We start from the raw sequence: 50710 nt of genomic DNA, 5'->3' as shown, positions 1-50710 counted from the left end.
TGTTACTCACCCGTTCGCCACTAATCCCCTCCCGAAGGAGGTTCATCGTTCGACTTGCATGTGTTAAGCACGCCGCCAGCGTTCGTCCTGAGCCAGGATCAAACTCTCCGTGAATGCTTTTCCGGGTCTTCCCGGAGGACACATCCGCGGGAGCGGAACGGTCGGGCGGAATGGGCCCGGCCGTTCACAGCGTCCTCGCTGTGTTGTGTTTCAAAGGAACCTCGCCCCTCGGCCGTCTACCGGCCGCGGGAACGGGGTATCAACATATCTGGCGTTGACTTTTGGCACGCTGTTGAGTTCTCAAGGAACGGACGCTTCCTTCGGCACCCCTATCCGGGGCCCCTCCGGGCGCTTCCCTTCGGTGTTTCCGACTCTATCAGATCCCTTTTCGGTATCCGATCCCCGGCCGGCGGGGTCCTGCCCTTTTCCTCCGCGCCGTTTCCGGCGCTTCCACCACCGTAGCGGATTTCCCTCCCGGCTCCTAATCGAGCCACCCGGATCGGAATTACGGCGCGCCGGAATTCATCCCCGGAAGGGATTCACACTGAGTGAGTGGTCGTCGCCGGAGGCGACAGAAGGGCTGTCAGAAGAACCGTTCCGGCCCGCTGACAACTCGAAGAACCTTACGGATCGGTCCGTCGGCTGTCAAGTCGCTCCCGGAACCCTCTTCAGTCCAGGTCGCTGAGGCGACCGTCGGCGTCCGGCTGGGTGTCCTCCACCCGGCGCAGCAGGCGCGTCAGCAACTCTCCCAGAGTGCCACGCTCCTCGCCCGACAGGTCCTGGAGCAGGTCCTCCTCGAAGACCGAGGCCAGCCGCATCACCTGGAGCCACTTCTCGCGGCCCTCGTCGGTCAGCTCGACGATCACCCGGACCCGGTTGCTCTCGTCCCGTTCCCGGGTGACCAGGCCGGCGGTGGCCATGCGGTCGATGCGGTGGGTCATGGCGGCGGGGGTGAGGCCCAGCCGCTTGGCGAGGGCTCCGGGGCCCAGCCGGTAGGGCCGGCCCGCCATCACCAGCTCCTTCAGCACCTCCCACTCGGCGTGGTTGAGGCCGAGGGCGGCGAGCTGGCGTCCGTACGCGACGCTCATCCGCCGGTCGAGGCGGCTGAGCGCGTTGACGATCTTCTCCACCTGCGGGTCCAGGTCGCCGTACTCACGCTGGTAGATGGCGATCTGCTCGTCGAGCGTGGGGTCGCGGTCCGGGCCTGGGGAGGGCTGGTCGGGCATGGGACCGGAGTATGGCATGAACTCGTTCGCGTCAAAGTCTTTCGCTATGTACTCTTTAGCCTCGAACTTTAGCTTCGAAGTCTCACTTCGGGCTCCTCCTTCCATCCCTTGCGTGCACCGGCACCAGACACAGAGGCAGGTGAGTGTGACCACCGCGATGGGCGCAGCGCTGCGCCGGATCCAGATGGGGAACGCGCTGAGCGCGTTCGGCAACGGCTTCACCGTCCCGTTCCTGTTCATCTACGTGGCACAGGTGCGGGGCCTGGGAGCCGGCACCGCGGGGACGGTGCTCGCGCTCTTCGCCGTGGCCGCGCTGGTGGTGCTGCCCTTCACCGGGCGGACGATCGACCGGCGCGGTCCGCTGCCCGTCGCCCTCGCGGGAACGGTCCTGGCCGCCGTCGGTTCGCTCGGACTCGCCCTGTCGGAGGGCGTCACGGCGATGTTCGTGTCCGCCGCCGTCTTCGGCGCGGGCATCTCCGTGATCCAGCCCGCGCTCGCCACGATGATCGTGTGGTCCTCCACCACGGCGACCCGGTCCCGCGCCTTCGCCACGCAGTTCTTCCTCAGCAACCTCGGGCTCGGCGTCGGCGGGCTGCTGGGCGGACTGGTCGTGGACACCGACCGGCCGTCGTCGTTCCTGCTGCTGTTCGGGATCGAGTCGGCGATGTACGTCGTCCTGGGCGTGACCGTGGCGGCCGTACGGCTGCCGGACGGGCCGCGCCTCGAGCACCTCTCCCGAGCCGGTGAGGACGGTTGCGCGGGGCCGGGCGGCTGGCGGGCCCTGCTGTCCGACCGGGCGATGGTGACGCTGTCCGCGCTCGGCTTCGTGATGTTCTTCGCCTGCTACGGGCAGTTCGAGGCCGGGTTGTCGGCGTACGCGGTCGAGGCCTCGCGGATCTCCCCGGCGACGCTGGGGATCGCGCTCGCCGCGAACACCGCCGTGATCGTGCTGGCGCAGTTCGTCGTGCTGAGGCTCGTGGAGCGGCGGCGGCGCAGCCGGGTGATCGCGCTGGTCGGGCTGGTCTGGACGGTGGCGTGGCTGGTGGCCGGGGTGTCGGGCCTGGTGGCCGACCGGCACGCACTGGCCGTCGCGGCGATCATCTCGACGTACGCGCTGTTCGGGCTGGGCGAGGCGATGCTGTCGCCGACCGTGGCGCCGCTGGTGGCGGACCTGGCGCCGGCCCGGATGGTCGGGCAGTACAACTCCGCCTTCGCCCTGGTGAAGCAGCTGGCCCTGGCGATCGGTCCGGCGGTCGGCGGGCCGATGGGAGCCACGCTGCACGGGCCGTACATCGTGATGCTGGTGCTGTGCTCGCTCGGCGTCACCGCACTGGCGCTGCTGCTGGGCCGCCGGCTGACCGCCGCGCAGGACGACCCGCTGCGGACGTCCCTGGTGGTCGCCGCCTCGAAGCCGGCCGGCCCGACCGGACCGACCGGACCGACCGGACCGGTCGAGTCGGCCGACCGGGCCGGGTCCGACGGGCAGGCCCGTACGGCCCGGGTCTCCTAGCGCGAGGCGGCCTCCGGGAGGGCGAACTCGCACCACACCGCCTTGCCGCCGTCCGGTGTGCGGCGCGAGCCCCAGGCGGAGGCGATGGTGGCGACGATGGAGATGCCCCGGCCGCTCTCGTCCCCCGGCTCCGCGCGGCGGCGGCGCGGGAGGTGGCCGTCGCCGTCGGTCACCTCGACGATCAGGCGGCGGTCGGTGCGGCGCAGGCGCAGGCACATCGGCGGGGTGCCGTGCTGGAGGGAGTTGGCGACCAGTTCGCTGGCGGCCAGTACGCCGAGGTCGTGGAGGTCCTTCGGGAAGCGCCAGCTCACCAGGACGCCGGAGGCGAAGGCGCGGGCGCGCGGGGCGGCCTCGACCCCTCCCAGGAGGTCGAGCGCGGCGTTGTGGAAGAGCTCCGCGTCGTGGCCGGTGCGGGCCGGGTGCTGGAGGACGAGGAGCGCGACGTCGTCGTCGTGCTCGGCGGTGATGCCCAGGGCCCGCTGGAGCCGGTCGCAGACGACCTGCGGGCCGCCGGTGGCCCCGGCGAACGCCTCCTCCAGCACCTCGATGCCCTGGTCGATGTCGGCGTCGCGCCGCTCGACCAGGCCGTCGGTGTAGAGCACGGCGGCCGAGCCCTCGCCGAAGGGGACCGAGGCGGAGGTGTGCAGCCAGCCGCCGGTGCCCAGCGGCGGACCGGTGGACCCGTCGGCGCGGTGGACCGTGCCGTCCGGGTCCCGGACGAGGATCGGCAGATGGCCGGCGGAGGCGTACACCAGGCGGCCCTCGTTGGGGTCGTGGACGGCGTAGACGCAGGTGGCGATCTGGTTCGGGTCGATCTCGGCGGCGAGACCGTCGAGGAGCTGGAGCACCTCGTGGGGCGGCAGGTCCAGGCGGGCGTACGCGCGGACCGCCGTGCGGAGCTGCCCCATGACGGCGGCCGCCCGCACGCCGCGCCCCATCACGTCGCCGATCACCAGGGCGGTGCGGCCCGCGCCCAGGGTGATGACGTCGTACCAGTCGCCGCCGACCGCCGCGTCCGTGCCGCCGGGGCGGTACGTGGCGGCCACCCGCAGGTCGTCGGGCTGCTCGAGCTGCTGCGGCAGCAGGCTGCGCTGGAGGGTGACGGCGGCCTCGCGCTGCCGGCGCTCGCTGGCCCGCAGCCGTTCGGCGGCCTCGACCTGGTCGGTCACCTCGGCGGCGAAGACGAGGACGCCGCGCCGCGCGTCGGGGCCCTTCAGCTCGACGGGGGTGCAGGTGAAGGTGTAGTAGCCCGGGCGCGTACGGCCGCCGGGGGATCCGGGGCCGCCCTCCACGCGGCGGGCCACCCGGCGGGACTTGACCGTGCGGGGCCTGCCGCTGCGCAGGACCTGGTCCATCAGCGGGAGCAGGCCCAGCTCGGCCAGCTCGGGCAGGGCCTCGCGGGCGGGTGCGCCGGGGGTGCGGGGGCCGAAGGCGGCGGCGTAGGCGTCGTTGACGAACGCGATGCGGTGGTCGGGGCCGTGGACGAGCGCGACCAGGGCGGGGACCTGCCCGAGCAGGTCGTGCGCGGAGAGGGCGTCGAGGCCGCGTCTCACCCCCTCGGCGTCCGGAGCGGACGGCTCGCCGTGCTCGTCCCGGGCGGCCGGGACGGTCCCGGAGGGGGCGGCCGGTGCCTCGGGCGGACGCCGTACGGCCCTGGTGGCGGCGAGGCGTCGCTGCCGCTGCGTGCCGGGCAGCCGGGCGCTCCAGCGCGTGAAGTTCACTGCGTGCGGTCCGATCCGATTCCGATGTTCTCGTGTGTTCTCGTGTGTTCTCGACTGTCCGGTGTGCGTGCGTGCCCGCGCGTGCGTGTCCGTACGGGTGCCCGCCGCGCCGCGCCCGCCGGTGACTCTTCGCTGACGCGGGCCCACCCATGGTCACACGACAGTGTGACCGACGGCACCGACAGGCGTCAGGGACCCTCGGGGTGGCGGCCGGTGCCCGCGGCGAGTTCGAACTCGGCGCGCGGGTGCTCCAGCGAGCCGAGCGAGACGATCTCACGTTTGAACAGCCCGGCGAGCGTCCACTCCGCGAGGATGCGCGCCTTGCGGTTGACGGTCGGCACCCGGCTCAGGTGGTACACGCGGTGCAGGAGCCAGGCGGGGTAGCCCTTGAGCCTGCGGCCGTACACGTGGGCGACGCCCTTGTGCAGGCCGAGCGAGGCGACGGAGCCGGCGTAGGCGTGCTCGTACGCCGTCAGCTCCCGGCCGCGCAGCGAGGCCACCAGGTTGTCGGCCAGGAGGCGGGCCTGGCGTACGGCGTGCTGGGCGTTGGGCGCGCACTCCCGGTCCGGTTCTCCCCCGGAGCCCCCGCTCCGGGAGGCACGCGCTGCCGCCAGGTCCGGGACGGCGGCGGCGTCGCCGGCGGACCAGACGTGCTCGGCGCCCTCGACGCGCAGGGTGGCGGCGCAGCGCAGCCGGCCGCGCCCGTCGCGGGGGAGGTCGGTCTTCTCCAGGACGGGGTGGGGTTTGACGCCCGCGGTCCACACGAGGGTGCGGCAGGGGTGGCGGGAGCCGTCGCTGAGGTGGGCGACGCGGTTCTCGCAGGAGTCGAGGCGGGTCTCCAGCCGTACGTCGATGTTGCGGCCGCGCAGTTCGCGCACGGCGTAGCGGCCCATCGCCTCGCCGACCTCCGGGAGGATGCGGTCGGTCGCCTCGACGAGGATCCACTTCATGTCCCGGGGGCGGATGTTGTGGTAGTAGCGGCAGGCGTAGCGGGCCATGTCCTCCAGTTCGGCGAGGGCCTCGACGCCCGCGTAGCCGCCGCCGACGAAGACGAAGGTGAGGGCGGCGTCGCGGACGGCGGGATCGCGGGTGGAGGAGGCGATGTCGAGCTGTTCGAGGACGTGGTTGCGCAGGCCGATGGCCTCCTCGACGGTCTTGAAGCCGATGCCGTGGTCGGCGAGGCCGGGGACCGGGAGGGCGCGGGAGACCGAGCCGGGGGCGAGGACGAGTTCGTCGTAGGGCACCTCGATGGGGCCGCTGCCGGCGTGCTCGGTGGCGAGGGTCTCGACGGTGGCGGTGCGCCGGGCGTGGTCGATGGACCGCGCCTCGCCGATCACGATCCTGCAGTGGGGCAGCACGCGGCGCAGGGGGACGACGACGTGGCGGGGGGAGATGGAGCCGGCGGCGGCCTCGGGCAGGAAGGGCTGGTACGTCATGTACGGCTCGGGGCTGAGCACGACGACCTGTACGCCCCCGTCCCCGCCGCCCTCCCGCGCGCGTCTCAGTTCATGCTTCAGGCGCCGCTGGAGGCGCAGGGCGGTGTACATGCCGACGTAGCCGCCGCCGACCACGAGAATGCGCGCGGGTTCCTTCGTCACCCGTCCATGACGCACCCGAGGACGGACGTTTGTCCACAGGTCCCGGGAATCGTATGACCGGCGGAGGGTTCGGGTCCGGGCCCTGAGGGTTCCCTGTGGGCGGGGGAAAGACGCAGGTCGGCGGGCGTACTCGACACGTTTCGGAGGGCGTGGGGGAGAGGGGAGGAAGACGTACTCCGATCGGGGGGCGGAGGTGGCGGAACATCCCCCTTCTCTCGTGACCGGGGCTCAACTATGTTCGTAGGGCGCCGGGGCGGAGTCATGACCGTGCTCCGGCGGCTGGGTGGGGAGCCTCCGGGGGGAGGCTGCCATTAACCGGGGGAATACAACATGCATATTCAGGGCATTCAGGGCTCTCGCTGGTCTACCGCCGCCGTCGCCGACTCCTCGGCGGGCGGTGGGATGAGCGGGGTCGGCGGAGACGGCAGGACCGCGCACGCGGTCGGCGGCGGAAGCGCTGGCGGAGGCAGGCGTACGACTCCGCTGCGGGTCGACGCCCAGCGCAATCTGGAGCACGTGCTGCGCGCCGCCCGCGAGGTCTTCGGCGAGCTGGGCTACGGCGCTCCGATGGAGGACGTCGCGCGGCGGGCGCGCGTCGGTGTGGGCACGGTCTACCGGCGCTTTCCCAGCAAGGACGTGCTGGTCCGGCGGATAGCGCAGGAGGAGACGGCGCGGCTGACCGAGCAGGCGCGGACGGCGCTGGGGCAGGAGGAGGAGCCGTGGTCGGCGCTCTCCCGGTTCCTGCGCACGTCGGTGGCCTCGGGCGCCGGGCGTCTGCTGCCGCCCCGCATACTGCGGGTCGGCTCGTTCGCCGACGAATCGGCCGGGGCGTCCGGCACGGCCGGCGCAACCGGGGACGCCGGCTCCGGCGCCGGACGGGAAGGGGCGCGTGCGCCGCTGGGCGGCGGGCACGGGCAGCCGGGGCTGCGGCTGGTGGAGGACGTGTCCGGCCAGGACGCCGGGCCCGGGCCGGACGTGTCCGGCCGAGGCCGGGAGGGCGACGAGGACGACGCGGGCGCCGGCGAACTGCTCGATGTGGTGGGCCGGTTGGTGGAGCGGGCGCAGGCGGCCGGTGAGCTGCGGTCCGATGTGACGGTAGCGGACGTCCTGCTGGTGATAGCCACGGCGGCGCCCTCCCTGCCGAACGCGGCCCAGCAGGCGGCGGCCTCGACACGACTGCTCGACATCCTGCTGGAAGGGCTCAGGCCGCGGCACGCCAGGCCCGCGGAGGTGTGAGGTCCCCGGCCGCGGCCCGGCGGCCGGGGCTCGGGCGCGGTGTTCTCGGTCGACTTTCGGTCAACTTCGCACCGTTGGCGTCCGCCCCTTTACCTCGTATGAGCGCTCTGTGCGTACCGCTTTGCGGTTTCCCGCCCCGAATGGGTGATTGAGGCGCACGGCCGGGAACGCGCGGCCCTCGCTGTGACACGCTTTGCCGGTGTTCGGTGGCGACTGTGTGTACGGGGGTGCTCGCTTTGGGTGTTGACGAGCGGGAGGAGCTGCGCGGCTCGCGGAACGCGGACGGGGCCGGCGGGCCGCAGGGCGCGGGGATCGGCACCGGGCAGGGCGCGCAGGCGGGGCAGGCGGGGCCGGTGCCGCCGCGGCACCTGGAGGACGTACCGCCGCCGAGCGACACGGAGTTGGTGTCGCGGATGCGCGGTGGGGACACCAGGGCGTACGAGGAGCTGTACCGGCGGCACGCCGAGGCCGTGCGCCGCTATGCGCTCCGCTGCTGCCGGGACGCCGCGACCGCGAACGAGCTGACGGACGAGGTCTTCGCGCGGACGCTGCTCGCCGTGCGCGGCGGCGCCGGGCCGGATACGGCCGTGCGCACCCGCCTGCTGACGACGGTCCGGGCGGTGGCGGCGGCCTGGACCGGGACGAACGGTTGGGAGCTGCTGAGCGAGGACTTCGCGGTGTTCGCGGTGGCGGCCGAGTCGCCGGGCAGCGGCGACGCCTTCGAGTCGGAGGCGAACGTACGGGCGATGTGGAGGGCCGAGCGGTCCACGGCGGTGCGCGCCTTCCGCAGTCTGCCCGAGCGGTGGCAGGTGGTGCTGTGGCACACCGTGGTGGAGGAGGAGTCGCCGCGGGAGGTCGCACCGCTGCTCGGTCTGGCGGCGGACGCGGCGGCGGTGCTGGCACAGCGGGCGAAGGAGGGGTTGCAGCAGTCCTATCTGACGGCGCACGCCGCCAGGTCGAGGGCGGCGGGCGGCGACTGCGCGCGCCATGTCGACCGGCTGGGGACGTATGCGCGCGGGGGCCTGCGCATGCGGGCCGGCCGGGGGCTGCACCGGCATCTGGAGCGGTGCGCCGACTGCCGGTCGGCGGCGCTGGGCGCCAGGGACGTCTGCGAGAGGTTGCGCGTCCTGCTGCCGATCGCGGTCGTGGGGTGGGGCGCGGCGCTGTACTCCCCGCACCCGGCGGCGGATTCGGCGGACGCGTACACGATGGCGGACGCCTACTCGGTGGAGGACGCGTACACGATGGGCGTGTACGCGGCGGAGGGAGGTGCGTCGGGACCGGAGTCGTACGCGGCGGGGGGCCGCCGCTCCAGGTGGACGTACCCGGCGTATCCGGCGTACCCGGTGGAGGCGGCCGGGGCGGCGGGCACGACCGCCGTGGCCGGAGGAGCGGACGGTGCGGCCGGAGGAGCGGACGGTGCGGCCGGCAGCGGTGCCACGGCGTTCGACGGGCTGGGCGCGACGGCGAAGGCGGGCGTCACGGCGGGAGTGATGGCCGCGGCCGTGGCCACCGCGCTGACGCTGGCACTGGTCACCGACGGCCAGCGGCCGCGGGGCCCGTACTCGGACCCGGGAACGCAGCCGTCGGCGGCGAGCGTGCCCGGCGGGCCGGAGACGAAGACGGGTGCGGAGGCGAAGGGGTCGAGGGCGCGGACCGTGCCGCCGGAGGAGTCGGCGGGCGCGGCGGACACGGCGAGGGGGTCCGAGGGCCGGGAGCCGGCCCCGCCGTCCGGGGCTCCGTCGGGGTCCGGGCCGGCGCCGGCGTCCGGCCTCCCGCCCGTGCCGGAGTCGGCGCCGGCCCCCGGCACGGAGCACACTCCCGGGGACGGGCCGGAGCCCGGGGACGGGGACGGGCCGGGGTCCGGGGCGTCCTCGCCCGGCTCCGGGCCGGGGCCCGACCGTACGACCGACCCGACGTCCCGGCCGTCCGCGGCCACCGTCCACCGGCTCGACCGGTTGCCCCGGGGCGGCTCCGGCGGCGCGGACGGCCCCTCCGTACGCGAGGGGAGCAGCTGGCTGTGGCAGCGCTCCGGGCTGCGCGTCGGCGGCCGGGACCGGGGCTACGGTGTGACGGTGTCGGCCCGGTCCTCCGTGACGGTCGACCTGGGCGGCGACTGCGCGTCGTTCGACGCGCTCGTCGGGGTGGACGATCTGACGGCGCTGCGGGGCGCGGTCCGGTTCTCCGTCCACGCGGACGGGGTCAGGCTGTGGGAGTCGGGTGTCGTCCGCCGGGGCGAGGAGCCGGTACCGGTTCATGTGTCCCTGTCGGGGCGGAGGACGCTCCGCCTGGTGGTCGAGCCGCACAGCGCCCTGGACGCGGCGGTCGTGGCGGACTGGGTGCAGGCGCGGATCGGCTGCGGCTGACCTGTCCGACGGTGGGCGCCCGCCGGCCCGTGGCCGTCCGCCGACAGGCGCCCATCGACAGGCGGGCGCCCACGGACGGGCGCCGACGGCAGGCGACCGCCGTCGAGCAGCCGCCGACGGACGGGGCCGGCTCACAGGCTGGGGCGCTGCGGCACTCCCCCGGCCACCGCCCGCTGGCGCGGCGCGGCCGTACCCGTCCAGCAGCTCCCGCGGCGGGCCAGCAGACGGCGCAGCCAGACCTCGGTGGAGACCAGTTCCGCCAGCCCGTCCAGCGGCAGCGGTTCGCCCTCGGCCGCGGCGCGCAGCGCCTTGCGGACGACCCGGGCCTCCACCAGCCCCGCGTCGGCCAGCAGGGGCGCGTCGAAGAGGTCGATGAGGTCGCCGACACGGGACCGCAGCCCGGTCCGCGCCGCCGCCGTGTGGGTGGCGTGGGAAGGGGCGCCCCAGCCGGGCGGCAGTTCGTGGACGCCCGCCCCGGCCAGCACGGCGCGCAGCACCGACGCCCGCGCCCCCGGCTGGACGCGCAGGGCCTCGGGCAGGGCGCGGCAGGCCCGGACGACCTGGTTGTCCAGGAAGGGCGCGTGCAGCCGCTGGCTGCGGACCTCCGCGGCCTGTTCGAGTATCCGGTGGTCGGCCGCCAGCCGGGCGAGCGCGGCGCGCGCCCGGCGCTCCCCCGGACGCGTACCGGTCTCCCCCGGTACCGGGCGGAGGGCCGCCCGTTCCAGACGAATCGATACTTCGGCCAGCACCTCTCCCGTCAGCCAGCGCGCGGCCGGCCCCGGACGGCACCAGGCGAGGGCGGCCAGCGAGGCGTCGAGCACTCCGGGCGCGCCCTCGTGGACCGCGCCGCCCGCACCTCCCACGCCCCCGGCGCCGGGCGCCGCGCCCGCCCCCGGGCCGCTTCCCGCGCCCGTCCCCGCGCCCGTCCCCGCGCCGTTCCACTCGCGCAGCCGCCGAGCGGCCTCCAGCACCCCGTCCCGGTACGGCGTACGGGCCAGCCGCCGCGCCGCGCGGTAGACGGTGAGCGGGACGAGCACCGACCGTCCGGCCGCGCCCTCCGCCCTCGCCAGCGCCGTGACCGGCCGCAGCAGATGGCGGCGGCGCCGGTCGAGCAGCAGGTCCGCCAGCCGGGCCGGGTGCGCGTCGAGCACCTCGCGGGCGCCGTACCCGGTCAGGTGGTCCGCGCTGCCTCCCTCCAGGCGCCGCCGGTGCCGTTCGGCGACGACCAGCGAGGGGCCGGGCTCGTCGGTCAGCGGCCCGTCGGCGAGCGGGCCGCCGTCGGGACCGGCGTACGGCAGGGCCTCCTCGCCCGCCGCGACGACGACGTGGTGGAGCCGGGGATTCTCGGCGATGCTGCGGGCGCGTTCCAGTTCGGCCTCGCGCCCCGAAAGGGGGTCCAGCGTCAGGTCGTTGAAGGTGACGGCCAGCAGCCGCTCGCCCGCCGACGTCCCCGGGGTGCCGTACACCGTGCCCGGCACCCCGGGCAGCCCGGCGGCCAGCAGCGCGAGCGTCGCCGACGCGCTGCCGCCCGACAGGTCGGCGCCGATGCCGGGGGCCGGGCCCCTCGCCTGGCGACCCGGCCGGCCGGCCCGCCGCTGGGCCGGTCCCATGCCGGGCACCGGTCCGGGGTCGAGGCTGCCGAGGTCGGGGACGGGCGCGTGGCGCGGCGCGGCCAGCCGTACCCGTACCGCCTCCACCAGCGCGTCGCGCACTCCGGCGACCGCCGCGTCCGCGTCCACGGGGGGCGCGGCGACGACGGTGGGCACGGCGGGTTCGTAGCTGACGGTCTCGCGGCTGCGGCCGTCGCGCATGATCAGCGCGTGTCCGGGCGCTACGCGGCGCACCCCCGCGTACGGCGTGCCGTCGCCCAGGGCCTCGGGCGCGTCGGGGCAGGCGAGCAGGGCGGCGAGGTGCCCGACGTCGAGCTGCGCCTCGATCAGGTCGGCGAGCGGCAGCGCGGCGGTGGCGTAGGCGGTGCCGCCCGCCCACGGGGTGTGGAAGACGGGCCGGGCGCCGGCGAGGTCGGTGGTGATGGTGACGCGGCGGCCGACGCGTACGACGGCGGTGTAGCTGCCGGGCCAGGCGGTCAGATGGCGCAGGGCGCCGCCGCGGGCGGCGAACAGCCCGACGCGCAGCTGCTCGTCGGAGGCGCCGCAGGAGCCCAGCACCGCGAGCTTGTTGCCGCCGTCGACCTCGACGAGGCGCACCTCGTCAGGGCGCCAGTCGCCGACCGCCCACAGCGGGTCGGGGCCGTCCCACAACTGCTGCGCGCCCACCGGCTGGATGGTCTGCCCGGGTCTGGCCGCGCCGCCCGCGCCCGCGGCGTGGTCTGCGGCCCACCCCACCAACCACCGCATCGCCGCCTCCGCATGGCCCCGTAACTCGCCGCCGACCGCGGCCGACCGGTGGTGGATCACCGTCGGCGGCCGTCAACTGCCGTCGCTGCGGACCATGCTGCCACGGGATGGGCGTACGGGAGGCGCTCAGGGGCGCAGACGCGAGGAAGAGCGGCGTCGGAGGCCGACGCCGTACCGGTTGCCGAACGGCTCCGCCGCGAGCGTCGTCATTCGGCCAAATATTTGCCGTGAGATATGCCGAACGAATCATCGTCGGCAGACCGCCGGCAGTCCGGGAGGCTTCCTCACCTCCCGGACCGGACCGCCGTCCGCGGGGAATGGGACGACGGCATTCCCCCAGCCCACTGGTTCCAGCGCAGTGGGCCGACCCACGCAGCACCCATGGAAGCGCTCCCCCCCGGGGCCGCACAGAGCGCACGGACGGGCGCACCGGCACACACCCGGAGCACACGCCAGGGGGCATGCGCGGTGCGGCCCGAGGTGGTCCGGGGCGTCCCGCGCGCCGTCCGCACGTCGCCCGCCGCGCACCGCCGTGCGGACACGATTCCCGCCATCCCGCAGGACGCCCCTTAACGGTAGGGATGCGGCGAACTACGCTGGGTTGACGAGTGCCCCGTGTGTGCGGCGCGGGGCGGCCGTCGGTGTGTGTCAGGGGTGCGCGCATGTCCAGGGAGCCACGCGGGCCGAACGAGAAACTCGGTGCCGTCCTCGCCCTCGCCGGGATCAGCAACGCCGGCCTCGCCCGCCGGGTCAACGACCTGGGCGCGCAGAGAGGACTGACCCTCCGCTACGACAAGACGTCGGTCGCCCGCTGGGTCTCCAAGGGGATGGTGCCGCAGGGCGTCGCCCCCCATCTGATCGCCGCCGCCATCGGCAGCAAGCTCGGACGTCCCGTCCCGCTGCACGAGATCGGCCTGGCGGACGCCGATCCGGCGCCGGAGGTCGGCCTGGCCTTCCCCCGCGACGTCGGCGCGGCCGTGCGGTCGGCCACCGAGCTGTACCGGCTGGACCCGGCCGGGCGGCGCGGCGGCGGAGGGGGCATCTGGCAGTCGCTGGCGGGCTCGTTCTCGGTGAGCGCCTACGCCGTCCCCACCTCGCGCTGGCTGATCACGCCGGCCGACAGTTCGGTGGCGCGGGACGCGTCGGCCGCCGCCGGGGGGCGCGAGGCCGCGGCGGGGCCCGCCGCCGGCGGACGCCGACCGCCCCCGCCCGCCGCCACGTCCCTGCGCGTGGGCCACAGCGACGTGGCCAAACTGCGGGAGGCGGCGGAGGAGGCCCGGCGCTGGGACTCCAAGTACGGCGGCGGCGACTGGCGTTCGTCGATGGTCCCCGAGTGCCTGCGCGTGGACGCCACCCCGCTGCTGCTGGGCTCCTACAGCGACGAGGTCGGGCGCTCGCTGTTCGGCGCGACCGCCGAACTGACGCGCCTGGCCGGGTGGATGGCCTTCGACACCGGCCAGCAGGAGGCCGCGCAGCGCTACTACATCCAGGCGCTGCGGCTGGCCCGGGCGGCGGCGGACGTGCCGCTGGGCGGGTACGTCCTGGCCTCGATGTCGCTGCAGGCGACGTACCGGGGCTTCGCCGACGAGGGAGTGGACCTGGCGCAGGCCGCGCTGGAGCGCAACCGCGGTCTGGCCACGGCCCGCACCATGAGCTTCTTCCACCTGGTGGAGGCCCGCGCCCAGGCCAAGGCCGGCGACGCGGCGGCCTGCGGCACCGCGCTGGCGGCGGCCGAGGGCTGGCTGGAGCGCTCCCGCGACGGCGACCCGGACCCGTCCTGGCTCGACTTCCACTCCTACGACCGCCTGGCCGCCGACGCCGCCGAGTGCTACCGCGACCTGAGGGCCCCGCGCCAGGTGCGCCGCTTCACCGAGCAGGCGCTGTCGCGCCCGACGGAGGAGTTCGTGCGCTCGCACGGCCTGCGGCTGGTGGTCTCGGCGGTCGCGGAGCTGGAGTCGGGCAACCTGGACGCGGCCTGCGCGGCGGGTACGCGGGCGGTGGAGGTCGCCGGGCGGATCTCCTCGGCGCGGACGACGGAGTACGTGCGGGACCTGCTGCACCGGCTGGAGCCGTACGGCGACGAGCCGCGCGTGGCGGAACTGCGGGAGCGGGCGCGCCCGCTGCTCGCGGCTCCGGCGTGACGCGGCCCGTCCCGCCGCCGCGCCCGGGGCGCCCCGAGCCCCCGGGGCCCCCGGACGACCCGGATCGCCTGAACCACCCGGACCGCCTGAACCACCCGGACCGCCCGAACCGCCCCGCGATGGGCCGTACGGGCTGTCCTCGGGACCCGTTCACAAGTCCCGCGCGCGGCCGGAGGGTTGCCTGTCAGTGGGCCGGGCCATGATGGAGGACGTGTCCTCTGTCTCCTCGGCCGCCCCGGCTCCCTCCTCGTCCTCCGCGCGGCGCGCGGCGTACGACTGCGACGTGCTGGTGGTCGGCGGCGGGATCGTCGGTCTGTCGACGGCGTACGCGCTCACGCGCGCCCGGCCCGGTACGCGCGTGGTGGTGCTGGAGAAGGAGGCCGGTCCGGCCCGGCACCAGACCGGCCGCAACAGCGGGGTGATCCACAGCGGCGTCTACTACCGTCCGGGGTCGCTCAAGGCCCGCTTCGCGGTGCAGGGCGCGACGGAGATGGTGAAGTTCTGCGCGGAGCACGACATTCCGCACCGGGTGACGGGGAAGCTGATCGTCGCCACCGAGCGCGCGGAGCTGCCCCGGCTGCACGCGCTGGTGCAGCGCGGCCGGGAGAACGGCATCCCGGTGCGCGAGCTGGGCCCGGCCCAGATCGCCGAGTACGAGCCGCACGTGAACGGCCTGGCGGCCATCCACGTGGCCACCACCGGCGTCTGCGACTACGGCGCGGTCGCCGCCGAGCTGGCCCGCCTGGTGACGGCGGCGGGCGCCGAGGTGCGCTGCGGGGCCGAGGTCTCCGCCGTGGACCGCCGCCCGGGGACGGGCGTGGCCGTCCGTACGGCGGCGGGCGCGGTGGTGCGGGCCCGCGCCATGGTCAACTGCGCGGGGCTGCACTGCGACCGCGTGGCCCGCCTGGCCGGGGACGTGCCGCCGGTGCGGATCGTGCCGTTCCGCGGGGAGTACCACGAGCTGGCCCCGGAGCGCGGCGGGCTGGTGCGGGGCCTGGTCTACCCGGTGCCGGACCCGGCGTTCCCGTTCCTGGGCGTCCACCTCACGCGCGGCATCGACGGCTCGGTCCACATCGGCCCCAACGCCGTCCCGGCCCTGGCCCGCGAGGGCTACCGGTGGCGCACCGCCCGCGCCCGCGACCTGGCCGAGGTGCTGGGCTACCGGGGCTCCTGGCGCATCGCCCGCCGCCACTGGCGCTACGGCGCGGGCGAGCTGCGCCGCTCGCTGTCCAGGGCGGCCTTCACCGAGGCGGTGCGCCGGCTGCTGCCGGAGGTGGACGCCGGCGACCTGCGCCCGGCCCCGGCCGGGGTGCGGGCCCAGGCGGTCGGGCCGGACGGCACGCTGGTCGACGACTTCCTGATCACCGGGGCCCCGCACACCGTCCACGTCCTCAACGCCCCCTCCCCGGCGGCGACGGCCTCCCTGCCGATCGGCCGTGAGGTGGCGCGGCGGGCGCTGGCGGCGCTGGACGCCACCCGCTGAAGCCCGGCGGGCGCGGCGGGTGCCGGGCGCCCGCCGCGTCCGCCCGGCCCCGCGGGCCTCTACGGCTTCCGCGCGAGTCCGCCGTGCACGGCCGTCTCCGGGCCGGGGGTGCCCTCCGGCCGCCACCGCGAGCACGAGACGACGCCGGGCTCCAGCAGCTCCAGCCCCTCGAAGTAGCCGGCGATCTGCTCGGGGGTGCGCGGCGTGTACGGGGTGGCGGTGCCGCGGGCGTTGTGGCTCTCGATGGCCTCCACGTACGCCGGGTCGCTGGTGGAGCCGTCGTTCAGGCCGAGGAAGCTGCCCGGCGCCAGGGCGTCGGTCAGCCGCCGCACCACCGCGCGGGCCTCGTCGTAGTCGGGGACCAGGCCCAGGATGCCCATGAGCATCAGCCCGACCGGCCGCGACAGGTCCAGGGTCCGCGCGGCCTCCTCCAGGATCCTGTCGGGGTCGCGGACGTCGGCGTCGATGTAGTCGCACGCGCCCTCGGGGGAGCTGGTGAGCAGGGCGCGGGCGTGCACCAGCACCAGGGGGTCGTTGTCGACGTAGACGATCCGCGACTCGGGGGCGGTGCGCTGGGCGACCTCGTGGGTGTTGTCCCTGGTGGGCAGTCCGGTGCCGATGTCCAGGAACTGCCGGATCCCCTCCTCGCCGGCCAGGTGGCGGACCACGCGGCCGATGAAGGCGCGCGAGGTGCGGGTGATGTCGCGCATGCCGGGGAAGGCCGCCAGGACCTTCTCGGCGGCCTCCGCGTCCACCACGTAGTAGTCCTTGCCGCCCGCCAGGTAGTTCCAGATCCGGGCCGAGTGCGGTCGGGAACTGTCTATTCCGCTCCCGCCGCCCGGCCGCGCGGCGCTGTCCGCCATCTCGCTCGCCTCCTTGGTGCCGACCATGGGACGCACACGATCCCACACCCCGTCAGCCGGTGCCCTCGCCCGGGGCGGGTCCGGACGGGTCCGAACGGGGCAGGTCCGGGCGAGTCCGGGCAGGGCGGGTCCGGGTGGGGCGGGTCCGGGTGGGGACAGCCCCCGGCCGGCCCGGGGGGCGTCCGCATTCCGGAACACCGGCCTCCGCAGAAGGATCGCCGCCATGACGGAACACGACATCCGGCGCGGCGCCCGGGCCGCCTCACGTCTCCCCGGCGGGCGCACGCGGCGCGGCGCGGCGGCCCTCGCCGCCGCCCTCCTGCTCTCCCTGACGGCCGTGCCCGCGTCGGCGGCCGTATCCGCCGGGAACGCAGGGAACACCGGGGGCGCCGGGAACGCGGGAGACACTGAGGAGCACGCGCGGGGCGCCCTGCTGTCCACCACGCACCTGGCCGACAAGGCCCCCGGCCCGCTCAGGGACCTCCTGACCGCCAACGGCGTGGACGCCTCCGCCGTGCGCCACGGCATCACCGCCCACCGCATCGTCTACGCCACCGTCACCCCCGCCGGGGAGCCGACCACCGCCTCCGCGCTCCTCGTCCTGCCGGCCGGCGGCGGCGAGCGGCTGGCCACCGTCTCCGAGACGCACGGCACCACCGCCTACCGCGGCTACGCCCCCTCCACCGGCGACAACGTCTCCGTCCTGGGCGCCTTCCTCTACGCCTCCGGCGGCCGGGCCGCCGTCGCCCCGGACTACCTGGGCCTGGGCGCCGGCCCCGGCACCCACCCGTACGTGGACACCCGCTCCTCCGTCTCCGCCTCCCTGGACGCGCTGCGCGCCGCCCGCACCGCCGCGCGCGGCCAGGGCAGACGGCTGACCGGCGCGGTGTACGCCACCGGCTTCTCCCAGGGCGGGCAGGTCGCCATGGCGCTGGGCCGGGAGCTGGCGCGGGGCGCGGACCGGCGCTTCCGGCTGCGGGCGCTGGCGCCGGTGGCCGGGCCGTACGACATCGAGGGCGTGGAGTTGCCCGCGATGTTCGACGGGCGGATCGACGGCGCCTCGGCCGTCTTCTACCTCTCCTACTTCCTGGTCGCCCAGAACCGGCTCCACCCGCTCTACGGCGATCCCCGCGAGGTCTTCCGCGCGCCGTACGCCGACCGCGTCGAGGAGCTCTTCGACGGCGACCACCCCGACGAGGAGATCGCCGGGCTGCTGCCCGGCACGGTCGGGGAGCTGCTGACGGACGAGTGGCACCAGCGGCTGCGGCACCCCACCGGCACGCTCGCGGAGGTGATCCGGCTCAACGACGGCGTCTGCGCGTGGGCGCCGCGCGTACCGGTGCGGCTGCACACCTCCGGCGGCGACCGCGACGTGCCGGCCGCCAACACCGGCGGCTGCGTGCGCGACCTGGCCCGGCACGGGGCGTACGCCCGGGTGGTGCACCACGGGGACGCGGACCACTTCGGCGCGTACCAGCGGGCGATCGCCCACAACGCGCGCTGGTTCGCCCGCCTGGACTGACCGCCCGGACCGGCTGCCCGGACCGGCCGCGTACGGCCGCCGGGCGGTCCGCCCGGCGGCCGTAGACTCGTACGCACTGTGTCCGAGAAAACGCCCCGTCCCGCCGAAGCACCGATCGAAGCGCCGGAAGCGCCCGGTACGTCCGCAGCGCCCGGAACGCGCCCCGAAGCGCGTCCCGGAACGCGCGAGGCGCTCGCGCCCCCCGCGCGGAGCGTCATGTTCCCCGACGGCACCGGCCCCTCCGCCGACCCCGCCGGGGACCGCCACGAGCGCCGCATCCGCAGCTTCCAGCCCCGCCGCAGCCGCGTCACCGCCGCCCAGCGGGACGCCCTGCTGCGGCTGTGGCCGGTGTGGGGCGTGGAGATCGACGGCGACCGCCGCCTCGACCTCGAGGAGCTCTTCGACACCCTCCCGCCCGGCTCGCCCGTGGTCCTGGAGATCGGCTTCGGCATGGGCGAGGCCACCGCGCGGATGGCCGCCGCCGACCCCGGCACCGGCATCCTCGCCGCCGACGTCCACACCCCCGGCCAGGGCAACCTGCTGGCGCTGGCCGAGCGGGAGGGGCTGGCCAACGTCCGGGTCGCCAACGGCGACGCGATCATCCTGCTGCGCGAGATGCTCGCTCCCGGCAGCCTCGCCGGGATCCGCGTCTTCTTCCCGGACCCGTGGCCCAAGAAGCGCCACCACAAGCGCCGCATCATCCAACCGGAGTTCGTGGAGCTGGCCGCCTCCCGGCTGGCGCCGGGCGGGCTGCTGCACTGCGCGACCGACTGGGAGCCGTACGCCGAGCAGATGCTCCGGGTGCTGGGCGACTGTCCGGCGCTGGAGAACACGCGGCCGGACGGCGGCTTCGCGCCGCGCCCGGACTTCCGTCCCGTCACCCGTTTCGAGGGCCAGGGCCTGGAGAAGGGGCACGTCGTACGCGACCTGCTCTTCCGCCGCGTCCCCTGACCGCCTCCGGCCCGCCGGCCCCTCCCGGCTCCCGGCCCCTCCCGACTCCCGGCCGCTTTCCCGCGCTCCGCGCCGCCCCCCTAGCCAGTACGGCCCCGGTTGTGCCTAATGTCGTCGGGTGCACCAAGAGGTTTCCGCGCCACCGGCGGACGGGCGCGGCTCGCCGCGCGGCGCACCCCGGTGGCACAGCGTCCGGGCGGCGGCCGTCGCCGTCCCGCTCCTGCTGTGCGGAGCCGTGATCCTGGGGCTGGTCCACGAGCAGACCGGCTCCGACGGCTTCCTCGTCGGGCTGGGGCTGGCCGTCCTGCCGGTGCCGCCGCTGCTCGCCGCCTTCCGCTGGCTCGACCGGGCCGCGCCCGCGCCCCGGCGGAACCTGCTCTTCGCCTTCGGCTGGGGCGCCTGCGCGGCCACCCTCGTCGCCATCACCGTCAACGGGTTCGCCACCGACTGGCTCGCCTCCTCCGTCCTGCCGCGCGCCCCCGACCGGGCCGACGCGCTGGGCACCACCCTGGTCGCGCCCGTCGTGGAGGAGACGGCGAAGGCGGGCGCGGTGCTGCTGCTGTTCCTGCACCGGCCGCGGGACTTCGGCGGCGTGGTGTCCGGCGTCGTCACCGCGGGGATCACCGCGACGGGCTTCGCCTTCACCGAGAACATCCTCTACCTGGGGCGGGCCTTCGGCGAGGACCTGGCACTCGGGCACTCGGGGCTGGAGTCGACCACGCTGGGGACGTTCGTCCAGCGCGTGGTGATGGCCCCGCTCGCCCACCCGCTCTTCACGGTGCTGGTGGGGCTGGGCTTCGGCGCGGCGGCCTCCGTCTCCCCGCGCCGGCGAACCCTGCGGACCGCGCTGCCCCTGCTCGGACTCGCGGCGGCCGTCACGCTGCACGCGGTGTGGAACGGCGCGGCGACCCTGCCCAGGCCGGTCTTCCTCACGGTCTACGGCCTGTTCATGGCGCCGGTGCTGGTCGTGGTGACCGGGCTGGCCCTCTGGGCGCGCCGGCGCCTCCTGCGCACCGTACGCGCCACCCTGCCCCGGTACGCGGCGGCGGGCTGGCTCGCGCCCCCGGAGCCGTACGCGCTCGGCTGCCTGCGCGCCCGCGCCCTGGCCCGCGACCTCGCGCGCCGCCACCACGGCCGCCGGGCGGCCCGCGCGGTCGCCGAGTACCACCGCGCGGCCACCTGCCTGGCCGTGCTCCGCGCCCGCGCCGAGCACGGTGCCCCGCCCCCGGGCTTCCCCGCCCACGAGCGCGCTCTCCTCCGCACCCTCCACCGCCACCGCCCCCTGGCCTCCCCCGCCACGGCCTCCGCGGCCCTGGAGGCCCTGCCCCGGCCCTCCGGTATCTGGTGGTCGAGGGCCGGGGTCGAGCATGGTTCCCTCGTTGATCAGGAGAAGTAGCCGGGCACCTTCTCGTCCGGTGTACCAATCAGCAAGGCACGGTCCAGGAATACGTTGTTCATCTCGCAGCTCGTCTCGGGCAGCAGAATGCAGGCATGGCAGGCAGCGAGGTTGAGGCTGTTGACACCGCTGGCGTCGGATTCCATGCACAGGGGGTCCGCAGAACACCATGAGATCCGTTCGAGCGCGGACCTCAGTGAGTTCGCCAGATTTTCCGGGGCGCCCTGGGCGACGATTCCTCCGAGACTTCCCGCCGAGTCGCTGGTAGCGGTGTAGAGAAGCACACCAGTCATGTCCTCGTTGACGTACAGGCGCTCGCGGATCGCGGAGGCGGGATAACCGCAGTCCAGGCTCCACTCGTTGATCAGGGCGTGCGCCAGAGTATGGAGAAGGACAAAGCGCGAGGTCAGTGAGGACTCGACCAGAGCCGTGCGGTCCCTGACCCGCCTACGGAGATGGCGCTCGTGGTTGCGACGCAACCGCTGCGCGCGAACTTCCGGGGAGTCGGGGCCGGTGAGTGATTCCCACTTCGCCAGCCTTTCCTGGTCCAGAGTGAGGAAGACGCCCTCCCCGATGACCTCGATGGCGGGCAGCCAGTCGATGTCCTCGTCCAGCGCGAGTTTGACCGCGCGCTCCCGGTCCTCCTTGATGCGCATAAGGGGCTCGATGCGGGTGAAGCTGTGGAGCGCCCGTACCTCACGGAGTCGCTTGACCAACATGACCTGGTCGATGCCCGGTACCCTCACTCCGTCGGCGTTCTCCGGGGGGAGGCAGACGAAGTGCTGGTTCTCCGGATGTTCCGGAGTCTCCCTGCACAGCTGTCGGTACTCCTCCTGCCGAATCCTGCCCGCAGCCTCGAACTCGTTGTTCTCCTCGGGCTCTTCCTGCGGTTGCTCGCCGGCGCTCTCGAGTGTGCGTACTGCCCCGATCACTTCCTCGGCACCGTAGCGTCCCTTGTCGAGCCACCCCTCGTCGCGGGCGTACTCCTCGATTCGCTCGTCGCTCTTGTTGATCAGATGCCGCTTGTGCCTTTCCACCAACTGCATCAGCTTGCGGTGCCACGGTGGAATGGACAGTGCGGAGGCCACGCTGGGGAACCAGGCCGCGGAAGAACCACGCTGCAGCACTCGGAGAGGACTGGCACAGTTCGCCTCACGTGCACTCCTGCCGAACCAGGGGCGACCACCTCGGCAGGTGATTCCCAATGCGGCCATGGCATCCCGGCTGAAGGCGCCTTCCAGCGATCCGCTCTCACCACAGTCGCACTTGATCACAATGCCGCGCAGACTGGCCGTCCGTCCCTCGCTGTGGAGAGTCAACCGAGCCTTCGCCGGATCGCAACTGCAGCGGGCCCCGCGCTCCTCACCACGCCGGGCGTGCAGCCATCGCCAGTACGGGAACTCGTCGAGATGTCCGTGGGCACATGCGACGACGAAGCGGGACGGCACGAGGGGAGCTTCGCAGTCGCCGCACACATTGTCGTTGCGCCGACCGCCGAAGTCCCGGAAGGGCTTCAGCACACAGCACCTCGGGCAGGAATAAGTCTCGGGGAAACGACGTACCTTCACACCGTTCCCGGACGGCGCCGGAGCCGCAGGAGGCAGCCGGAAGCCGTTCACCCCGAGACGCTGTTGCAGACGTGGCTCGGACAGGACGTCGGCGTCCCGAGTACCCCAGGTATCCAGGCCGCTGACGATGTACGACTGGTCACCGATGGCGATCATCGCTCCGACACCGTATGTGGTGATCTGCTGAGCACGCCGCACCGAACCCAGCGGTGACCTGCGGACCTTCTCCTGTCGCGCTGCGGTACCGGAGGCACCGGCCGAGGATCGACGTGCCATATCAGCTCTCCAGGTAGAGGTCGGACTCGACATCGACGTCGCGGAGGCTCCACAGCGTGTCACGAGCCTCCGCGAGATCGAGATCGGAGTGGGTGCGGAGCAGCGCGGTATCGGGGTCGCGGTCCGGATTCGGGCTGTAGGTGTAGGGCGCCTCGTACAGCAACCCGTCGTTCTCCTCGGCGAGCCGGCTCCAGTGGGCGATGAACTCCCTCAGCTCCGTGTCGGTGGCGTCGGCTTCCTCCTTCTCGATCCCGCGCACCCGAGCCACCAGGTCGGTACGCAGGTTGTGCAGGTCCTGCTCGAAGGCACGCACATTGGCCGCAGCCCTGTTGGGACGGGCGGCTGGCAGGACCAGCCGAGCCAGCCCGACGAAGACCGCGTGCAGGGCCCGGTCGCGGGCGCGGGCGGAGTAAGGGGTGACGCTGGTCGACTCCACCTGCTTGTAGAGAGCCGAGTGGTACGGGACGAAGTCCTCATAATGCGACAGGTCACGGGACCGGGAGGAGTTGAACAGGGTGACCACCAGTCCGGGATGCTGCCGCCCCACACGGCTGGTGGCCTGGATGTACTCGGCCGTCGTCTGCGGCTGCCCCAGGACAACCATCAACCCCAGCCGATCGATGTCGACACCCACCGAGATCATGTTGGTGGCGAGCACGACGTCCACCGCCGCGCCGGAGTCGAGGGTGCATGCCAGTTCACTGAGGCGGTCGGGAATCTCACTGGAGGGGACACGGCTCGTCAGCTCTTTCGGAACGACTTCACGGGGCGTCCCGCTGCCGTCCCGCTGTGCATGGGTCTTCAGCCTCTCGTTGACATCGGCGTGCACCTGCAGTTCGGCCGCCGCGAGCAGACGAAGGCTGTTGAAGTAGCCGACCAGGGTCCAGTAGGCATCCCGTACCGCGTCGTCGCCCTCGATTCGGCCGGCATGGTGCAGGAGTGAGGCATAGGCTCGAATCAGCAGGGTCGCCTGGGATATGCCCGGGGCGAGCAGCCCGACATAGCGGCGCGATGCCTTGCGTTCGGCAGGGGCTTGGACCGCGAACCAGGAGTCACGGGCATCGAGACCCGCCGGCGGGAACTGCGCCACTTCCCGATCGAAAAGGGCCTTGCCCTGATCCCCCGCACGGCGGATGGTGGCCGTGGACGCGATGACTTTGGGGCGATCCGCGGCGATGTCGACCGCCGCCTCGTACAGGCCGGTGAGCGTACCGAGAGGCCCGGAGATGAGGTGCAGCTCATCCTGGACGATCAGCTCGGGCGGAGGCGTGCCGTGCGCGTCGGTGTTCCGGTTGAACAGGGCGGCCACATCGTCCCGCCACGCCACCCGCGCGAACTTGTCGACCGTGGCGATGACCAGTGTGGGGCGCACCCGGTAGAGCTCGGAGTCCACCACGTGCACCGGTAGCCCGTCACCGTAGTCGCACCCCTTGCCGGGACAGTTGATCGACATATGGTCGCGGTCCACGTCGACCGTGTAGTCCTCTGCCCGCAATGCCGTGCCGCACCAGGGGCAGTCCCGGAGCTGCACCGGGTTCTGCTCCTGCAGCGTCTCGCCCTTGCGTATCTTCCGCAGGGCGGTTCTGGCCTCCTCCAGATTGTTCGGAGTGGCCGCCCGCCCCACCCACATACCGACGGAGATCGGCTCGTATCCGAGCCGTTCGGGGTCCTCCGCGCGGACCCGGTCCATAGCGCACATCAGCCTGGCAGCACGCTCGAACTGTTGCAGGGTGAGCAGCCGGAGTGTGTAGCGCATGAAGACCGTGACACCACCGCCCGCCTTGCCGAGACGAAGCCGGCGGTGGAACACGGTGAAGGCGATCAGACCAAGGTAAGCCTCCGTCTTGCCACCACCGGTGGGGAACCACAGCAGATCCACGATGCCGCGGTCCTCGTGCTCCGGGTCGACGATGCCTTTCAGGCAGAGCAGCAGGAAGCCGATCTGGAACGGACGCCAGGTCCCCTGCGGCTGTGACTGCCCCCTACGGCCGCCTTTGATCCACAGGCTGCGGCCGAGCTGCTGCGCCATGGCCCTGTTGGCCGTCCGAAAGGCCTCCATGGCACGCTCGTCATGCTCCAGCAGTCGGATGCCGGTCATCATGCGTTTCTGGGCTGTGCGGCACAACCGCATCTGCTTGCCGGTGAGTTCGAGGTATTCGGTGCTGCCGTATGGACCGTCGCGCAACTCCTCGATCTCCGCTTCTCGCTCGCCGATCCAGCGCCCATAGGCGTCGACCAGTTCGCGGAGCCATTCCACGACCTGTTCCGGTGTCGCGTCGGCCAGCGTCTGCATGCCAAGACGGCGTACGTCGATGTTCGGGTTGGAATCAGTGAGCAGCACCTCGTATGTCGGGACGAATTCCGTCCGGACGGAGGTCACCCCGGCGGGCTCGCCCCTCCTGGGAAGCTCACCGACAGCTGGCGGTGTCCAGTCCCAGTCAGCGGCACAACCATGGCCGGTTGCGAAGGAAGGGACATGACGATAGAGAAGCCGGTTGAGCCTAATCTCCTCGTCCGCACCTCCCTCTGTCGGGCGCTCCACCAGGGCGGGCACATCACCGGGGACGTCAACGCGCAATCCGGCTTGGAAGAAACAACGCGTGTCCCGAATGTCATGCTTACCCACCAGGTGGGTGTTCACCAGGGTCGCCGTGATGCTCACGGTGCCCTGCGGACCACTCGGCCGGCGAACCCGCACCCGCAGCTCCAGGCCCGGAGCAAGCTTGACCGGCTCCTGGTGGATCTCCGTGACGTCAATTGTGGTGGCGGGTAGTTCGAGCGGACGGCGACGCCAGTGGAGATCCTGTGCTTCCACAGCTCGTCGCTCCGCACGCTCGGGCACGGTGAGGCGTCCCTGACCATCCACCGGGTCGTACACGGCGGCAGTGGGAGTGATCGTTATGGAGCGGCTGCGTGAAGGATCCACGGCGAAGGTGATTCCGGTGGCCGAGGGGCGCTGGATGTTCGCCAGGTTGACTCCGGTGTCCGGTACCTCGTCGACGGCGAGTGTGGAGTCCGCGTCATCGTCGTAGCCGTCCTCCTCCGCGTCCTCACGGGCCAGTTCCTCGTCCTCGGTGCGCGGAAAAAGCACGCCGGTGGAGTAGGTCGTCACAGGCCAGTCGTCCAGCAGTTCCGTGGAGTCGGCCTGCTCGCCGGTCGGCCCGAGAAGGTCGGCCTTGAGCCGCTCCACCAGCTCGGCGCGGAAGCGGTAGTGCTCCTTGAGATCGGGCATCGTCGTTCTCAGTCCCTTTCCGTTTCCGCGCTGTCGTAGTGGAAGCGGCCGAGACCGACCGGGCGAGGGGCAAGCCACACGCCGAGCTCGCCGAGGCCTGCATGGACGGCGGCTCCGCGCTCGCCCACGACTGTCTCCACTGTGTCGATGCGCAGGTCCGTGATGCGGCGGGGCCAGCTCCGGGGCTGATAGGTCCTGGACTGCTGCATGTGGCGGTAGAGGTCATGGCGGAACTTCTCCGACACCACACCGATCGCGCGGTCTCCGTGGAACAACGCATAACCGGGACCGACTCGCTTCTCGTGATCCTCGGGCACGTCGTCGATCCGTTCCAGGGTCACCGGATCGCCCGGAGCGGTCCGGGAGTGGAGATGGTCCTGCAGGGACACAGGATCACCCTCGATCTGGTAGCTGCCTGCCGGGTGGTGGGAGTGGATGTCCCCCCCGAGGAGTTCCAGTCCTGAACGCTTCCAGTGCTGATACCCGAAGCGCGCCCACCGGTCCGTCCTCCGGTCCTTACGGACCAACCGGAACCCACCGCGATCGGGGCGGACGTTCCGCGGAAGATCCAGCCGGTACAGCTCCCTGCGGGAGCGGGTCATGGCCACATACAGCGCACGTGCGCGATCGGCCACGTCAACGGACAGGTCCCCCTCCTCCACACTGATCTGCCCGGGATCCACCACGAGGACACGGTCGAACTCCAGCCCTTTGGCACGGTGGAAGGTGGAGATCACGAAGGGGTGCGCAGGCTGGGCGGTCAGTTCGTCCGGCAGTCTTCCGACGGAGATGGCATCACGCAGACGTGACAGGTCGACGGAGCGTCCCGCTCGTTCCCGGGTACTGACGCACAGCAGGCGCCACACACGCTCGCGCTCCTTCTCCTCGCCGGCGCCGACGAGCGAGGGATACAGTTCGTCGAAACGCCGCCTGGTCAAGGTCAGGGTTCCCGGATTGGCGTGCATTAGCTCGCTCAACCACGCCGGGACCGCACGGTCCTGGGCCGCACGACGCACCTGGTGTGGGATACCCGCACCGTGCAGCCATTCGGAGACCAGCAATGCCTCTCCGTTCGTGCGGCACAGTACGGCCGTGGTGGTGTCGGTGACACACAGGGAGTCCCTGATGAAGGGCACACCTATGTCACCGAAATCCATTCGCGCCGCCAGTTCCAGCCGCAGTTCCTCGTAGGCCTGCTCCGCCTCGGCGAGGGTCGAGCACTCACGCATCACGCTCTCGAAGGACAGCGCCGAGCGCGCCTCGTCGGTGGACGCCCGAAAGTTCCGGGTGAGCGAAATTTCGACCAGGTCGTCCACGAAGGTGATGCGGAGCCAGTCGAAGAAGCGGTTGGTCTCGATCGCGCGCTCGTCCGGGTCGGCGACCTGGTAACTGTAAATCGCCTGAGCCGGGTCACCGACGATGGTGAAGCCGCAGTCGTAGGACTCCAGCAGCACCTCGACCAGCTCGCGGCGGTCACCGACCAGATCCTGCACCTCGTCGATCACGACGTGCCGCAGTTCGTCGAGCCATTCCGGAGCTCGCCTCTCGTCGGCCACCACCTCCGTGGCCTCCCGGATTCGCTCGTCGAAGGAACGTGTCCTCCAGTCGATGTCCGCCGCGACCTCGCTGAGGATTTCCAGGGCCCATGAGTCGAAGGTGGTCACCCGGACATGCCGGGATCGGTCCCCGTGTCGCGACAGTCGTTCCCGCAGCTCACGGACCGCGGCGCGGGAGAAGGTGAGTACCAGGACATCGCCGGTGGCCAACCCCTCATCGGCCACCAGGGCCTCGATGCGGCGTACCAGCGTATGCGTCTTCCCGGCGCCCGCGCCGGCGGTGACCAGCACCATGGCGTCCGCCGACTGTTTCACCACCGCGCGCTGCTCGTCGGTCAGCGGCGGGCTGTCCAAGTACGGACCGGCGGTCACGCGTTCCCCTTCCACAGGTACTCGAACTCGGTGTAGGCGAGGTCCCTGCCGAAGTTCTCGATATTGTCCTTGACGTTGAGGATCAGGCAGCTCTCCTTGCCGCCGTTGAGGGGACCGCGCAGGCCGCGCCCGATCATCTGAATGTAGGTGTTCGGGCTGAAAGTGGGCCGGGCCACGACCACCGCCCGGACCGCCGGGGCGTCGAACCCCTGGGTGAGCACGTTGTAGTTGGTGAGGACCTGGATCTTTCCCTTGCGGAAGGCGTCGATGCGCCGGTTCCGGATACCGGTGGGTGTCTTGGAGTCCACGGAGGCGGCAGCGATACCGCTCTCATTGAGCAGCGCGGACAGCACGTGGGCGTGCTCGACCGAGGTGGCGAAGACCAGCACGGGCCAGTGCTGCGGCAGCCGCTCGATCTCCTCGATGATGCGCTTCGTACGATTGACGTCCTGTGCCAGCCGTGCGGTCACGGCGGCGGGCAGTGTCATGCTGTTGCTGTTGGTGACCTGTGCGATCTGCTCCGGAGAGAGGGTGTACTTACCACCGGGGAGCACACGCTGTTCCACCTGGGAGAGCACCCCGAGTTCCTGGAGATGCGGGTAGGGGTCGTCCCCTTCGAAGACGCCGTGGTCCAGTCGTTTGTGCCCGAACCGAGCCGCCAGTCGTCTGGTCTCCTCCTCGCTGCTGCCGCGGAACGCCGTGGCGGTGAGTCCGACGAGGTGCCGCGATGTCCGGTACTGGTCGATGCCGAGCGCATCCAGAATCCTGGTGTACGTCTTCGGCACGGCGAAGTGAGCTTCGTCAACGATGACCGCGTAGGCCTCGCGCAGCCAGGCGTACTGCTCGGTGGCTATGTGGCGGGAGAGGGTGTCGTCGATCGCCACCACGACCTGCGGGCCGCCGGGGGCCGGCTCCGCCGCCATGCCGCCCCACATACGGCTGATCCGCAGGCTCTGATCCGGTCCCGTCTGGGACCACACGAACTTCCACGTCTCAATGGCCTGCTCACAGAGTTCGGCGCTCTGGGCGATCCACAGGATCGGTCCCTCGACGACGCCGTCGGCGATCGCCTGGACGGTCGCCTCCACCGCGATACGCGTCTTACCCGCGCCGGTGGGGATCTGCAGCATGGCCCGCTTCTCGCCCGTCTGCACCAGGTGCTGGTACATGTTGGCGACCAGGCGCATCTGGTACGGGTGCAGCGGCAGCGGCTTGCGCGGCCCCGCTACGGTCTCGAACGGCGGCGGTGCCTGTCCCGTCTCCTGGTCGCCGGCCCAGGCGGCCGGGAACCCGTACGTCTTCACGAAGGCCCGGGCGGCGTGCCCGCCGGCCCACCGCTGCGGTGCGTCGAAGCCCACCTTCACCAGGGCCGGGGCGAGCTGGCGCAGCACCTCCTCTCCATGGGTGGCGATGACCAGTTGGGCGATCCGCAGGTCGTCTGGCGCCTCGCCGTTCAGCTCCTCGTCGGCGATCAGCAGTCCGGGGGGAAGTTCCTCTCGGAGCCTTTCGGCGCCCAGTGCCAGCAGCAGCTTGCGTGCGGGGTCGGGCTCCCGGCGGACCTTGAGGAAGCGTTCGCCTTCCTTGTCCTTCTCCTGCTGCTGCAGCAGAGCCCGACAGCCGGACTCGCCCAGCCGCAGTTCCAGGACGCGGTCCACAGCGCACAGCACGTCCAGCTCACCGTCCGGCCCGCACAGCAGAACGGTGTCGCCCTCCCGGGCCTCGGTGAGCGGCTCCTCCCTCCGCCCCTCCGGTGTACGCACCACCTTGGCCAGGTCGGAGCAGTGCACCAGCTGCCAGTCGGTGCCGTGCGGAAGCCTTTGCCGCAGCCGCGGGTAGAGGTCGGTGAGCTGTGTCGGAGTACCCAGCTCGACGAAGGTGAGTTCCTCCTGGAGCAGTTCGGACGGAGCCCGCAGCGGCCACTCGTCGACCATCCGTTCCGCGTCCTCGGCGGTGGGCACCAGCATGGCAGGCACCTTCTCCCTCAGGAGGATGCGGTACTGCTCGGGATCCGCGGTGACCGCGATCTCCTCGTCGGGCCGAGTGGCCCATTCCTCGCCCACCTGGCAACGGGTGAGGGTGTCGTCCGGCCACGGGATCTCCCCGACGTCAAAGCGGGTCAGCAAGGCATAGGCACTGCCGACGAAACCGGCGTCCTGGCTTCCGAGTACGCGGCTGATGAGTTCCGCCCACAGAGCCTGCGGCACTGATTCGAAGGCCGCAGTCAGACGGAGAGCACGAGCCGTCTCCAGGTCGACATCGGCCACGGGTAGCAACTTGCGGTCCACCCGGAGTTCCGGGCTGACGCACCCACTCGGCCTACGGATACCGAGTGAGGTGGGCACCACTCCTTCCTGCCGCAACATCCATACGATCGGGGATCGCACCGACTCCTGAGTATTGCGGTTGGCCCCCACCTGCAGAGTCCAGTTGTGCACCAGGCCGTGGCGGGGCAGGTTCTGAACGAACGCGGCGCGCCCCTCCCTGGACAACCTGGGCAACAGATGGAGAGGGCCGGCTGGGTTGGCGCCGTCCACCTTGACGGTCTTGAAGTTGGGGCGGCGTGCGTCGCTCGGCAAGCTCCGGAGGTACGCCCTGTAAATCCTGTCGCGGTACTCCTCGAACCAGTCGTCTTCGCGCGGATCGCAGTCGGGGACGGGTCGGTCGGTGGCACCGAGATCCCGCAACAAGCTGGTATCGGCGCGGTGGAAAACGGGGTCGATGAGAAGCTCGCGGTCCCTGGTCCCGTCGGCTGGCACCACTGGGCCGCCGAGAAAGGCGTCACGGATCGGTCGGAACACGCCGTCGGCCGTACGGACCTTGATGGTCCGACCGGGCTTCTCGATCTTGGCTTTGATCACCACGGCGGCGCGGCCTCCGCCCGCATGTCGCGTCAACTGCCAGAAGTCCTCCCACTCGGCGTTGCCGTACCGCCCGAAGCCGAGGTCCAGAACGGCCTTGAGGCGCCCCTCGGCATCCGCCTCCGGGATACCCAGTGCCTCCAGCGCGTGCCGCGCCCGGCCATCCGCGACGACGTCCGGGTGCACATAGGTCATGTCGTCCCGCAGGCCACCGCCGTCGACCGCGCTGCGCCGGTAGATCCTGCCGCGGGTCGGCGCCACCAGATCACCTCGTTCGGTGAGCAGAATGGATGCAGTGACTGCCTCGGCGGCGTGCTCCGACCCGACGGCCTCCATGTCGGCGACGATGCGCAGTGCCAGGGCCGAGGCCGCAGGGGTGCGGTCCGCGACCAAGGCGTCCAGCCACTCGACGACGGAGGCCGGGCGTACACCGGCGAGTTCCATGATGTCGCGGACACGGGAGCGCCGCTCCCGGCTCTCCGTAGAGTGGTGACACCAGTTGATCGGGCTGCCGGGGTACTCGGCCCACAGTTCCAGCCAGTTTTCCCGGAGCCCCTCGGGATGCAGGCGAAGTTCCTCGGGCTTGCGCAGGGCACCACGCTGATCGGGCAGCGACGGCTCGCGGGAGGCGACACGGAGCACTTCCCTGCTGAGCATCTCGTCGCCCCACTGGGAGGCCTCGCGGCCACGCGCGGTGAGCAGGGTCAGGTAGGAGCCGGGGTCATCGGCCTCCACCAGACGCGGCAACGAGGCGACAATCAATTCTGCGGCCGCTCGGACGAGTTCGGCGTTGAAGTCGCTCTTGGTCAGGTTCTGCCGATCCTCGGGGGTTTTCCAGGGCGCGTTGAGGATCCCGGTGAGCGTGGTGTCGTAGTGGGTGGGGAAGAAGGCCCAGAAGCTCCCCCTCTTCTTCCGTGCCTCGGCCCCCTTGCCGGGGACTGCCCAGGAAATCCTGATCACTGGACGCTCGTGCAGCTCACCCGCCGTCTTCTGCGCCTCGGTGGATGGCTGGTGGTCGAGGTGGAAGACATCCCACCGCTCGTTGCGCCTCCGCTCGCCGTTGTTCTCCTCGATGACCCGGTGCTCGGTGCCGCGCGTAGTTTGTTGCAACACCCTCTGTAGCAGGTGTCCCTTCCTGCGGTCCTCCAGGACGACCGAGGCGACGTGGGGCGAGAACAGCATGAAGTGCGCCGGGAAGTTACGGAGATCCCTCCCCAGACGCTGTTCAGCGCCGTTGTGCAACGGCAGCACGACCGTGGTGGAAGCCCACTCCATCAGTTCGTCCAGCACGGAATCCTGTGCACGCCCATCGGCCAGGTCCAGAGGTTGAGCCATGCGCAGCACCGGAGTCTCGTCCCTCTCCGAGAGCTGAGGCACGACTTCCCGGATACGTGCGGCGGACCATGCCTTGTCGAAGCCGAAGCAGCCCGAGGTGCTGTAGAAGCGCGGAGTGTCAGTGACGCTGAGCACGGACTTCACCCCGACGCCGAAGCGGCCGATCTGCCCACCCCGCTTCCGGGACACGGCCATCCGCAAGATGGTGTCGGCCCCCTCGGGCGAGACTGGATTCCCGGTATTGGCGCAGTACAGGTGCGTATCGGTGAGCAGGACATGGATGCGCCCCCCGCCGGCGTGGCTCTGGTTCTCGTCCGCGCCGTTCTGCACCAGCTCGTAGATCTGGCGCTCGCCGTACCCGCCCTGGGTGATACGGCGCTCGTTGTTCGCATGCTCCTGCACGTGGCCGGGATCGGCTCGGTACACCTCTAGAATGCGGCGGGACTGGGCAAGGACGGTCTCGATGACGTCCGTGGCCTCGGACATGGCACTGCTCATCGTGCTGCTGGCTCCTGATGCGATGGTGAACGAGCGAGGGCAGCGTGGGGGACCCCCGAATATATCCCCATGAGTCCTTCCTGACTCCAAGTCAGGTAAATATTGATCTGATCTTTATGTTGTTACCACCTTGACCGCGGAACAACCGCACTCCGAACCCCAGAGTCCAGAAAATCAAGCCCTTCTGGCTTCCGCACACCCTCGGAGCCGGATCAGAGGAATGGTTCACGACGGGACGGGCCGGCGACCCCACTTGCAGTCGCCGGCTCCCAAGTGGGCGGTAAATCCAAGAATCGAACCACGTACCACCCACCGAAAAAATGAGACCCCGCTCTCAGAACAACCCGAACCCTGGTGGAGATTCCTGGCACCAAGAGTGTGGTGAATCCTGCCATACCCACCCGGGACCAGAACAGGTCCCCCCTTGACGCTTAAACGCCCCCTTCGAGGATTTTTCCCTCAATCAGCTAATTTTGGTCACGCCCTCCCGCCGCCCTGGCAGCGCCGGTGACGGCAGTTCCGGGATCGGGATGTCCTGCAGTATCGGGCAGGATGCCTTCCCTCAACCCGCCTCACCCGACACGCACGTCGACCGGGACTCGACACGGAACGCCCCTCGTGCATGAGGCGGTACTGCCGCTCCCAACTCCTGACCGTGGACTCCGGGACTCCGCACGCGGCCGCGATCTCGGGAATCGGAGCGACATCCGCAGAGGCAAACATCGCAACCGCGAGCCTGAAACCTTCGGGGTAGCACCTGGGCATATATCTCCTGAGGAGCTTGCTCGTATTTTCATCACCGTTTTACCGCGCCTCCCAAGCACCGGGCAAGTCATTTGGCGAGAAATCTCGGGATATTGCAGGAGCGAAAATCGGCGATCTTCCACCTCGATCGTCAGGGAATAGCGCGGCAGCTTCCGCACGCCAATACAGGTGCCCGCTCCAGGGGTACTGGAGGCACACTTGTCCCCTTATGTGGGAAGTTTTTCTTTGAAAACCCCCACCGCCTCCACGAGAGGCCAGAGAAACCCTACCCGCTTCACCACGACTCCTCAACTCCCCTGCACCGAAACCTCCTTGGACCTTCGGAGACCGTGACGGCCCGCAGAGTTCCCGGAGGAACCCTGCGGGCTACATGTCCAACCGCAGCGCCCTAAAGGTGCACCACAGCCACATGGGGACATACACACATGCCGCCCTCCAGAAAACTTCGATTCGCCCGATTAGTCACCCGAAATACCTTTTCCCGCCTCACTCGAGGTTCTGCGCCGCTCCCCGGCGAGCGCAGCACCGCCGCAAAGACCCGGGGGTTCCATGCGCGCGGGGGCCGCCATCTCCTCAAGCGGGGCTGCACCGTCACCGGGGTTCAGCCATCAGCCCTGCCCCCGCATAGGGAAGACCCAGGGCGGGGTTGGCAAACAAAATTATCCCCCTGAGGTGCGCGTCAAATTTCCCTTGTATGCTGCTGGTACCCGCGAAGGAGGACCGGTGGAAGCGAAGGACAAGCAGACCGAGAACTTCGGCGTGTGGCTGTCGCGCCAGCTGCGGCGTCGCGGCATGACCCAGGCCGAGCTGGCCGAGGCACTCGGTGTCACCCGTGCCGGTGTGTCGGCCTGGATCACCGGCCGGGCCGAACCGCGTGAGGAGAAGAAGCGAGCGATCGCGGAGGTCCTCGGCACGGACGAGGCGACGGTGCACCTGCGTACCGCAGACGCTCCATCCGAACGTCCCGTCGTCTGGTACCACCGTCCCGCCCATGCCGACGGCGGTCGGGAGTTCGGAAACGCCGCGGCCTTCGCCTTCGACGCCGATGTCTCCGTGCTCGCTCGGGAGGCCACGCAGAACAGCCTCGACGAACGTCACCTCGACTCCGACCCCGTCCGCGTCCGGTACGTCCTGCACGAGTTGAGTGGAGAACACCTGCGGAACTTCCTGGACGCCCTGCGCTGGAAGGAACTGCTGCCGCACTACGAGGCGGCCGCTGCCCAGGAGCAGAAGGTCGGCCGGACGATCGCGGAGGGACTGCGAGAGCTGCGCGAGACGGACACTCTGCTTCTGCTGCGGGTGGACGACTACAACGCCTCCGGCCTCACCGGCCCCGAATACGAGGACGGCAGGTTCGCCGCAGTGGTACGGCGTCAGCTGGACAGCCACAAGAGCAAGAGGCACGCGAGTGGTTCGTACGGACTGGGCAAGGTCACGCTGTGGGCGACGAGTCGACTCGGTCTCGTTCTGATCAACAGCACTCTCTGCGAGCCCCATGAAGGTCGTACCGAGCGACGGGTGATCGGCCGGCTGGACCTGCCCTGGCGCGAGGTGAACGGCGAGGCGTTCGCGGGTCCGGCCTGGCTGGGCGAGGAGGACACCGAACCCGAGTACGAGGGTGTGGCCCGCTCCTGGTGGGCGGACGAAGCGACCACCGATCGGCTGCACCTCACCCGGACCGGCACCGGCCCGGGTACGTCCTTCCTTGTCGTCGGCGCGCACGACGCGGCTGGCGACGCCGAGACCGTCCAGGACATGCACGAGAAGCTCGTCCGCTCGCTGGCGGAGAACTTCTGGGCGGCCATGACCTACGGCGAGTCCTCCGCCGCCCTTCTGGATGCCTCGGTCACCACCCTCCGCAACGGACAGGTACTGATCAAGGAGGAACGGGTCGACCCTCACGCCTTCGAGCCCGCACGCTCCCGTGCCCTGAAGGCGTACCTGGACGGCAGGACTGTCGATCGACTCGCCGGCCTCGACCAGGTCGTCCTCGCCCATGTGCCGCTCACCGTGCCGCCGCTGCGAGGAGAGAAGGGCACCACGACCGCACACCGCGCCGTGCTGCTGGTGACTCCCGCCGATGACAGGGACGGCAAGCCCAACCACCTGGTGTGCATGCGCGGCAGCCGTATGACCATCAGCACCCGACGCGTCCCGGACCTGCCGTTGGGCACCAACCCCTTCCAGGCCGTCCTGCTCGCGGGCCGTGCCACCGGCAGCGCCACGGACGACGCGGATCTCGCTGAGGCCTTTCTGCGTGCCTCCGAACCTCCCGAGCACAACGACTGGACCAAAACGGAGGAGCTTGCCTCCCGCTACGCACGCGGGGCACGCCAACGGATTCTCGACTTCCGCCGCGACATGAACGTCGTCGTCAGGCAGTTGGTGGCCCGACGGGAGGAGAAGTCCCGGGGCGGCCCGACCATATTGCGCGAACTGCTGCGGCTCGACGGGAGCGGCGGACCCGGTAGGCGTGCGGGCAACCATCCGACAGTCCGCAACGTCGACGGCGAACTGATCTCGTCCGGTGCCTGGCGGGTCCAGGTCGAGGTGAGACTGCCTCAGCGCGAGGACCCCTGGCTGATGACCCCGGTGGCGAAATTCGATGTCCGCTCCGGTGGCAAGCCCACCGTGCGGTGGTCCGAACTGGTCGCCGGGGAGAACTGCCGTGTGGAGAACGGACACCTTCACTTCGAGCCCGGTGTACGCACCGCCTCCTTCAGCGGCGTCACTGATGTCGAGAGCCACCCGGTGGCCGCCGGCATGGCACGCCTGATCATCGATCTCCAGAAGGCAAGGGGGGAAGCGGTATGAAAATCCTGGTGCCGTACGCAACTCTCGTCGGTGAGGTGACGTTCAAGGTCACGGCCGCCAAGTTGGACGGGCGGGAACTGCCGTTGGAAATGATCTCCCAGCAGGAACGGGTCGTCGCCGTCCACCAGGCCGAGCGGCGGGCCTGGGACGAGGCCCGTCTGGAACTGCGTGCCGACCTCCCGGAAGCCGAGTTGGGCTCGAATCGGTGGGAAGACGTCACCTGCGTCGCCGTCCTCACCGAAGGCGCCACCAATGCCCGTACGGTGACGCACCTGCACCGTACATCCGGCGGTGGTTGGGGCGGCGGTGTCACGCTCGCCCGCGACTCCTACCGCAACAGGGCGGAGTTGTCGGTGAACGTCGTCGCCACGGTGGACGGCGTGGCCGGCCGTGTCATCGGAAGCTCCGAAGACAACTGGATCGTCGACCTGGTCGCTCGCGCTCCCGTACGCCAGCGGGAGATCAGGTTCAACGAAACCGATTTCCGCGACGGCGAGGAGGACTGGCTCCGCCCGTTCAAGGACGCGCCCTGGCTGGTGGAGACCTCCGGTGAGATGCCCACCGTGCACCTCAACACCGGTTTCGAAGGCGTCGTCGAGCTTCTCAACTCCAATGGCAGTCCGACGGAAAAGGCCGTACGCGGCGTGCTCGCCGCGCAGATCGCCACCGACACCTGGACAGCGATGTTCCATGCGGCGGTGAGTGATCTGGAGACGGACGAGGACGGCGCGCCCCAATGGCCTTCCGATTGGCGCGACTCGGTGCTGCGCACCATGCTGCCCGACGTATTGCCCGATGTGTCTGCGGCCGACGCGCTGTGGGAGATTCACTCGCGGCGCGCGGAAAGCGTCGGATGGAGCGAGCTTCAGTCGCGCATCCAGTACGCGGCGTCCCGCAGGGCGAGAGTCGCCAAGAGTCTGGGCACTGCCATTCGTGTACTCGACCGCTCCGACGAGGGGACTTCCTGATGAGTCGCGACATCGACGACCTTCCCGAGCGTCTCGGTCTTCTGCGTGATGCCGTGGCCACCAAGAACCTCACCCGGGGTGTGCTCACCGGCCAGGAGGATCCACCGCTGGTGGCTCTCTCCCGTACTTCCGAACTCATTGACAAGCCCGACTCGCGGTGGAGTACCCGGCCCTTGCGTGAACTTTTCGAGGACGCGATGCGATTGCACACTGAGGATCGCACCCATGCCGACGCCTGGCTCGCTCCGCGGCTGCACGCCACACTCCGGCTGACACGTGCGGAGGCCGCGGAAACCGCTCTGTGGAACTTCGTCGCACTGGTGATCGCTCCCGACTACGTGGTCTGGCGCCACCTTCCGCGAAGCAAGGGCGACGGAAAGGCGGCGGTCACGGCCGACCGCTTCTGCGGCCCGCACTACAAACAGTCGTTCGCGCGTTTGTGGTGGGCGGCCGAGCTGTTCCGGGACGGCGAGGACTACCGGCCTGCCGTCACCGCGTGCCGCAACCAGGATGTTCTCAACACGGTGCTGCGGCTCGACGTCATCGACCATCGGCCTACCGCCCGAGCGGTGACCCGACTCATCGAACAGGGCATCGTCACCACGGGCCGCGAGGTCAACGCACTCGCCACCGCCATCAACGTCGCCGGTAGCACGCTGATGTACGACGTGCTCGCCCCGGACGACGGTCCGGACACGGAGGCTCTGCACTACTGGATCAGCGAGGGGGATACGGCTCCGCCGGTCTCCCGAACCTCCCTGCCGGACGGTCCCGAGGACGGCGAGATCCCACGCGACTCGGTGAGCACGCTGGTCGAGCAGTTCGAGAAGCTCTTTGTGGAAGCTCCTGTGCGCGGCAGGGCGTTCCCCAGGGCCAGAGATGGGGGAGAGCCCTCAAAGTGAGCCTTCCGGTGTGCCGTCAGCCGCGCAGGGCTTGGTAGATCACCCTGGCGATCTCCCGGCCGAGGCCGATTGGAACGGCGTTGCCGATCTGCCGGGCGATCTCGGTCTTCGAACCACACCACTTGAAGTTCTCGGGGAACCCCTGGATCAGAGCGGCCTCGAAGTGGGTGATCGGCCTGTTCTCCGTGGGATGGAGGTAACGTCCCTTTTCTGGCTTGTAGAACTCTGTCCGAATTGTGACTGACGGCTCGTGCAGCCTCAGGCGCCCCATCACATCCCCGGACCCGTTGTGGTGATTGTCCCAGCTCTCGGTCGACAGGTAGACGCCCCTCCCTCTGATCCTCTTGTACTCGGAGTGCGTCGAGAGATGGATGTCGCCATCATCACCCAGCTTGTACCAGACACCTGTGAGGTCTTTTCTGTTTCCTCCGGGGGGGATGGCCTTGTAACGCGCCAAGGAAAGAATTTCCGGGTTCCTCTTGAAATGAAGATCAGTTGTGAGGAAGTATCTACCCGACCCGCCGGACAGATCATCCTTGAGATCCATCTCCGATGACCTGTCGAAGATGGGCTTAACTGTTTTCCAGTAGATACCCTCATCGTCCCGATGAGCTTCTTCCGCGCAAAACAGGGCATCTTTGGCGTTGGCCCGGGACCTCCACCAAGGGGGCCTCCTCCTGGTTGGCTCCGGGTAGCTGAGGTTCATGCCCTCGGGAACATCTTTGCGGACCCCGATGACGATGGCCCTCCTGCGGGCCTGGCGAACACCGTAGTCCGCCGCGTTCAGCAGGTACCGACTGTTCCGCTTCCTCGGTTCGTCCCCCGGCAGGGCGCCGGGGGGCGGCAGCAGACGATAGTCTCGCAGGTCGCCTCCCGCCTGCGTCTCCCGGACGAGGTCGAAAAACTCTGGAGAACTCAGGAAGCGATCGACGTTCTCGATGACGAATATCTTGGGCCTGATGACCTCGCTGACAATTCTGACATAGTGACGCCAGAGCTTGTTGCGCGGATCGTCCGGGTCCCCTTTTCCGAGACCGGAGAAGCCCTGACAGGGCGGTCCTCCCAGCACCACCTCAGCCGAGATTTCCTCGTCCGTGGGCTGCCAGTGCTCGATTTCTCCCGTATGGATGTGGCCACGACTCGCGTCATCGGGAGCGAAGTTCGCGGCGTAGGTGGCGGCAGCGGACTGATCCTTCTCAATCGCCAGTACCGACTTGAAAAAGGGCTCCTTTCTCCCCTCCTCTCCGGCGGGCCTGAAGGAGTAGAAACCCTGAGTGAAGCCTCCGCAGCCGGAGAAGAGATCGGCAATTTTGATCGGTTCGTCGGTTCTGGCGGAGTTCACGGTGGGGAGTGTAGCCGGCTCCGAGCATGCGGTCACGGCCGGGGCACGGGCAGGCCTCACAGGGAGAACCTCCCCGAGGGACGCAGGGCAGTCGCTATCCGCTCTCCCAGGGCACGGGCCACCGGAGGTGGAGTCGCATGCCCCAGTTGCCGGTATCGGGCGGTCTTGCCGCCCTCCAGCCTCCAGTGAGGTGGGAAGCCTTGGAGGAGCGCGACCTGCTCGACGGTGAGCTTCGGCAGGTTCTTCACGCTCCCGCCCGGATCCCATCCATGGTCGGCGTCGGGCACCTCGTCGCCGATGCCCCCACCGTTGATCCCCATGCGCGCCCATGCCTTCTTGGTGCCGGTGGGGCCGAGGTCGGCACCGCCTCGGCGCTCCGAACCACCGACGATCGCGGGCGCGAGCCGATCTGCCTGCGCCGCCCATGCCACCGCGTCGCGCCAACCACGGGCCGCCATGGAATTCACCAGCACGGTCCCCACCGTCGGATGGGGCGTGCGCAGTGGCTCCGGCCAACGGAATCGCCCCGCCGGTTCGGCCTGCAGTGCGACCAACAGTCCCATCTTCCGGTCCTGCGCGATCCCGAAGTCGCAGGCATTGATCGTCCGCCAGTGCAGCACGTACCCGAGGTGCTCGAGTTCGAGCCGGATGAACTCGCGGATGTCGGTGAACGCATCGTCGCCGACCAGGGCGGGTACGTTCTCGATCAGCACCGTGCGTGGTCGTACCTCGGCGACCAGCCACACGGTCGCCTCCAGCAGTTCCCTCTCGTAGAGATCCTCGGCACGTCTGGTCGCAGCCGGAGACTTGACCCGCGGAAGCCCGGCTGCGAGCAGGTCCACGTCGTACGTGTACGGATGTTCCTGAGCGACGAAGTCCCGCAGGTCCATCTCCAGAACCCGCCACCCGAGACGGTTGACCCTCAAGGTGGCGCACGCGTGCCTGTTCTTCTCGATCAGCGCGACCGGATCGAATCCGGCGGCCTCCAGCCCCATCGCCAACCCCCCGGCTCCTGCGCAGATCTCCAGCGATGTCAGGCGAGCGGAGGTCAAGTGCGTGTTCTCCCCAGTGCGCTGCTCCTGTCCGGCCGACGTCGACCCTAGTGGGAGAAGGCGGCACACGTGCAGGTTCGGTCGATGAGTACAAGATCCGCTCAGGGTCGGCCCTTGCGCTCCGTCACCACCTGGGCAATCCGGTCGGCCACCGTGTCGGGTGACTCGTGCTCCCAAAAGCGCAGTACTGCCCACCCTTCTCCCAGGAGCCGTTCCGTTGTCTCCAGATCGCGGCTGATGTTCCGGTCGAGCTTCTGACGCCACCACTCCCTGTTCGCCCTGGGATGGGTGGCGTGCTCGGGACATCCGTGCCAGAAGCAGCCGTCCAGGAAAACCGCCACCTTGGTACCGGGGAAAGCAATGTCGATGGTCCGGCGGGGCATGCCCGGAACCGGCCGATGCAGCCGGTAGCGATACCCGGCGGCGTACAGCAGACGACGAACCGCTATTTCCGGGCTCGTGTCGCGGTTGGCTTGGCGACTCATCCGGGCCGAGACCCCCGGAGAGGAAGGAGCAGGCATACAACCATCGTGCCGGCGGGCGAAGGGCCGCCACAGCCGAGGCGGAACTGAGGGAGTCGCGCAACGTCCGCCTCCGCCTCGTAGCTCGTCTGGGCGCGGCCGAGGAAGTCGTCCGGGTCCCGTCTCTGCTTCGCCGGCCAGTGGAGGAGGTAGGCGATGAAATCTGTCGCCCACCCCTCAAGGACAGCAAGGCTGCGCGTACTGGTCGGTGCCGGCCGGAGATGCGGCCGTAGCCCTCCGGCGCTCCGGGGCCTCACCGAGAGGGAACTCGCACATACCCTTGCCCTCCGCTGTCAGCAGCACCCCAGTCTGCCGCCGGCGCGTCGAGCAGGGCCAAGTACAGAAAAGATCACTATGAACCATTTGAAATGAAACTTTCAAGAATCCGCCTGCTCATGAGACAACTTCGGACTACAGCCGCGGCGACCGCGGGCGCGGACTCTGTTAGACAGGGCGCATGAGCCTCTACGACATCCCCCTGCGCACCCTGTCCGGCGAGCCCGCCACCCTCGGCGAGCACCGGGGCAAGGTGCTCCTGATCGTCAACGTCGCGTCCCGGTGCGGGCTGACCCCGCAGTACGAGGGCCTGGAGCGGCTGCAGAGGAAGTACGCCGACCGCGGGTTCACCGTGGTGGGCGTGCCGTGCAACCAGTTCATGGGCCAGGAGCCCGGCACCGCCGAGGAGATCGCGACGTTCTGCTCGGCCACCTACGGCGTCACCTTCCCGATGCTGGAGAAGACCGACGTCAACGGGGACGGCCGGCACCCCCTGTACGCCGAGCTGACGAAGCTGGCCGACGCCGACGGGCAGGCCGGGGACGTGCAGTGGAACTTCGAGAAGTTCCTCGTCGCGGCGGACGGCGTCCCCGTCGCCCGGTTCCGTCCCGCCGTGGAGCCGGAGGCGGCGGAGGTCGTCGCCGCGATCGAGGAGCGGCTGCCCGCCTGAGCGCGCGGCTCAGGCGCGCGGCAGCGGACGGAAGGACGTGCGGAGGCCGCCGGTGAGGTGGCCGGGCTCCCCGGGGCGGGGAAGTGCCACCTCGCTCGAAGCCGCTCCGGTGGGCGGTGGCGCCGTCGGAGTCGGCCAGGGCGCGGAGGGCCGGGTCCGAGACGAACTCCACGTCCCCGGCGGCCCCCGCTCCGCGCCCCGGGAGCCGCCGGGCGGCGGCTCCGCCGAACACCTCAGAACGCCGTCGGGCACGTGCCGCGCGGGACGGGCTCGGCGGCGTGGCGGCACCGGGGGCGCGTACGGCTGCACGCGCCCCAGGGAGGCGGGCGAGCGGATCGCGCCGGCGGCCGGGCCGCTGACCGACCGACGGGGAGGGCGGGTGCGTGCCGGGGAGCGAGGGCGACTCCCTCCACGGCCCCGCCGCGTTCCCGGGCGTCCTCGACCTGCCGTTCACCGTGCTCGGCCCGCCCGGGCCGCGGGACCCGCTGCGCACCCTCGCGGACCGTCACCGGGCCGCCGCCGATGGCCCCGAATCCCTTGACCTCAAGGGGACTTGAAGTGTGAAGGTGGAGTCGCAACGCGAGGAAATGCCCTGTGACCAGCGAGGAGGCACCTCCATGTCCGCGACGCCCGTCCACCCCGACCCCACCCGGCCCGAGATCGGCGCCACGTTCTTCAGCGTCTGGGACGTCGGCACGCCCGAACGGCAGCGGGCCACCGTGGACGCCATCGCGGCCACCTGGGCGGACCGCCCCTGGCCGACGCGGGGTCTGCTGTCGTACAGCGTCTATGCCGGGACCGACGGCCGGTCGCTGCTGCACCACTCGCAGTGGACGGGCGAGGAGGCGTACGACGCGTTCGTGCGCGACCACCGGCGGGAGCGCAACGGTGAGATCGACGCCGCGGTGCCGGGGATCGAGCGTCTCCGGCTGGTGCGGGCCCGGCGCTACCGCAGCCTCCCGGAGAAGCGGGACGGGCGGCGGCCCGAGCCGGGGTGCGTGGTGGTCGTGGACGTGGAGTTCGAGGGGCCCGACGAGGCGCGGCAGCGGGCGTGGGTGGACACCGTCGCCGAGGCGATCGAGGCGGACAGCGGCGACGGGACCCTGCCGCCCGGCGGCATCTCGGCCCACTTCCACCTGAGCACGGACGGCACCCGCGTCGTCAACTACGCGGAGTGGGAGAGCGAGCGGGCCCACATCGACGCGCTGGAGTCGCCGGGCGAGGGGGTCGGTTCGCCGTCGCCGCTGTGGCGCCGGGTGCGCAACTTCCCCGGAATGGTGAGGAGCGACGTGGCGCGGTACCGGCTGCTGTTCTCCACCGCGCGCCCCGGGGAACCGGCGGAAGGGCCGGAGACGGCGGAAGGGCCGCGGTCCGCGGAATCGGCGGCGCGGGCGGCCGGTTGAGACGTACGGCACCGAGACGCACGCCGACGAGCGCCGCCCGACGGAGGGAACCGCATGAGCCACAGCGACGTACAGGACGCCCTGCTCCCACTGCTCGCCGACCGCCGCCTCGGGGTGCTGGCCACCATCGGGAAGGACGGACGGCCGCAGCTCTCGAACGTCAACCACACCTGGGACCCGGCCCGCCGGCTGATCCGGATCTCGGTCACCGCCGGCCGCGCCAAGACCCGCAACCTCGCCCGCGACCCCCGCGCGAGCTACCACGTCACCAGCGAGGACGGCTGGGCCTGGACGGTCGCGGAGGGCACGGCCGAGCTGACGCCCGTCGCCGCCGATCCGCACGACGCCACCGTCGAGGAGCTGATCGAGGTCTACCGGGCGATCCGGGGCGAGGAGCACCCCGACTGGGACGACTACCGGCGGGCCATGGTCGCCGACCGGCGGCTGGTGGTGCGGCTGGCCGTGGAGCGCGCGTACGGGCAGCCACGGCGCTGAGAGCCGCCCGCGCGCTGGGCACTCGACGGCACGCGTCAACACGCGCCGGCACTCGACGGCACGCGCCGGGCGGAAGCGGACCGGCGGCCCTGGTGTCGGGGGGTGGGTCACCAGAGCCGCCGGGGCATGTGCGGTCCGGGCGGTGCGCGTCGGCCGGGCCCGGACGCGGGACGCGCGGGAACAGCGGAAGGAGTGAGAGGGGGAGCGGGGAGAAGGGGGCGGATCGGCAGGGCCCCGCGCGAGGGCGAGGCCCTGCGGACCGCCGGTCAGATGGACTGGCCCTTGCTCCGCAGCCAGGACAGCGGGTCGATCGGGTCGCCGCCGCCGGGACGGACCTCCAGGTGGAGGTGCGCGCCGGTGGAGTTGCCGGTGGAGCCGACGCGGCCGATGACGTCTCCGGTGGTCACCCTGCCGCTGGTCACGGTCATGGAGGAGAGGTGGCAGTACCAGATCTCGGTGCCGTCGTCGAGCTTGAGGATGACGCGGTAGCCGTAGGAGCCGGCCCAGCCCGCCTCGACGATCTCGCCGCTGTGCACCGCCTTGACCGGGGTGCCGGTCGGGGCCGCGAAGTCCAGACCGGTGTGGTTGTTGGCCCACATCGAGCCGGACGCGCCGAAGGTGGAGGTGAGCTGGTACGAGGAGAGGGGGAGGGTGTAGCTGGCCGCGAGCTTGGCCAGGCGCTCGGCCTCGGCCTTGCGCGCCGCCTCCTCGGCGGCCTTGCGCTTGCGCTCGGCCTCCTCCTTGGCGGCCTGCTCGGCGGCCTCCTCGGCCGCGTTCTCCGCAGCCTGGTCGGCGGCGGCGTCGAGCGCGGCCTGGGTGGCGTCGGCCTGCTGCTGGTCGGCCTGCTGGAGAATGCGCGCCCGCAGCGCCTCGCCGGCGTCCGCGGTCAGGGTGGTGGTGGCACCGGCGGCGTCCGTCGTGTCCAGACCGGCCTGGGTGAGGGTGCCGCCGAAGGGGGTGGCCCCGGTGGAGTCCTGGGCGGCGCCGGTGTCGCCGCCGGAGCCGGAGTCGGAGACGAGGCCGCCGACGACGGGGATGCCCTCGGTCACGGCGCCGAGGTCCAGGTCCGGCAGGGAGATGGCGACCGGGCCCTTGTCCTTGGCGGTGGCTATGCCGCCCGCGCCGACCGCCGCGATCATGCCGACGCCGAGGACGGCCCCGCTGCGCGCCATGCCGTTGCGCTGCTTGACGACACGGTGGCGGCCGCGGACCGGCCGGACGGAGTCCTCGGTGGGGTTCCACACCGCCCGGTCGCCGTCGCCGTCCGGGCCGAACGGGGCGAAAGCGCCGGGGTGCGGGCCGTACGAGACCTCGGGGGCCTCGGGGGCCGGGCTGCTGGACGCCACGGAGGCGTTCTCCTTTCCTTCCTTCTCGCCTACCGGGTTAGCTGACGGGTTCGGAGCAGGAAGGTCTCCTACGGATTCACGCGGGCATGCCACGTGGTCCGATTCACCCCAATTGGTGGTTCCCCGGCTCCCTGGGCCCGTCCTCGCTGTTCACGAGGGCGCGCCCGCGGGATTAGGCGACGGCGCACGGTGCCGCCTCTTTCGGCGGCAGTGACGACCGCGCTGCGTTATCGAACGTTAATAGAGGTGCGCTCCGGATTCCAAGTCTCCTCTTCAAACCTTGAGCTTTCTTGACGGAGACTTACCGGGGCATTAGCGGCTCAATTCGGGCGAGTTGACCGCCGGATCGCTCCACGAGACACACGCCACACTCCCTGACTGTTCCTCAGATGTTATGCACAGGGGTGTGCGCCGGCTACGGAACGTCATGGGGCGGCGGGCGGGTCCGCCGGATCGCGCATGACCGCCAGCAGCGCCATGTCGTCGTTCCGCTGCCCGCCGGTGTGGGCCCCGACCTCCGCGAGGAGATGGTCGAGCAGGGCCGCCGGTCCGGGGAAGCGCCGGCCGCGCAGCCCCTCCGCCAGGTCGTAGAAGGCGTCCGTCGCGTTCCGCGCCTCGGTCAGGCCGTCGGTGTGGAGCACCAGCAGGGAACCGGGCGGGAAGGGCACCGGTCCCGTACGGCCGCCCGCGCCCCCGTCCACCGTGCCGTCCGCTCCCCCGTCCACCGTGCCGTCCGCCAGGTCCCCCAGCCCCAGCGGCAGTGCGTACGCCCTCCCGTCCGGCTCCAGCAGCCGTACGTCCCCCTCCGCGGTCAGCAGCACCGGGGGCGGGTGGCCCCGGTTGACGATCCGCAGGCTCCCCCGGTCCCCGGCCGGGACCTCGGCGAGCACGGCCGTGGCGAACCCCTCCGTCCGGCCCGTCCCGATCTCGCGCTGCCCGGCCTCCCGGACCAGGGCGTGCTCGATCCGGTCCGCGACGGCCGCCAGGTCCGGCTCGGTCTCGGCCGCCTCCCGGAAGGCGCCGAGCACGACGGTGACCGCGCCGACGGCGTCCAGCCCCTTGCCGCGCACGTCGCCCACCAGCAGCCGGAGCCCGTACGGCGTCCGCTGCACCCCGTACAGGTCGCCGCCGATCCGGGCGTGCGCCTGCGCGGCCTCGTAGCGGGCCGCGATCCTCAGGTCGCCGATCCGGCCGGGCGGCACGGGCAGCACGGCGAGCTGGACGGCCTCGGCGACCTCGTGGGCCGAGGCCACGCTGACGTCGCTGTGGTGCAGGACCCGGCTGACGACGAGGGCCAGCAGGCCGGCGGTGATGTTGGTGACCAGCCGCACCGTGTTCTCCGCCGGAGGCAGCCCGGCCCGCACCAGCAGGCCGACGACCGCGGCCATCGAGGCGGCCGCCGTGACCGCCGTGCCGCCGAACGTCCACAGGGCCGCGGCCACCAGGCACGCCGCGATGAAGGGCGCGCTGAGGAACACGTCGGCGGGGGTCAGCAGGTTGACGGCCAGCCCCAGCAGGACCAGCAGGAGGGGCAGCAGCCACGGCGGGCGGCCGATGACCGGGATGGCCCGGACGCGGGCCCGGCCGCCGTCCGTCTCCTGTTCTCCGTCGCCGCGCACTCCTCCAATCTTCCCGATGGGCCGTGCCCCGGCGAATCGATCAAGGGCGGCCGGACGGCGCCGGCCGGGGAGCCGGGGCGCGCGGTCCTACGCCCCGCGGGCGGCGACCGCGCGGCGCACCCCGTACGCGGCGGCGCCGGCCGCCAGCACCGCCGCCCCGGAGACCACCGAGGCGAGCGGCAGGGCGAAGGCCAGCACCACGCACCCGGCCAGCCCGAGCACGGGCACGATCCGCGGCGGCCGGCCCTCGCCGGGGCCCAGGGTCCAGGCGGAGGCGTTGGCGACGGCGTAGTAGGCCAGCACGCCGAAGGAGGAGAAGCCGATCGCGCCGCGCACGTCCGCCGTGGCGGCCACCACCGCCACCACCGCGCCGACCGCCAGCTCGGCGCGGTGCGGCACGCCGAAGCGCGGGTGGACGGCGGCCAGCGTGTGCGGCAGGTGCCGGTCGCGGGCCATCGCCAGCGTGGTGCGCGACACGCCCAGGATCAGCGCCAGCAGCGAGCCCAGCGCCGCCACCGCCGCCCCGGCGCGGACGGCCGGGGCCAGTTCCGGCACGCCCGCCGCGCGCACCGCGTCGGCCAGCGGCGCGGTCGCCCTGCCCAGCCCGTCGGGGCCCAGCACGCTCAGGGCGGCGACCGCGACCGCGGCGTAGACGACCAGGGTGATGCCCAGCGCCAGCGGGATCGCCCGGGGGATGGTGCGGGCCGGGTCGCGCACCTCCTCGCCGAGGGTGGCGATGCGCGCGTACCCGGCGAAGGCGAAGAACAGCAGGCCTGCCGCCTGGAGCACCCCGCCGGGCGAGACGTCCCCGGCCGGGCCGGGCCAGAAGGCCGGGCGCGCGGCGTCCGCCGCGTCCGAGGTCAGGCAGGCGGCCACCACGGCGGCCAGCACCGCCAGCACGACGGCCACGATCGCGCGGGTCAGCCAGGCGGACTTCCGCACCCCGGCGTAGTTCACCGCCACCAGCGCCACCACCGCGGCCACCGCCACGGCGTGCGCCCGCTCGGGCCACACGTACAGGCCCACCGTCAGCGCCATCACCGCGCACGAGGCGGTCTTGCCGACCACGAAGGCCCAGCCGGCCAGATGGCCCCAGAACTCCCCCAGCCGCTCGCGGCCGTAGACGTAGGTGCCGCCGGAGGCCGGGTAGCGGGCGGCCAGCCGGGCCGAGGAGGTCGCGTTGCAGTACGCGACCACCGCCGCCAGCACCAGGGCGGCCATCAGCCCGGCCCCGGCGGCGCGCGCCGCCGGGGCGAAGGCGGCGAAGACGCCCGCGCCGATCATCGACCCCAGGCCGATCACCACCGCGTCACCGGTGCCCAGCCGCCGCACCAGCCGGGGGGACCGGGCTCTGGCCGGTGACTCGCTCATCCTCGGTTCCTCCCACCGGTACGCCCGTACCGCCCGCGCCGATCGCCGACACCGCCGGACGCTACCGCCAGGAGGTCCGTGCCCGCTCCGGCGGGCCGGGATGCGGAACACGGGCGCGGATGCAGGCGCGGATGCGGGCGCGGGCGCGCCCCCGGCGCCGGAGGTCCCGTCCGTCCGGCGCCGCGCCGGACGCGTACGCCCGGAAGGCCGCCTCAGCGGCCGGTCCGCCGGCGGGAACGCTGCACGGAGAGGACGACGGTCGCGATCACCAGGATCACGATGCCGATGAACAGCAGGTAGAACAGGCCCTCCACCACCGCGCCGAGGACTCCCAGGACGAGTGCGACGAGGAGCAGGAACAGAAAGAACGCCATGCCGTGAACGCCTCCTTCGCGCTGTTCGGACGTGCCCGGTCAGCCGCGCGCGGGCCGCCGCTCGCCTCCTGCGCCCGGACGGTGGGGGATGCCGTGGTGCCGGAGGACCGCTTCCTCCTCGGGGGGCGGCACGTCGTCGGTGCCGAGGGACCGCCGATGGACTGTCGGTGGCCTGTCGATGGACCGCCGAGGGACCGCCGGTGGAAGGGGTCTTCTCCACCAGCGCCTTGCCGTACCGGACCCCGGGGCAGCCCGGACCCGCGACCGCCTCGTCCAGGGACGCGACCACCGGGCACCGGCGGGTGGGCAGTCCGGTCCGGACGGCGGCCACGGCGGGTTCGTCGGTCGCCGTGTCGGTGTGGACCGCCTCGAGCGGGCCGACCTGGTGCCCCTCCGCGTCGACGATGTCGTGGCCGCGCCACTCGCGGACGTCGGCCGGATGGATCATTCGCTCAGCTCCCTGCGCGGATGGCCCGCCCGCGGAGCCGTCCCACCACGGGCGCGCCGACTCCGCCCCATGCTACGCCGAAGCCGCTTTCCCGACATTCCGGTATGCACTGGTACACACGGCCTCCGACTCGGCCGGACCCCGCCGGGCGGCGGGAGGCCCCCCTCCGCGAACGGGCCCGCCGTGCCCCGCGCCGGGCCGCGGCGGCCCGGCGCCTCCACGGGGGAGAGGCAGACAGAAAGGGCTTACTGTCCTCTCCCGACGCCTTTAAGCTGCCTGCACGATCTTCCTCAGGAGAAGGCTTGCTGCCATGGCGCCGTTCGAGAGCCCGCTCGACCACAGCTACCGGGGCGAGCATCCCGTCCGCACGCTCGTCTACCTCTTCCGGGCGGACCGCTGGCGGCTGGCGGCCGCGGTCCTCGTCTTCACGGTCAAGCACAGCCCGATCTGGCTCCTGCCCCTGGTCACCGCCGCCATCGTCGACACGGTCGTGATGCACCTGCCGCTCAGCCGGCTGTGGAGCAGCGCCGGCCTGATCATGGTCATCCTGGCCGTCAACACCCCCCTGCACCTCCTGTGGGTCCGCCTCCTCCACGGCAGCGTGCGCCGCACCGGCACCGCCCTGCGCTCGGCGCTGTGCACCCGCATGCAGGAGCTGTCCATCGGCTACCACACGCGGACGAGCGCGGGCGTGCTGCAGACCAAGGTCGTCCGCGACGTCGAGACGGTCGAGCAGATGGTGCAGCAGACCTCGGAGACCGGGTTGGGCGCCGTGACCGTGCTCGCCGGCGGCCTGGCCATCATCGCCGTGCGGACTCCCCAGTTCCTGCCCGTCTTCCTCCTCGTGGTGCCGGTGGCCGCCCTGCTGGTGGCCCGATTGCGCGGCCGGCTGCGCGACCACAACGAGCACTTCCGGCAGGAGGTGGAGCTCCTGTCCACCCGGGTCAGCGAGATGACCCGCCTGATCACCGTCACCCGCGCCCACGGCCTGGAGCGCGACGCCCTGCGGCGCATGGACGGCACACTGCGCCGCGTGCTCGACTCGGGCCGGCGACTGGACCTCCTCAACGGCCGGTTCGCCTCCCTGTCCTGGGTCCTCCTCAACATGCTCGGCATCTGCTTCCTCAGCGCCGCCGCCCTGATCGCGTACTTCGAGGTGTGGGCGATCACACCGGGCGACGTGGTGATGCTCAGCGCGTTCCTCACCACCCTGACCAACTCCACCAGCACGCTGATGGGGCTCGCGCCGGTGATCACCAAGGGACTGGAGTCCGTGCGGTCCGTCGGGGAGGTCCTCCAGGCGCCGGAGCTGGAGCACAACGCGGGCAGGACCGAGGTGACCGAGGTGCGCGGCGCCGTGGAGTTCCAGGAGGTCGGCTACGCCTACCGGGACGGCGGCGCGCCCGCGGTGCGCGACTTCTCCCTCTCGGTCGCCCCGGGCGAGACCATCGCCCTCGTCGGCGCCTCGGGAGCCGGGAAGTCGACCGTGCTGAACCTCGTCATCGGGTTCATCCGCCCCACCTCCGGCCGGATCCTGCTGGACGGAACCGACATGGACACCCTCGACCTGCGGACGTACCGGCACTTCGTCTCGGTCGTGCCGCAGGAATCCGTCCTCTTCGGGGGCACGGTCCGCGAGAACGTCGCCTACGGCATGGAGCACGCCGACGACGAGACCGTGCGGCGGGCGCTGCGCGACGCCAACGCCCTGGAGTTCGTCGAGCGCCTGCCGGACGGCCTGGACACCTCCGTCGGCGACGACGGCGCCCGGCTGTCCGGGGGGCAGCGCCAGCGGCTGGCCATCGCCCGGGCCCTGATACGCGATCCCCGGGTGCTGATCCTGGACGAGGCCACCTCGGCCCTGGACACCCGCTCCGAGGCGCTCGTCCAGCAGGCCCTGGGCCGGCTGTTGCGCGGCCGCACCACCTTCGTCGTCGCGCACCGGCTGTCCACCGTCCGCGACGCGGACCGCATCGTCGTCATGCGGGACGGCGCCATCCAGGAGATCGGCTCGCACGAGGAGCTGCTGCGGCTCGGCGGGGCCTACGCCGAGCTGCAGAGCACACAGCTCGCCTGACGCGGCGGAGCCCCGGCCGGACGGATCCGGCCGGGGCTCCGCCCGGTGGGCCGGAAGGCCTCCCCTCCGGCCGGCGCGGTAGGCCGTGTGGGACTCGAACCCACAACCAATGGATTAAAAGTCTGCGAGCCTCAGCTACCGTCCCGTTTCACCCAGTTCCGGCGAGTGCCGCCCAGTGCCGGACGCTGCCGGTTCTCGCAGC

At 71.6% G+C, this 50710-nt stretch carries 33 protein-coding genes, 1 rRNA gene and 1 riboswitch; of the genes, 16 read left to right on the top strand and 18 right to left on the bottom strand.

From position 1 onward, the window contains the following. Both QC029_RS22530 and QC029_RS22525 read right to left on the bottom strand, forming a co-directional pair. Positions 1 to 114, bottom strand: a 16S ribosomal RNA gene (locus QC029_RS22530); the annotation flags it as partial. A gap of 554 nt (positions 115 to 668) precedes the next feature. Further along, positions 669 to 1226 (bottom strand): MarR family winged helix-turn-helix transcriptional regulator, encoded by a 558-nt coding sequence (locus QC029_RS22525; RefSeq protein WP_279557564.1) that lies wholly within the window; start codon positions 1224 to 1226, stop codon positions 669 to 671. A 145-nt stretch (positions 1227 to 1371) separates the two neighbouring features. On the opposite strand from QC029_RS22525, the gene QC029_RS22520 reads away from it, so the two are divergent. Continuing rightward, positions 1372 to 2736, top strand: a complete 1365-nt coding sequence (locus QC029_RS22520) for an MFS transporter (RefSeq protein ID WP_279557568.1) — start codon at positions 1372 to 1374, stop codon at positions 2734 to 2736. Here QC029_RS22520 and QC029_RS22515 read toward each other — a convergent pair. Further along, positions 2733 to 4457 carry a SpoIIE family protein phosphatase gene (locus tag QC029_RS22515; RefSeq protein ID WP_279557563.1) on the bottom strand — a complete coding sequence of 575 codons (1725 nt, stop codon included), beginning with the start codon at positions 4455 to 4457 and terminating at the stop codon, positions 2733 to 2735. The two genes, QC029_RS22520 and QC029_RS22515, sit on opposite strands and share 4 nt — an antisense overlap. 188 nt (positions 4458 to 4645) lie before the next feature. Then, the gene (locus tag QC029_RS22510; RefSeq protein WP_279557567.1) at positions 4646 to 6004 is read right to left on the bottom strand and encodes an NAD(P)/FAD-dependent oxidoreductase; all 1359 of its coding nucleotides are present in this window, start codon (positions 6002 to 6004) and stop codon (positions 4646 to 4648) included. A 381-nt stretch (positions 6005 to 6385) separates the two neighbouring features. Here QC029_RS22510 and QC029_RS22505 point away from each other — a divergent pair, with 381 nt between their 5' ends. Together QC029_RS22505 and QC029_RS22500 are read left to right on the top strand one after the other, a co-directional pair. Beyond that, on the top strand, positions 6386 to 7291 hold the full coding sequence (locus QC029_RS22505) for a TetR/AcrR family transcriptional regulator (protein WP_279557562.1): 906 nt from the start codon (positions 6386 to 6388) through the stop codon (positions 7289 to 7291). A 236-nt stretch (positions 7292 to 7527) separates the two neighbouring features. Beyond that, on the top strand, positions 7528 to 9657 hold the full coding sequence (locus QC029_RS22500; RefSeq protein ID WP_279557561.1) for an NPCBM/NEW2 domain-containing protein: 2130 nt from the start codon (positions 7528 to 7530) through the stop codon (positions 9655 to 9657). Positions 9658 to 9788: 131 nt separating this feature from the next. On the opposite strand, the gene QC029_RS22495 is transcribed toward QC029_RS22500, so the two are convergent. After that, positions 9789 to 12014, bottom strand: a complete 2226-nt coding sequence (locus QC029_RS22495; protein WP_279557560.1) for an asparagine synthase-related protein — start codon at positions 12012 to 12014, stop codon at positions 9789 to 9791. A 662-nt stretch (positions 12015 to 12676) separates the two neighbouring features. Here QC029_RS22495 and QC029_RS22490 point away from each other — a divergent pair. Both QC029_RS22490 and lhgO read left to right on the top strand, forming a co-directional pair. Beyond that, positions 12677 to 14155 (top strand): MFS transporter, encoded by a 1479-nt coding sequence (locus QC029_RS22490; RefSeq protein WP_279557559.1) that lies wholly within the window; start codon positions 12677 to 12679, stop codon positions 14153 to 14155. A gap of 211 nt (positions 14156 to 14366) precedes the next feature. Beyond that, positions 14367 to 15638: an L-2-hydroxyglutarate oxidase gene (gene lhgO / locus QC029_RS22485; protein ID WP_279557558.1), complete on the top strand. Its 1272-nt coding sequence runs from the start codon at positions 14367 to 14369 to the stop codon at positions 15636 to 15638. A 59-nt stretch (positions 15639 to 15697) separates the two neighbouring features. Here lhgO and QC029_RS22480 read toward each other — a convergent pair whose 3' ends face one another. Continuing rightward, positions 15698 to 16501, bottom strand: a complete 804-nt coding sequence (locus QC029_RS22480) for an SAM-dependent methyltransferase (protein ID WP_279557566.1) — start codon at positions 16499 to 16501, stop codon at positions 15698 to 15700. Between the two features lie 223 nt (positions 16502 to 16724). Between QC029_RS22480 and QC029_RS22475 the strand changes: the two genes are divergently transcribed. The 3 genes from QC029_RS22475 to QC029_RS22465 all read left to right on the top strand — a co-directional run bounded on the left by QC029_RS22475 (position 16725) and on the right by QC029_RS22465 (position 20370). Continuing rightward, positions 16725 to 18023 carry an alpha/beta hydrolase gene (locus QC029_RS22475; protein ID WP_279557557.1) on the top strand — a complete coding sequence of 433 codons (1299 nt, stop codon included), beginning with the start codon at positions 16725 to 16727 and terminating at the stop codon, positions 18021 to 18023. Between the two features lie 216 nt (positions 18024 to 18239). Then, positions 18240 to 18974: a tRNA (guanosine(46)-N7)-methyltransferase TrmB gene (gene trmB, locus QC029_RS22470; protein ID WP_279557556.1), complete on the top strand. Its 735-nt coding sequence runs from the start codon at positions 18240 to 18242 to the stop codon at positions 18972 to 18974. Between the two features lie 118 nt (positions 18975 to 19092). Next, positions 19093 to 20370: a PrsW family intramembrane metalloprotease gene (locus tag QC029_RS22465; protein ID WP_279557555.1), complete on the top strand. Its 1278-nt coding sequence runs from the start codon at positions 19093 to 19095 to the stop codon at positions 20368 to 20370. Here the strand turns inward: QC029_RS22465 and QC029_RS22460 are convergent. From QC029_RS22460 to QC029_RS31230, 5 genes are all read right to left on the bottom strand, one after another. Beyond that, positions 20358 to 22214, bottom strand: coding sequence for a DUF1998 domain-containing protein (locus QC029_RS22460; RefSeq protein ID WP_279557554.1), 1857 nt, complete (start codon positions 22212 to 22214; stop codon positions 20358 to 20360). The genes QC029_RS22465 and QC029_RS22460 overlap by 13 nt on opposite strands. A 1-nt stretch (position 22215) precedes the next feature. Further along, entirely contained in the window at positions 22216 to 25446 is a 3231-nt protein-coding gene (locus QC029_RS22455; RefSeq protein WP_279557553.1) for a helicase-related protein, read from the bottom strand. Positions 25447 to 25454: 8 nt separating this feature from the next. Beyond that, positions 25455 to 27374 carry an ATP-dependent helicase gene (locus QC029_RS22450; RefSeq protein WP_279557552.1) on the bottom strand — a complete coding sequence of 640 codons (1920 nt, stop codon included), beginning with the start codon at positions 27372 to 27374 and terminating at the stop codon, positions 25455 to 25457. Further along, a complete protein-coding gene (locus tag QC029_RS22445) occupies positions 27371 to 32065 on the bottom strand; it encodes a DEAD/DEAH box helicase (protein WP_279557551.1) in 4695 nt (1564 codons plus the stop codon). Before QC029_RS22445 ends, QC029_RS22450 begins: the two co-directional genes overlap by 4 nt. A 477-nt stretch (positions 32066 to 32542) precedes the next feature. Next, a complete protein-coding gene (locus QC029_RS31230) occupies positions 32543 to 32830 on the bottom strand; it encodes a helix-turn-helix domain-containing protein (RefSeq protein WP_369281321.1) in 288 nt (95 codons plus the stop codon). 723 nt (positions 32831 to 33553) lie between these two features. Between QC029_RS31230 and QC029_RS22440 the strand changes: the two genes are divergently transcribed. Genes QC029_RS22440 through QC029_RS22430 form a run of 3 tightly spaced genes read left to right on the top strand, consistent with a single transcriptional unit; the run spans position 33554 to position 37514 of the window. Then, positions 33554 to 35644: a helix-turn-helix transcriptional regulator gene (locus QC029_RS22440; protein WP_279557550.1), complete on the top strand. Its 2091-nt coding sequence runs from the start codon at positions 33554 to 33556 to the stop codon at positions 35642 to 35644. Then, positions 35641 to 36612 carry a hypothetical protein gene (locus QC029_RS22435; RefSeq protein ID WP_279557549.1) on the top strand — a complete coding sequence of 324 codons (972 nt, stop codon included), beginning with the start codon at positions 35641 to 35643 and terminating at the stop codon, positions 36610 to 36612. Before QC029_RS22440 ends, QC029_RS22435 begins: the two co-directional genes overlap by 4 nt. Continuing rightward, the gene (locus tag QC029_RS22430) at positions 36612 to 37514 is read left to right on the top strand and encodes a DUF6339 family protein (protein WP_279557548.1); all 903 of its coding nucleotides are present in this window, start codon (positions 36612 to 36614) and stop codon (positions 37512 to 37514) included. Before QC029_RS22435 ends, QC029_RS22430 begins: the two co-directional genes overlap by 1 nt. A gap of 16 nt (positions 37515 to 37530) precedes the next feature. On the opposite strand, the gene QC029_RS22425 is transcribed toward QC029_RS22430, so the two are convergent. The 3 genes from QC029_RS22425 to QC029_RS22415 form a co-directional block, all read right to left on the bottom strand. Next, entirely contained in the window at positions 37531 to 38856 is a 1326-nt protein-coding gene (locus QC029_RS22425; protein ID WP_279557547.1) for a DNA cytosine methyltransferase, read from the bottom strand. Between the two features lie 56 nt (positions 38857 to 38912). Next, positions 38913 to 39851: a DNA cytosine methyltransferase gene (locus QC029_RS22420; protein ID WP_279557565.1), complete on the bottom strand. Its 939-nt coding sequence runs from the start codon at positions 39849 to 39851 to the stop codon at positions 38913 to 38915. A gap of 158 nt (positions 39852 to 40009) precedes the next feature. Further along, positions 40010 to 40429: a very short patch repair endonuclease gene (locus tag QC029_RS22415; RefSeq protein WP_279557546.1), complete on the bottom strand. Its 420-nt coding sequence runs from the start codon at positions 40427 to 40429 to the stop codon at positions 40010 to 40012. Between the two features lie 457 nt (positions 40430 to 40886). On the opposite strand from QC029_RS22415, the gene QC029_RS22410 reads away from it, so the two are divergent. The 4 genes from QC029_RS22410 (at position 40887) to QC029_RS22395 (ending at position 43273) form a co-directional block, all read left to right on the top strand. Then, positions 40887 to 41375, top strand: coding sequence for a glutathione peroxidase (locus QC029_RS22410; protein ID WP_279557545.1), 489 nt, complete (start codon positions 40887 to 40889; stop codon positions 41373 to 41375). A 383-nt stretch (positions 41376 to 41758) separates the two neighbouring features. Then, a complete protein-coding gene (locus QC029_RS22405) occupies positions 41759 to 41932 on the top strand; it encodes a hypothetical protein (RefSeq protein ID WP_279557544.1) in 174 nt (57 codons plus the stop codon). 60 nt (positions 41933 to 41992) lie between these two features. After that, positions 41993 to 42778: an antibiotic biosynthesis monooxygenase gene (locus tag QC029_RS22400; RefSeq protein WP_279557543.1), complete on the top strand. Its 786-nt coding sequence runs from the start codon at positions 41993 to 41995 to the stop codon at positions 42776 to 42778. Positions 42779 to 42832: 54 nt separating this feature from the next. Continuing rightward, on the top strand, positions 42833 to 43273 hold the full coding sequence (locus QC029_RS22395) for a PPOX class F420-dependent oxidoreductase (protein WP_279557542.1): 441 nt from the start codon (positions 42833 to 42835) through the stop codon (positions 43271 to 43273). Between the two features lie 266 nt (positions 43274 to 43539). Here QC029_RS22395 and QC029_RS22390 read toward each other — a convergent pair whose 3' ends face one another. The 4 genes from QC029_RS22390 to QC029_RS22375 form a co-directional block, all read right to left on the bottom strand. Further along, positions 43540 to 44619: a M23 family metallopeptidase gene (locus tag QC029_RS22390; protein WP_279557541.1), complete on the bottom strand. Its 1080-nt coding sequence runs from the start codon at positions 44617 to 44619 to the stop codon at positions 43540 to 43542. An 11-nt stretch (positions 44620 to 44630) separates the two neighbouring features. Further along, positions 44631 to 44808, bottom strand: a riboswitch (cyclic di-AMP (ydaO/yuaA leader). Positions 44809 to 45044: 236 nt separating this feature from the next. Further along, complete coding sequence (locus tag QC029_RS22385; protein WP_279557540.1) at positions 45045 to 46238, bottom strand: PP2C family protein-serine/threonine phosphatase; 1194 nt, start codon at positions 46236 to 46238, stop codon at positions 45045 to 45047. An 87-nt stretch (positions 46239 to 46325) separates the two neighbouring features. Beyond that, on the bottom strand, positions 46326 to 47609 hold the full coding sequence (locus QC029_RS22380; RefSeq protein ID WP_279557539.1) for an APC family permease: 1284 nt from the start codon (positions 47607 to 47609) through the stop codon (positions 46326 to 46328). A 212-nt stretch (positions 47610 to 47821) separates the two neighbouring features. Further along, a complete protein-coding gene (locus QC029_RS22375; protein ID WP_279557538.1) occupies positions 47822 to 47983 on the bottom strand; it encodes a hypothetical protein in 162 nt (53 codons plus the stop codon). A gap of 758 nt (positions 47984 to 48741) precedes the next feature. On the opposite strand from QC029_RS22375, the gene QC029_RS22365 reads away from it, so the two are divergent. Then, complete coding sequence (locus QC029_RS22365) at positions 48742 to 50508, top strand: ABC transporter ATP-binding protein (protein WP_279557537.1); 1767 nt, start codon at positions 48742 to 48744, stop codon at positions 50506 to 50508. The last annotated feature ends 202 nt before the right edge of the window (positions 50509 to 50710 follow it).

This window comes from Streptomyces sp. DH37 (assembly GCF_029813835.1).
GTDB lineage: Bacteria > Actinomycetota > Actinomycetes > Streptomycetales > Streptomycetaceae > Streptomyces.
This window is presented reverse-complemented; position numbering and strand designations above follow the sequence as displayed.

What these genes read in the sequence shown, in the direction of transcription:
- trmB (WP_279557556.1), top strand. Translation starts at nt 18,240, where the DNA reads ATGTTCCCCGACGGCACCGGCCCCTCCGCCGACCCCGCCGGGGACCGC.
- QC029_RS22455 (WP_279557553.1), bottom strand. Translation starts at nt 25,446, where the DNA reads ATGCCCGATCTCAAGGAGCACTACCGCTTCCGCGCCGAGCTGGTGGAG.
- QC029_RS22460 (WP_279557554.1), bottom strand. Translation starts at nt 22,214, where the DNA reads ATGGCACGTCGATCCTCGGCCGGTGCCTCCGGTACCGCAGCGCGACAG.
- QC029_RS22410 (WP_279557545.1), top strand. Translation starts at nt 40,887, where the DNA reads ATGAGCCTCTACGACATCCCCCTGCGCACCCTGTCCGGCGAGCCCGCC.
- QC029_RS22430 (WP_279557548.1), top strand. Translation starts at nt 36,612, where the DNA reads ATGAGTCGCGACATCGACGACCTTCCCGAGCGTCTCGGTCTTCTGCGT.
- QC029_RS22490 (WP_279557559.1), top strand. Translation starts at nt 12,677, where the DNA reads ATGTCCAGGGAGCCACGCGGGCCGAACGAGAAACTCGGTGCCGTCCTC.
- QC029_RS22415 (WP_279557546.1), bottom strand. Translation starts at nt 40,429, where the DNA reads ATGCCTGCTCCTTCCTCTCCGGGGGTCTCGGCCCGGATGAGTCGCCAA.
- QC029_RS22400 (WP_279557543.1), top strand. Translation starts at nt 41,993, where the DNA reads ATGTCCGCGACGCCCGTCCACCCCGACCCCACCCGGCCCGAGATCGGC.
- QC029_RS22510 (WP_279557567.1), bottom strand. Translation starts at nt 6,004, where the DNA reads ATGTACACCGCCCTGCGCCTCCAGCGGCGCCTGAAGCATGAACTGAGA.
- QC029_RS31230 (WP_369281321.1), bottom strand. Translation starts at nt 32,830, where the DNA reads ATGCCCAGGTGCTACCCCGAAGGTTTCAGGCTCGCGGTTGCGATGTTT.
- QC029_RS22395 (WP_279557542.1), top strand. Translation starts at nt 42,833, where the DNA reads ATGAGCCACAGCGACGTACAGGACGCCCTGCTCCCACTGCTCGCCGAC.
- QC029_RS22495 (WP_279557560.1), bottom strand. Translation starts at nt 12,014, where the DNA reads ATGCGGTGGTTGGTGGGGTGGGCCGCAGACCACGCCGCGGGCGCGGGC.
- QC029_RS22480 (WP_279557566.1), bottom strand. Translation starts at nt 16,501, where the DNA reads ATGGCGGACAGCGCCGCGCGGCCGGGCGGCGGGAGCGGAATAGACAGT.
- QC029_RS22365 (WP_279557537.1), top strand. Translation starts at nt 48,742, where the DNA reads ATGGCGCCGTTCGAGAGCCCGCTCGACCACAGCTACCGGGGCGAGCAT.
- QC029_RS22375 (WP_279557538.1), bottom strand. Translation starts at nt 47,983, where the DNA reads ATGGCGTTCTTTCTGTTCCTGCTCCTCGTCGCACTCGTCCTGGGAGTC.
- QC029_RS22380 (WP_279557539.1), bottom strand. Translation starts at nt 47,609, where the DNA reads ATGAGCGAGTCACCGGCCAGAGCCCGGTCCCCCCGGCTGGTGCGGCGG.
- QC029_RS22420 (WP_279557565.1), bottom strand. Translation starts at nt 39,851, where the DNA reads ATGGGGCTGGAGGCCGCCGGATTCGATCCGGTCGCGCTGATCGAGAAG.
- QC029_RS22525 (WP_279557564.1), bottom strand. Translation starts at nt 1,226, where the DNA reads ATGCCCGACCAGCCCTCCCCAGGCCCGGACCGCGACCCCACGCTCGAC.
- QC029_RS22475 (WP_279557557.1), top strand. Translation starts at nt 16,725, where the DNA reads ATGACGGAACACGACATCCGGCGCGGCGCCCGGGCCGCCTCACGTCTC.
- QC029_RS22505 (WP_279557562.1), top strand. Translation starts at nt 6,386, where the DNA reads ATGCATATTCAGGGCATTCAGGGCTCTCGCTGGTCTACCGCCGCCGTC.
- QC029_RS22445 (WP_279557551.1), bottom strand. Translation starts at nt 32,065, where the DNA reads ATGAGCAGTGCCATGTCCGAGGCCACGGACGTCATCGAGACCGTCCTT.
- QC029_RS22435 (WP_279557549.1), top strand. Translation starts at nt 35,641, where the DNA reads ATGAAAATCCTGGTGCCGTACGCAACTCTCGTCGGTGAGGTGACGTTC.